General features: G+C 71.9%; 58 protein-coding genes (1 of these 58 cut by a window edge). 33 read left to right on the top strand and 25 right to left on the bottom strand.

The features are described 5' to 3' along the window. Positions 1-16: 16 nt before the first annotated feature. Genes IPH07_16425 through IPH07_16415 form a run of 3 tightly spaced genes read right to left on the bottom strand, consistent with a single transcriptional unit; the run spans position 17 to position 3,485 of the window. Positions 17-2,164 carry a hypothetical protein gene (locus IPH07_16425; protein MBK6918981.1) on the bottom strand — a complete coding sequence of 716 codons (2,148 nt, stop codon included), beginning with the start codon at positions 2,162-2,164 and terminating at the stop codon, positions 17-19. A 57-nt stretch (positions 2,165-2,221) separates the two neighbouring features. Continuing rightward, positions 2,222-2,956, bottom strand: a complete 735-nt coding sequence (locus IPH07_16420; protein MBK6918980.1) for a hypothetical protein — start codon at positions 2,954-2,956, stop codon at positions 2,222-2,224. Then, positions 2,943-3,485 (bottom strand): sigma-70 family RNA polymerase sigma factor, encoded by a 543-nt coding sequence (locus IPH07_16415; protein ID MBK6918979.1) that lies wholly within the window; start codon positions 3,483-3,485, stop codon positions 2,943-2,945. The genes IPH07_16420 and IPH07_16415 overlap by 14 nt, the downstream gene beginning before the upstream one ends. A gap of 630 nt (positions 3,486-4,115) precedes the next feature. Here IPH07_16415 and IPH07_16410 point away from each other — a divergent pair. From IPH07_16410 to IPH07_16395, 4 genes are all read left to right on the top strand, one after another. Beyond that, positions 4,116-4,484: a hypothetical protein gene (locus IPH07_16410; protein MBK6918978.1), complete on the top strand. Its 369-nt coding sequence runs from the start codon at positions 4,116-4,118 to the stop codon at positions 4,482-4,484. A gap of 301 nt (positions 4,485-4,785) precedes the next feature. Further along, a complete protein-coding gene (locus IPH07_16405; protein ID MBK6918977.1) occupies positions 4,786-6,111 on the top strand; it encodes a hypothetical protein in 1,326 nt (441 codons plus the stop codon). A 146-nt stretch (positions 6,112-6,257) separates the two neighbouring features. Then, positions 6,258-7,685: a hypothetical protein gene (locus IPH07_16400; protein MBK6918976.1), complete on the top strand. Its 1,428-nt coding sequence runs from the start codon at positions 6,258-6,260 to the stop codon at positions 7,683-7,685. A gap of 62 nt (positions 7,686-7,747) precedes the next feature. Continuing rightward, positions 7,748-8,233 carry a hypothetical protein gene (locus IPH07_16395; protein ID MBK6918975.1) on the top strand — a complete coding sequence of 162 codons (486 nt, stop codon included), beginning with the start codon at positions 7,748-7,750 and terminating at the stop codon, positions 8,231-8,233. A gap of 89 nt (positions 8,234-8,322) precedes the next feature. Here IPH07_16395 and IPH07_16390 read toward each other — a convergent pair whose 3' ends face one another. Further along, positions 8,323-8,877, bottom strand: a complete 555-nt coding sequence (locus IPH07_16390) for a hypothetical protein (GenBank protein MBK6918974.1) — start codon at positions 8,875-8,877, stop codon at positions 8,323-8,325. 145 nt (positions 8,878-9,022) lie between these two features. Here IPH07_16390 and IPH07_16385 point away from each other — a divergent pair, with 145 nt between their 5' ends. Continuing rightward, on the top strand, positions 9,023-10,003 hold the full coding sequence (locus IPH07_16385) for a hypothetical protein (protein MBK6918973.1): 981 nt from the start codon (positions 9,023-9,025) through the stop codon (positions 10,001-10,003). Positions 10,004-10,025: 22 nt separating this feature from the next. After that, positions 10,026-10,688 carry an ankyrin repeat domain-containing protein gene (locus IPH07_16380; protein MBK6918972.1) on the top strand — a complete coding sequence of 221 codons (663 nt, stop codon included), beginning with the start codon at positions 10,026-10,028 and terminating at the stop codon, positions 10,686-10,688. On the opposite strand, the gene IPH07_16375 is transcribed toward IPH07_16380, so the two are convergent. From IPH07_16375 to IPH07_16360, 4 genes are all read right to left on the bottom strand, one after another. Further along, the gene (locus IPH07_16375; GenBank protein ID MBK6918971.1) at positions 10,651-10,941 is read right to left on the bottom strand and encodes a hypothetical protein; all 291 of its coding nucleotides are present in this window, start codon (positions 10,939-10,941) and stop codon (positions 10,651-10,653) included. The genes IPH07_16380 and IPH07_16375 overlap by 38 nt on opposite strands. Next, on the bottom strand, positions 10,905-11,603 hold the full coding sequence (locus IPH07_16370; GenBank protein MBK6918970.1) for an NAD(P)-dependent oxidoreductase: 699 nt from the start codon (positions 11,601-11,603) through the stop codon (positions 10,905-10,907). The genes IPH07_16375 and IPH07_16370 overlap by 37 nt, the downstream gene beginning before the upstream one ends. A 14-nt stretch (positions 11,604-11,617) precedes the next feature. Further along, the gene (locus IPH07_16365) at positions 11,618-12,754 is read right to left on the bottom strand and encodes a cbb3-type cytochrome c oxidase subunit I (GenBank protein ID MBK6918969.1); all 1,137 of its coding nucleotides are present in this window, start codon (positions 12,752-12,754) and stop codon (positions 11,618-11,620) included. Between the two features lie 95 nt (positions 12,755-12,849). Next, positions 12,850-13,656, bottom strand: coding sequence for a hypothetical protein (locus IPH07_16360; GenBank protein MBK6918968.1), 807 nt, complete (start codon positions 13,654-13,656; stop codon positions 12,850-12,852). Between the two features lie 76 nt (positions 13,657-13,732). On the opposite strand from IPH07_16360, the gene IPH07_16355 reads away from it, so the two are divergent. The 10 genes from IPH07_16355 to IPH07_16310 all read left to right on the top strand — a co-directional run bounded on the left by IPH07_16355 (position 13,733) and on the right by IPH07_16310 (position 20,462). Next, positions 13,733-14,788, top strand: coding sequence for a hypothetical protein (locus tag IPH07_16355; GenBank protein MBK6918967.1), 1,056 nt, complete (start codon positions 13,733-13,735; stop codon positions 14,786-14,788). Between the two features lie 32 nt (positions 14,789-14,820). Next, the gene (locus tag IPH07_16350; protein MBK6918966.1) at positions 14,821-15,534 is read left to right on the top strand and encodes a ribulose-phosphate 3-epimerase; all 714 of its coding nucleotides are present in this window, start codon (positions 14,821-14,823) and stop codon (positions 15,532-15,534) included. Positions 15,535-15,589: 55 nt separating this feature from the next. Beyond that, on the top strand, positions 15,590-16,285 hold the full coding sequence (locus IPH07_16345; protein MBK6918965.1) for a CoA transferase subunit A: 696 nt from the start codon (positions 15,590-15,592) through the stop codon (positions 16,283-16,285). A gap of 9 nt (positions 16,286-16,294) precedes the next feature. Beyond that, entirely contained in the window at positions 16,295-16,954 is a 660-nt protein-coding gene (locus tag IPH07_16340; GenBank protein MBK6918964.1) for a CoA transferase subunit B, read from the top strand. Positions 16,955-17,052: 98 nt separating this feature from the next. Beyond that, positions 17,053-17,331, top strand: coding sequence for a hypothetical protein (locus IPH07_16335; protein ID MBK6918963.1), 279 nt, complete (start codon positions 17,053-17,055; stop codon positions 17,329-17,331). Beyond that, the gene (locus IPH07_16330) at positions 17,328-18,521 is read left to right on the top strand and encodes a hypothetical protein (protein MBK6918962.1); all 1,194 of its coding nucleotides are present in this window, start codon (positions 17,328-17,330) and stop codon (positions 18,519-18,521) included. The genes IPH07_16335 and IPH07_16330 overlap by 4 nt, the downstream gene beginning before the upstream one ends. Before the next feature lie 390 nt (positions 18,522-18,911). Beyond that, entirely contained in the window at positions 18,912-19,463 is a 552-nt protein-coding gene (locus IPH07_16325; protein ID MBK6918961.1) for a hypothetical protein, read from the top strand. Further along, entirely contained in the window at positions 19,414-19,779 is a 366-nt protein-coding gene (locus tag IPH07_16320; GenBank protein MBK6918960.1) for an RNA-binding protein, read from the top strand. The genes IPH07_16325 and IPH07_16320 overlap by 50 nt, the downstream gene beginning before the upstream one ends. A gap of 30 nt (positions 19,780-19,809) precedes the next feature. Further along, entirely contained in the window at positions 19,810-19,983 is a 174-nt protein-coding gene (locus IPH07_16315; GenBank protein MBK6918959.1) for a hypothetical protein, read from the top strand. Between the two features lie 80 nt (positions 19,984-20,063). Then, positions 20,064-20,462 (top strand): DUF393 domain-containing protein, encoded by a 399-nt coding sequence (locus IPH07_16310; GenBank protein MBK6918958.1) that lies wholly within the window; start codon positions 20,064-20,066, stop codon positions 20,460-20,462. Positions 20,463-20,464: 2 nt separating this feature from the next. On the opposite strand, the gene IPH07_16305 is transcribed toward IPH07_16310, so the two are convergent. From IPH07_16305 to IPH07_16290, 4 genes are read right to left on the bottom strand one after another with little or no spacing between them, the layout of a single operon-like run. Next, positions 20,465-21,409, bottom strand: coding sequence for a hypothetical protein (locus tag IPH07_16305; GenBank protein ID MBK6918957.1), 945 nt, complete (start codon positions 21,407-21,409; stop codon positions 20,465-20,467). Further along, entirely contained in the window at positions 21,406-22,218 is an 813-nt protein-coding gene (locus IPH07_16300) for a hypothetical protein (protein MBK6918956.1), read from the bottom strand. Before IPH07_16300 ends, IPH07_16305 begins: the two co-directional genes overlap by 4 nt. Beyond that, positions 22,215-22,787, bottom strand: coding sequence for a sigma-70 family RNA polymerase sigma factor (locus IPH07_16295; protein MBK6918955.1), 573 nt, complete (start codon positions 22,785-22,787; stop codon positions 22,215-22,217). The genes IPH07_16300 and IPH07_16295 overlap by 4 nt, the downstream gene beginning before the upstream one ends. Further along, on the bottom strand, positions 22,784-23,845 hold the full coding sequence (locus tag IPH07_16290; GenBank protein MBK6918954.1) for a hypothetical protein: 1,062 nt from the start codon (positions 23,843-23,845) through the stop codon (positions 22,784-22,786). Before IPH07_16290 ends, IPH07_16295 begins: the two co-directional genes overlap by 4 nt. A 73-nt stretch (positions 23,846-23,918) precedes the next feature. Between IPH07_16290 and IPH07_16285 the strand changes: the two genes are divergently transcribed. Next, positions 23,919-25,496 carry a hypothetical protein gene (locus tag IPH07_16285; GenBank protein ID MBK6918953.1) on the top strand — a complete coding sequence of 526 codons (1,578 nt, stop codon included), beginning with the start codon at positions 23,919-23,921 and terminating at the stop codon, positions 25,494-25,496. Positions 25,497-25,793: 297 nt separating this feature from the next. After that, entirely contained in the window at positions 25,794-26,828 is a 1,035-nt protein-coding gene (locus tag IPH07_16280) for a hypothetical protein (GenBank protein MBK6918952.1), read from the top strand. A 25-nt stretch (positions 26,829-26,853) separates the two neighbouring features. Here IPH07_16280 and IPH07_16275 read toward each other — a convergent pair whose 3' ends face one another. Together IPH07_16275 and IPH07_16270 are read right to left on the bottom strand one after the other, a co-directional pair. Further along, entirely contained in the window at positions 26,854-27,741 is an 888-nt protein-coding gene (locus IPH07_16275; GenBank protein ID MBK6918951.1) for a serine/threonine protein kinase, read from the bottom strand. A gap of 2 nt (positions 27,742-27,743) precedes the next feature. Continuing rightward, on the bottom strand, positions 27,744-29,006 hold the full coding sequence (locus tag IPH07_16270) for a PD40 domain-containing protein (GenBank protein ID MBK6918950.1): 1,263 nt from the start codon (positions 29,004-29,006) through the stop codon (positions 27,744-27,746). Between the two features lie 71 nt (positions 29,007-29,077). On the opposite strand from IPH07_16270, the gene IPH07_16265 reads away from it, so the two are divergent. Continuing rightward, positions 29,078-29,635, top strand: coding sequence for an NUDIX hydrolase (locus IPH07_16265; protein ID MBK6918949.1), 558 nt, complete (start codon positions 29,078-29,080; stop codon positions 29,633-29,635). A 26-nt stretch (positions 29,636-29,661) separates the two neighbouring features. Here IPH07_16265 and IPH07_16260 read toward each other — a convergent pair whose 3' ends face one another. After that, positions 29,662-30,114 carry a hypothetical protein gene (locus IPH07_16260; GenBank protein ID MBK6918948.1) on the bottom strand — a complete coding sequence of 151 codons (453 nt, stop codon included), beginning with the start codon at positions 30,112-30,114 and terminating at the stop codon, positions 29,662-29,664. Positions 30,115-30,178: 64 nt separating this feature from the next. Here IPH07_16260 and IPH07_16255 point away from each other — a divergent pair, with 64 nt between their 5' ends. Then, positions 30,179-31,537 (top strand): radical SAM protein, encoded by a 1,359-nt coding sequence (locus IPH07_16255; GenBank protein ID MBK6918947.1) that lies wholly within the window; start codon positions 30,179-30,181, stop codon positions 31,535-31,537. A gap of 34 nt (positions 31,538-31,571) precedes the next feature. Here IPH07_16255 and IPH07_16250 read toward each other — a convergent pair whose 3' ends face one another. Together IPH07_16250 and IPH07_16245 are read right to left on the bottom strand one after the other, a co-directional pair. Further along, positions 31,572-32,015: a hypothetical protein gene (locus tag IPH07_16250; GenBank protein MBK6918946.1), complete on the bottom strand. Its 444-nt coding sequence runs from the start codon at positions 32,013-32,015 to the stop codon at positions 31,572-31,574. Positions 32,016-32,058: 43 nt separating this feature from the next. Further along, positions 32,059-33,273 carry a hypothetical protein gene (locus tag IPH07_16245; GenBank protein ID MBK6918945.1) on the bottom strand — a complete coding sequence of 405 codons (1,215 nt, stop codon included), beginning with the start codon at positions 33,271-33,273 and terminating at the stop codon, positions 32,059-32,061. A gap of 114 nt (positions 33,274-33,387) precedes the next feature. Here IPH07_16245 and IPH07_16240 point away from each other — a divergent pair, with 114 nt between their 5' ends. Then, a complete protein-coding gene (locus IPH07_16240; GenBank protein ID MBK6918944.1) occupies positions 33,388-34,479 on the top strand; it encodes an alpha-hydroxy-acid oxidizing protein in 1,092 nt (363 codons plus the stop codon). A 28-nt stretch (positions 34,480-34,507) separates the two neighbouring features. Here IPH07_16240 and IPH07_16235 read toward each other — a convergent pair whose 3' ends face one another. Next, positions 34,508-35,266, bottom strand: a complete 759-nt coding sequence (locus IPH07_16235) for a hypothetical protein (protein MBK6918943.1) — start codon at positions 35,264-35,266, stop codon at positions 34,508-34,510. Continuing rightward, complete coding sequence (locus IPH07_16230; protein ID MBK6918942.1) at positions 35,257-36,150, bottom strand: hypothetical protein; 894 nt, start codon at positions 36,148-36,150, stop codon at positions 35,257-35,259. Before IPH07_16230 ends, IPH07_16235 begins: the two co-directional genes overlap by 10 nt. Before the next feature lie 188 nt (positions 36,151-36,338). Here IPH07_16230 and IPH07_16225 point away from each other — a divergent pair, with 188 nt between their 5' ends. From IPH07_16225 to IPH07_16195, 7 genes are all read left to right on the top strand, one after another. Beyond that, positions 36,339-38,246 carry a DUF3604 domain-containing protein gene (locus tag IPH07_16225; GenBank protein ID MBK6918941.1) on the top strand — a complete coding sequence of 636 codons (1,908 nt, stop codon included), beginning with the start codon at positions 36,339-36,341 and terminating at the stop codon, positions 38,244-38,246. Beyond that, complete coding sequence (locus IPH07_16220) at positions 38,243-39,067, top strand: peptidyl-prolyl cis-trans isomerase (GenBank protein MBK6918940.1); 825 nt, start codon at positions 38,243-38,245, stop codon at positions 39,065-39,067. Before IPH07_16225 ends, IPH07_16220 begins: the two co-directional genes overlap by 4 nt. Next, positions 39,064-40,068: a HupE/UreJ family protein gene (locus tag IPH07_16215; GenBank protein ID MBK6918939.1), complete on the top strand. Its 1,005-nt coding sequence runs from the start codon at positions 39,064-39,066 to the stop codon at positions 40,066-40,068. Before IPH07_16220 ends, IPH07_16215 begins: the two co-directional genes overlap by 4 nt. Positions 40,069-40,329: 261 nt before the next feature. Next, the gene (locus IPH07_16210) at positions 40,330-40,767 is read left to right on the top strand and encodes a hypothetical protein (protein MBK6918938.1); all 438 of its coding nucleotides are present in this window, start codon (positions 40,330-40,332) and stop codon (positions 40,765-40,767) included. A 59-nt stretch (positions 40,768-40,826) separates the two neighbouring features. Continuing rightward, a complete protein-coding gene (locus IPH07_16205; GenBank protein MBK6918937.1) occupies positions 40,827-41,222 on the top strand; it encodes a response regulator in 396 nt (131 codons plus the stop codon). A 140-nt stretch (positions 41,223-41,362) separates the two neighbouring features. After that, positions 41,363-42,841, top strand: a complete 1,479-nt coding sequence (locus IPH07_16200; GenBank protein ID MBK6918936.1) for a HAMP domain-containing histidine kinase — start codon at positions 41,363-41,365, stop codon at positions 42,839-42,841. Then, positions 42,838-44,217: a sigma-54-dependent Fis family transcriptional regulator gene (locus IPH07_16195; GenBank protein MBK6918935.1), complete on the top strand. Its 1,380-nt coding sequence runs from the start codon at positions 42,838-42,840 to the stop codon at positions 44,215-44,217. Before IPH07_16200 ends, IPH07_16195 begins: the two co-directional genes overlap by 4 nt. 49 nt (positions 44,218-44,266) lie before the next feature. Here IPH07_16195 and IPH07_16190 read toward each other — a convergent pair whose 3' ends face one another. From IPH07_16190 to IPH07_16180, 3 genes are all read right to left on the bottom strand, one after another. Beyond that, entirely contained in the window at positions 44,267-45,712 is a 1,446-nt protein-coding gene (locus IPH07_16190) for a L,D-transpeptidase family protein (protein MBK6918934.1), read from the bottom strand. Between the two features lie 148 nt (positions 45,713-45,860). Then, positions 45,861-46,748: an HDOD domain-containing protein gene (locus IPH07_16185; protein MBK6918933.1), complete on the bottom strand. Its 888-nt coding sequence runs from the start codon at positions 46,746-46,748 to the stop codon at positions 45,861-45,863. A gap of 44 nt (positions 46,749-46,792) precedes the next feature. Beyond that, the gene (locus IPH07_16180) at positions 46,793-47,788 is read right to left on the bottom strand and encodes an adenosine deaminase (protein MBK6918932.1); all 996 of its coding nucleotides are present in this window, start codon (positions 47,786-47,788) and stop codon (positions 46,793-46,795) included. A gap of 119 nt (positions 47,789-47,907) precedes the next feature. On the opposite strand from IPH07_16180, the gene IPH07_16175 reads away from it, so the two are divergent. The 3 genes from IPH07_16175 (at position 47,908) to IPH07_16165 (ending at position 52,061) form a co-directional block, all read left to right on the top strand. Further along, a complete protein-coding gene (locus IPH07_16175) occupies positions 47,908-48,657 on the top strand; it encodes a hypothetical protein (GenBank protein MBK6918931.1) in 750 nt (249 codons plus the stop codon). 5 nt (positions 48,658-48,662) lie between these two features. Continuing rightward, positions 48,663-50,138, top strand: a complete 1,476-nt coding sequence (locus IPH07_16170) for a RimK family protein (protein MBK6918930.1) — start codon at positions 48,663-48,665, stop codon at positions 50,136-50,138. Between the two features lie 1,056 nt (positions 50,139-51,194). Then, positions 51,195-52,061: an N-formylglutamate amidohydrolase gene (locus tag IPH07_16165; GenBank protein MBK6918929.1), complete on the top strand. Its 867-nt coding sequence runs from the start codon at positions 51,195-51,197 to the stop codon at positions 52,059-52,061. 160 nt (positions 52,062-52,221) lie between these two features. Here IPH07_16165 and IPH07_16160 read toward each other — a convergent pair whose 3' ends face one another. Further along, on the bottom strand, positions 52,222-52,797 hold the full coding sequence (locus IPH07_16160; GenBank protein MBK6918928.1) for a hypothetical protein: 576 nt from the start codon (positions 52,795-52,797) through the stop codon (positions 52,222-52,224). Between the two features lie 15 nt (positions 52,798-52,812). Next, positions 52,813-53,730 (bottom strand): diguanylate cyclase, encoded by a 918-nt coding sequence (locus IPH07_16155; GenBank protein MBK6918927.1) that lies wholly within the window; start codon positions 53,728-53,730, stop codon positions 52,813-52,815. A gap of 103 nt (positions 53,731-53,833) precedes the next feature. On the opposite strand from IPH07_16155, the gene IPH07_16150 reads away from it, so the two are divergent. Together IPH07_16150 and IPH07_16145 are read left to right on the top strand one after the other, a co-directional pair. Continuing rightward, positions 53,834-54,961, top strand: a complete 1,128-nt coding sequence (locus tag IPH07_16150; GenBank protein ID MBK6918926.1) for a UDP-N-acetylglucosamine pyrophosphorylase — start codon at positions 53,834-53,836, stop codon at positions 54,959-54,961. Positions 54,962-55,233: 272 nt separating this feature from the next. Then, positions 55,234-56,166, top strand: coding sequence for a hypothetical protein (locus IPH07_16145; protein MBK6918925.1), 933 nt, complete (start codon positions 55,234-55,236; stop codon positions 56,164-56,166). A gap of 113 nt (positions 56,167-56,279) precedes the next feature. Here IPH07_16145 and IPH07_16140 read toward each other — a convergent pair whose 3' ends face one another. Continuing rightward, positions 56,280-56,416, bottom strand: partial view of a hypothetical protein gene (locus IPH07_16140; GenBank protein MBK6918924.1) — the final stretch only. Its footprint extends 388 nt past the window's final position; 137 of the gene's 525 nt are visible here — the last part of the coding sequence; its start codon lies off the right edge, out of view — the gene reads right to left on this strand; its stop codon occupies positions 56,280-56,282.

Here is a 56,416-nt window from a genome sequence, read left to right as displayed (position 1 = left end):
CCGAGCGCGAGCCGTCTCATGCGCCGGCTCCGGAGCACGGCGTGAGCGCCTCGTTCCACGCTGGTGCCGCAACGCCGCTCGAGAAGCCGAGGTTGTCGAAGTGTCGACGCGTGGTCCTCTGCAGGTGTGTGCGGTGGAAGAGGTACGTATTGCCCGCGATGGCGCCGCCGCCCGCGGCGAAATCGACCCCCGAGTGGTAGAGCACGTCGCCCCACGTCACGGTGACCTCGCCGACCGGCGGTGCATAGGTGGCCCCGTCCTCGAACGAGGTCGCCGGTAGATCGGTGCACGCGTACTGCTGACCGTCGAGCAGCAGGTACAGCCGCGTGCTCGACAGGTACACGTCGATGGTGACGGCGTTGTCACTGCCGGTGCGCTCGCCGGGCAGCGGTGAGTTGGGCGCCCAGTCGTCGACGAAGGTCGGCAGCCGAGGACACTGATCGTTGACGTCCCAGGTGCGGTGGTCACAGATCTGGACCTGCAGCTGGGTCGGCGTCATGTCCTTGGGCTGCACGATCATCGTGGTGCCAGACGCGAGGTCGTCCTGCACCGGCGCGATGCGATCACTGATGATGATCTGGGGATAGCGACGATCGGTCGAGATGATGTCGACCTCGGTCTGCACGTGCAGGAACCCCTCGGCGCCGACCTGCGCGGTCTGGCTGGGCGTGAGCCGGACCTTGCCGTTCACGTCGGCGGCGATGTCGTTGTAGGCGAACCACAGCTCACCGAACATGGTGCCGAAGTGGATGTTCGAGTTGGCGTACGACGACAGGTGGTAGCCGGGGGCCTCGAAGTACTGCGCGTAGACGTTGCCGGTCGACGCGCCGAAGCTGGCGTAGAAGTCCTCCGACTCCGGGAAGCTGGCGTAGAAGTCCATCGTCGGCAGCTCGGGTGCTGCGGTCACGAAGCTGCGCGCGACTGCCCGCGGCACCACGCCATCGTCGCTCTGGCCGTTGACGAAGAGCTCGCCGGTCGGCGAGAGCGCGCGCATGTCGTCGGGGGTCTGGTAGCCCTCGTACTCGAGCACTTCCTCGCCGAACTCCTCGACGAACGGGTCCTGGTGCTGTGGCGAGAGGTTGCCGAGATAGGGGCAGCCGTGATCGAGCGCCTCGACCACGAGCGTCGTCGATGCGGTCAGGCCCGACCAACGCACGGCCGTCAGCGGTTGATCGCCCTCGCTGCGCGCCCGCGCGAAGCGGGTCGAGCCCGCCACCAGCTCGTCATGGCTGCGGCTGCAGTAGGGGGCCACGTGCACGCGGTAGAGTTCGATCGCGCCGTCTTCGGGCGCGCTCAGGATCTCGAACACCGTCTCGCCGGCGCCGCGCGTCTGGGCCTCGGGCCCGTCGACCCAGCGCAGCGTGACGCCGTCGCCGAAGTTGCCTTCGAACACCGGCTTGGTGCCGGCGCCGGCGCTCGCAGGCACCCAGAACGCAATGCCGTCGTCGCGCCAGTGCTGTGCGATGCGTTGATCCCGGAGCGCGGCGTCGGTGGTGTAGAGCTTCGGGCGGCTGGCCTGGAACACCGGCCGGCCGCAGCTCGGCCCGCCCTCGCCGCCCGGATCGGGATCGCCGAGCACGTAGACCGGGATGCGACCCTCGCCGGCGGTGGTGTAGACGTAGCCGAGCACGGCGTCGGCCTCGGCGCGCGTGTAGCCCAGCACGTCGCGCGCGAGGATCGTCGCGCCGCCGGCGGCGTTGTCGTTCCAACCTTCGTCGGGGCTGACCACGTCCTCCAGCATGTAGAGCCCCTCGCGGTGGCCGGCACAGCGGTAGATCGCATCCTCGACGATCACGCTGCCGTCGTCGCCGACCGTGATGTCGTCGTCGGCCGGTAGCGGGTACACCCGGTAGTCGACCGCGCCCTCCCATGGATCGAAGACGATGTTGGCGGCATCGCCGACGATGCGCAGCTGCACGCCGGTGAGCTCGGGCAGCGGCGGGAGGTCGGTGTCGGGCGGTGCGTCGCCGGTGGTGTCGCCGCCGGTGCTGTCGGCCGTGCCGTCAGTGCCGCTCGAGGGCCCGTCGTCGCCGCTGGCGCTGGCCTCGGTCGCGGTCTCGGTGGCGGGGCCCGACGCGTCGTCGCCATCGGAGCCCGCGGTGCCGCGGTCCCCACAGGCGATCGTCAGGGCGAGCAAGAGCAGCGAAGCGGAGGTCTTGCGCATGGCTGCCTCTGCAATGCAGCCGCGCCGGCGAACCTGTGGCGAAAAATCGTCGCGCGATCAATCGGCGCACACCGAGCGCATGCTCGGAGCCAGGTGCGATGACGGATGCTGCGCGAGGAACTGATCGCGCACCCGCTTGGCCGCATCGCGCTTGCCGGCGGCACACAGCGCGCGCGCCTTGGCGACGATGCGTTCGCTGCGGAAGGCGCCGCGGGGGAACTCGCGCTCGTGCTGCGCGATCGCGGTGAGTGCCCGCGCGGGCTGGTTCTCGACCAGCGCGCGCTGGATGTCGCCGAACAGCGCGGTCTCGTCGGCCAGCGAGGTCGCGGCGCGCGGCTTGCCGCGGGCGGGCTTGGCCGCCGTGGCGGGCTCGGGCTGGGGCGCGGGCTCGATCGTCGGTGCGACGACCAGGTCGGCGGGCGCCTCGACCTCGGCCTCGGCCTGCTTCGTCGCGGGCGCGGCCGCCCGGCGTGCCCGCGCGACCGCGTCGCCGCCGCTGTCGTCGCCGTGGACGTAGCCGGCCTGGTCTCGCAGATCGGGCTCGGCCGCGGCGTTGCGTTGCAGCGCCACGCCGCCGAAGTTGGCAATCACCCACGCGGCGGCGGCGAGCGTCGCCGCGGCGCCGACCCACAGCCACCAGCGGCGCGAACTCTCGACGCCGGTGCGCTCGGCGATCACCTTCCAGCTGGCGGCGTGGGTCGCGGGCGTGGGCTGCTCGATCTCGCGGAACGCCGCGACGTAGAGCCGCAGGTCGTCGTCGTCGTCGTCGAACTCGAGTTCATCGCGCGACATGGACGCGGACCCTTTCCTCCTTCGCACGGTGGCGTGCGATGGCCTTGCTCACGAGCTCGCGCGCGACCCGGGCGCGCGCGTACGCGGTGTTGACGTTGATGTCGACCGCCGCGGCCGCGGCCGCGATGCTCATGCCTTCGACGCAGGTCAGCACGAACATCACACGCTTGTCCTCGTCCATCGCGTCGAGCGCTTCGCGGACCACGGCGGCGCGCTCCTCGAGCAACACATGGGACTCGGGATCGGGCGCGCCGTCGCGGGTGCCGGCGGGCTCGACCACGGTGAGCCGCGCGGCGCGGCGATCGTCGACCTGGCGCGTGCGGGCGGCGACGCGACGCGTCACGCCATACAGCAGGCCAGGGATCGATCCGCTCATGTCGAGCTCGTGTCGTCGGCGATGCATGATGACGAACACCTCTTGCACGACGTCGTCGAGTGCGGCTCGGCCCACGCCGAGCCGTTGTGCCACGCGCCAGACGAACGCGTGGTACTGCTCGTAGATCGCCTGGAGACTCGGCCCCTCGCCCACCTCGTGCCTCTTGGGGGCTGCAGGGCCCGCTCCACCCGTGAGCATGCAGGCTCGCGCCCCGATCTGTGACGGGATCGTGTGCGGGCCCCCAAACCTGCGCTCCTACAGGCGAATCCCGAGCCCGAGGTGGACGCGACCGCCAACGGGATCGACCCGGTGCACGACCCCGAGGCCCCGACCTCGAAGCGATATCGCGCCATCGGTACGACCACGTCGACGTCGGCGAGCAGCGCGACCCGACGGTGCACCGACCACATCCAACGCGGACCCGCCCACGCCGCCAGCCAGAGCAGCTGCTCGCGTCGCGGCACCGCGATGCCGACACCGCGGCCGACGAGCGCGCCCACCTCGGCGCCACCGCACAACGGAAACTCGTGGGCGCGATGCCGCAGACGCGCGCACGCGCCCAGCGAGCCGGCGCTGAGCTGCAGGTTACCTCCGCGGTTGCGATCGTCGCCCGTGCGTGCGGGTCGACGGAACCAGTGGCTGCCGCCGAGCTCGATCCGCAGGCGCGGCCATGCGAGCGCCAGCGTGATCGCGACACCGGGGCCGATTGCGGTCGGGAGCAACCCCAGCTGCAGACCGGCACGGGCCTCGAGCCCGACGCACGGGCGACGATCGGTGACACCGGTGCGGCGCAGGGCGGGGCCGGCGTCGCAGCTGCGCGTGGGGGGACCGGGCGGGGTCGATGGCTTCGTGGCCGGCGGCTTCGGTGGCTCGACCGGCGGCGGCTCGGGTGTCGGTGCGCGCGTGGGCGCAGGCTCCGGCAGCGTGCCCACGCGCGTCGCTGCGAGGGGGTCGATCGTCACGGCGATCATCAAGGCCGCGGTCTCGGCCAGCACGCGACAGCTCTCGTCCCGCAGTGTGCGCTGCACCGGTGTGCCCGCGGCGACCTCGAGTTCGAGCCGCAGGCGGAAGTCACCCTGCGCCTGCGCAACGATCTCGGCGCGCGCGGCGTGCAGCACCGCGGCGGTGTCGGCGAGGCTGCGGCCGGCGTAGTGCTCGACGCTCGCGCGGGCAAAGGTCGCGTCAGGGCAGCCGTCCGGTGCGATCCACTCGAACGCGGTCGGGCTGGGCACGGCGGGGGTGGGCGCGCCCTCTGCCGTCGCGGTCGGTGTCGGCGTCGGCGCGGGTGCGACCGCGGGCGCGAGCCGGATGACCAGCGCCAAGGCCATGCGCGCGGGCACGCGCGATAGATAGCACCGATTTCTTTGGGGGTCTTTGGGGGCCTACGGGTCTCGCCCGCGCGCGCGCATTTCGGTCCACAGGTGGAGCGCCGCGCGTGCATGGGTGTACTCGCATGGCGATCCCCACCCACGCGCGCGCAATTGGAGCTTGGCTGGTCGCGGCGGCGTGCGGCGGCGCGCCGTCGGTCGCCGACGACGGCGATGGCAGCAGCTCGGCTGCGGATGCGGGCACCGCGGGCACCGCGGGCTCGGCCTCCGCGGGCACCACCGCCGCTGGCGACGACAGCAGCGGCGGGCCCCCGACCACGACCGCGGGCACGACGATGTCCGCCACGTCGAGCGACGACGGCAGCAGTGACGGCGGCGACGAGACCGGTCCGCCGCCGGTGCTCGGCGCGTGCGACAGCCTCGCGGGCGAGGGCGTGTTCGAGGACATCACGCCGCCCGAGGTCGCCGCGGGCTTTGGTCAGGGGCAGGACGCGGGCACGTTCGCGTTTGCGGTCGATCCGGTGAACCAAGGCACGATCTACCTCGGGACCCTGTTCCAGAAGGTGTGGAAGAGCACCGACTGCGGCGCGACGTGGGTGCACATCAGCACCGGCGAGAACGGCGATGCCGTCGACTCGGGCATGAACTGGACCTTCGCGATCGATCCGATCGAGCCCGAGGTCGTCTACACCAACTCGGGTTACGGCGCGAACGGGCTGTTCAAGTCGATCGACGGCGGCGTCGACTGGGCGCCGGTATGGCCACCGCCGGCGCAGCCGGAGCTGGGCGCCGCGTTCACGTACAACTTCGCCAACGTCATCGCGATCGACCCCACCGATCACGAGCACATCCTCCTGACCTTCCACGAGTCGTGCCTGCCACCGCATCCGGCGACCTGCATCGCCGAGAGCCACGACGCCGGCGCGTCGTGGAGCCTCATCGACGGTGAGCCGAGCTGGGACGGCAACGAGGGCCAGGTGATCTTCTTCCTCGACGCGCAGACCTGGCTGTGGGGCTCGCAGAGCAACGGCTTCTGGCGCAGCGACGACGGCGGCGACAGCTGGGAGGCGATCGTCGGCATGACCACGAGCCACCTGCAGGGCTCGCAGCTGGTCCGCACGCCCGGCGGTGCGTTCGTGGTGGCCGGCGCCGACGGCATCTGGCGCAGCACCGATGGCACGGTGCCGACGTGGTCGCTCATCGAGGGCACCGGGCCGATCGTCGGCGGCGTGGTGAGCGATGGCGCGACGCTGTACACCAGCACCTGCTACTTCGGTGGCTTCTGCGAGACCGCGCGGTACCTCCGGTCGGTCGACGACGGCGTCACCTGGACCGAGTTCGACGCGCCGAGCTTGTCGATGGGCGGCAGCTTCGGCTATGACCCCGGCCACGGCGTGCTGTACTCGTCGAACCTGCAGGAGGGGTTTTGGCGCGTGGTGGTGAAGCCGTGACGCGCGAGTCCTCGTGCCGGGCGCGTGTGTGGGTGGCAGCGTTGTGCTCGGCCTGCGGCAGCACGCCGAGCGGTAGCGGTGCCGCGTCGACGGACGATGGTGGCGCCTCGAGCGGGATGCATGGCGCGGGCGATTCGACCGGGGTGGTGAGCTCGACCGCGGCCAGCGCGAGCGTGGGTTCCGATTCCGGCGGCAGCTCCGACGGCGGCGAGACCGGCACGGTGCCCGGCGGGCCCGGCTGCGGCTTCGCGTCCGCGGCCTTCTGCGAGACCTTCGACGCGCCGAGTGATCATCGCGGCCGCGCGGTCGAGCTCGACGCGCGACGCTGGAGCGCCGCGCGGGGCAACCCGCAGCTGGCGACCGGCAACGGTCGCGCGATCGCGGCGGGCCCGGCCACCATCACCGACTGCCGCAACGACCTGCCGTCGCAGGTGTTCCCCGACCAGGACACGCTGGTCTGCGACGCCAACGACGACATCGCGAGCCCACACCTGTTGATGGCCGTGGGCGCGCAGAACTACGGGCAGAACTCGTACCGCATCCGGCAGCCCTTCGACTTCGAGGGCCGCACCGGCACCATCGTGTTCGACGCTGAGGGCTACGTGCTGAACGGCCTGCTGGGCTGGATCTCACTCGAGATCACCGAGGACCCGACGCCGCTGCCGTCGTTTGCGATCCTCGGCAACGACGAGGGCGGGCCGGTGCCGCGCAACGGCATGCAGGTGCAGTTCCAGGCCAGCTGTCCCGGGCAGCTCGGCAGCGTCGGCGTGCGCTTCATCGACGTCAGCAGCAACTATCACGATGAGGTGTTCCCGGGTCCCGAGTTCACCTGCGTCGCGGGGGCGAAGGGCAAGCTCAACCACTTCGAGGTCCGGGTGTCGCAGCAACACGTCGAGGTCTACGGCTCGCCGTACGCCGACGACGGCGTGAGCTTCGAGCCCGCGGTGTTGCTGCACGCGGTCGACGTCGCGCTGCCGTTCTCGCGCGGCTGGGTGCATCTGACGACGCACAACCACGCGACCATCAAGTACAGCCAGGACGACGCGTACGGCGCGACCGAGGTGATCGACGCCTGGGTCACGCGCTGGGACAACGTCGGCTTCGATGGTCCGGTGATCGACGGGGGGCGCGAGTTCGAGGTCGGCGACGCGCTCGTGGCCGGCACCGACGCGTGGAACATCCCGGGGCCGGTGATGGACGTCGGCTACCGCGTGCCGGACTTCGCCGACGCCACGCCGCTGACGCTGACGATGCCCGGCGTCGACGCCAGCGGCATGGGCCGCGCCCGTCTGGCGGTCTCGATGTGGTACCTGCTGGGCCAGGACGTGCCCCACGAGCAGTACGTGCTGCACTACCGCGTCAACGAGCACGGCTGGCACGAGCGCAGCTTCGACGCCGACGAGCTGGCGTTGCTCGCCACCGGTCTCATCCAGGGCGAGCTGGGCCAGATGCTCGAGCTGCCGGTCGACGAGCTGCAGGCCGGCGACAACACGCTGCAGTTCGCGACCAGCGGCGTGCCGCAGAGCTACCCGCCGGCGATCTCGGCGATCGATCTGGTGCTGGCACCGGGCTGAAGGCAGCGAGCTCGCGAGCCCTCGTCGATCCGGGTGGCGGTGCGCCACGTACCCCAAGTCGCGTGGGCAGGGCCGGCGACGACAAGAGTGGCTTCCTCGGGTACTTGAGCGACCAGGCCGTGTTGGCGCGGGTGATGGCGGCCGCGGGGGCTGGGGCGGCGGTGCGGTTGCACGAGCTGCGGCGCGTTGCGGCTGGCAACCTGCGACCGATCCCGCATACGCGACTCGGCGCCTTCGCGGCCACCGTCGGCTATCCCCGAGGCACCGTCGGCTACGCGGTGAACCGCGCGATCGGGCTGCTCTACGCCAGCCTCGGCACCTACGGCGAGGAGCGCATCGGCGTGGTGTTCAACTCGCCCATCGCGCGCACGCACTACCCGCGGCCGGTCCACTCGGCGTCGAGTCGCGCGGTGGCGCAGATGGAGTTCGACTATTGGGCCGCGGTGCGGGCCGAAGATCCGTGGTCGGCCGGCGGTCGCATCGCGACCGCGTTCGATCCGGGCTCGCGCGACTGGCTGCAGCGCGAGGTCTTCACCCGCTCACCCTGAGCGCGTCGCGACGTGCTCGCGGTCCGCGTTCACGGCAGCGACGGCGGGCGTGGGGCGCGGGCAGCGGCATCACCTTTGGCGACGACGCATCAGCGCCCGTAGGTGACTGCGGTGCGCACCGTGGTGATCGCCTCCGGTGCGCGGGCGCGATCGACATGGTCCGCGAGCGCCGCGAGCAGGGCGTGCCGATCCACGTTCGCGGCGGGCTCGAAGTGCAGCGTGCCCGCCGGTGCGAACGCGCGTACGTGGATCACCACGCCGCGGCGGCCCTCGGCCGCGACTGCGGCGATCGACGACCACGGGATCGCCAGCACCAGCGGCGTGCGGGTGGCGCGGGGGCGGACGATGCGGCCGAGGGACAGCGCGAGCACGGCGATCAACCCGCCCAAGGCGCGCGGCTCGACGGTGCGGTGGAAGTGGTTCGCGAGCGCGAGCACGGCGAGCACCGCTGCGACGAGCAGCACCACGAACGCGAGGGTCGGCAGCACGCTCGAGCCGCGGCGGCCCTCGACGTGCAACCACACCGGATCGATGCGGCAGCGTCCCCGGCCGGCCATCGGGATCGGGCGGACCATGCGGGTGACGAGCGGTGGGCGAAAGCGGCCCTCGATCAGTTTCGGGAGGTCGGGTGCGGCGGCGTGCATGGCTCGCTGCGGTAGAGTCGCGGCCGACGTGACGGATCACCACGGCCGTGGCATGCCAGCCGGGGCCTCGGGGAGCACCGCCGTGCGCGGGCCGCTTTCTGGTCGGGTCCTGCCGACACGATGGGGACGCTGGTATCGTGCTGCCATGCGACGTCTCTGGCTGTGCTTGGTGATCGCGCTCGGCTGTGCAGGCGATGGCGGTGGCGATGGTGGTGTCACCGGGAGTGACGGCGGGTCGTCGTCGGGCGGCACCGCCAGCGGCACCGCCACGTCGATGACGACGGGCACCGCCGGTGACGGCAGCAGCGGCGGCACGCAGGCCAGCGCGACCTCGGCCGCCGACAGCAGCGGTGGCAGCGACGGCAGCGGCGAAAGCACAGGGGCGAGCCCTGGCACCGCCGGCTGCGGCATCGCGGCCAGCGATCCCACGATGACCTGGTCGGGCCACACCGTCGACGTCGACGGCGTCACGCGCGAGTACTGGGTGTGGTTGCCCGAGCCCTACGATCCCGCGCGCGCGTATCCGGTGGTCTATCAGTTCCACGGCTGCAGCGACGGTGACGATCGTTGGAACAACAACCCGCCGGTGCAGGACCACAGCGGCGCCGATGCCATCCACGTGCGCGGCAAGGCGGTCGCGAGCTGCTGGGACAGCAACGCGCAGGGCCCCGACGTGACCTTCTTCGATGCGTTGGTCGCCGACGTCGAGGCCACCTGGTGCGCCGACCCCGAGCACCGCTTCGCGACCGGCTACAGCAGCGGATCGTTCATGACCCACGCACTCGGCTGCGCGCGCGCCGACGTGCTGCGTGGCATCGCGAGCATCGCCGGTGGTCAACCCGGCAACGACTGCCCGGGCCAGGTCGCTGCGCTGCTCATCCACGACGCCGACGATCAGACCGTGAACATCTCCGCCAGCGAATCGGCGCGCGACAGCCTGCTCGCGCGCAACGGCTGCGATGCCGCGGCGCCGACGAGCCCGATCGATCCGCCACCCTGCGAGGCCTACGCCGGCTGCGACGAGGGCTATCCCGTGGTGTGGTGCCCAACCGCAGGGCAGGACCACTCGCGCCAGGACGGGCTCGCCGCGCCGGCGTTCTGGGGCTTCCTGTCGTCGCTGCCGTGATCGGAACTGCGGGTCGCGCGTGGTGTCGACGATGCGAACGGTGTGCTCGTATCTGCTCTGCCTCGCGCTGGCGTGCGATCGGCCCGATCCCCGCGCGTGGTTGGACTCGACCGCGACATCGTCGCTCACCGACGCCGATCGCGAGCTGCTGGCGGCGGCGAGCCGCGGCGATGCAGCTGTGGTCGAGGCCGCGATGGCCCGTGGCGCGAGGCCGGATGCGGTGTCCGACACGGTCGTCGAAGGCATCTCGTTCGCCGCGCCGGCGATCGTGCTCGCGGCACGCGATGGTCACGTCGAGGTCGTGCGAGCACTGCTGCGCGCGGGCGCGAAGATCGACGCACGGACCGGGCTCGGGGGCGAGACCGCGTTGGTCTCGGCCGCGATCGATGGCCACGCCGACGTCGTCGACGCGCTGCTGGTGGCCGGCGCCTCGGTCGATCTGCCCAACGCGTGGGGCAAGACCGCGCTCATGTGGGCGTCGGACAACGGTCACGACGCGGCGGTGCGGCGCCTGCTCGCGGGCGGCGCAGACGTCACCCGCCGCTGCGACGAGGGGCGCACGGCCGCCGACTACGCCGACGATCCGGCCGTCCTCGCGCTGCTGCGTGGCGCAGAGCCCTCGCGATGGAGCGGCCTTGGGGCCCGCATCACGTGGCCAGCGCGCGAAGCCCTGCCTCGCGCGTGATGACGGGCCGATAGCGCAGCTCGCGACGCGCCTTGGCGTCGTCGAGCACGCAGCTGCGCGCCATGACCATCGCCGCATGACGCGTCAGCGGCGGTGCGCCGCGCAGCGGCAGCCCGCGCCACAACGCCTCGCAGGTGCGGCCGATCGCCGCCGCGAGCCAGCCCGGGATGCTGGCGTCGGGCAGCGTGATGCCGCGGGCTGCGGCCATGCCGGTGATCATCTCGTGCATGGTCGAGACGCCGTCGTCGAGCACGAAGTACGCCTCGCCGGGCACGCCCTCGGTGAGCGCGAGCGCGATGGCCTCGACGAGGTTGTCGATGTGCGTGGTCGAGGTGCGCGCGCGCCGTGGTCGATCCAGCGCCAGCGGCCGGCCATCGCCTCGATGGCGGGCGCGAGCGTGGTGTCACCGGGGCCCCAGACCAGGCGAGAGCGCAGCACGATCGTCTCGAGCCGCGCGTCGTTGGCAGCACGGACCATCGCTTCGGCGGCGGCCTTGGTCGCGCAGTAGGGATAGGTCGACTCCGGAGCGAGCGGGTAGCTCTCGTCGGCACCGTCGATGTCCTGCCCGTGCACGATCGCGGCCTCGGTGCCGATGTGGATGAAGCGTCGGGCCCCCGCGGCGCGCGTGGCCGCGAGCACGTGCTCGGTGCCGATGACGTTGCCCTGGTACCACGCCTCGGCGGGGCCCCAGTCGTCGACGAACGCCGCGGCATGCAGCACGACATCGGCGTCGCCGATGTCGGCGGCGCCGATCGCCTCGAGGCTGCAGCGCACCGGCTCGGCGCCGAGCGCCGCGACGGCCTCGGCCGACCGATCGCTGCGGGCCATCGCGCGCACGCGGTGGCCCTCCCGCACGAAGCGGCGCACCGCTGCACCGCCCACGAATCCCGAGGCTCCGGTGACGAAGATCTGCATGGACGCGCGCGAGTCTACCCCGCGTGCACGCCCTCGGCGTCGAGCCGTGCACGGCGGCCGAACAGCCACGCTGCCGCGACCAGCACGAGCCCCACCGCAGCGACACCGCCGGCGATCTGCGCCAGGCGCTGCAGCTCGGCGAACACCTCGGGATAGGCCGCGTATCGCCGCGGCATGCCGCGGGTGCCGAGCACGAACATCACCACGTGATGGGCCAGCAGGCCGCCGCACGTGAGCACCGCACCGGGCCACGCCAGCGCGGCGCGGGCCTGACGGCCGAGCACGCGCAGCTCGAACACGTGCAGCGCTGCGAGCATCGCTGCGCCGGCCGCGAACATCGACAGGTGCGCGTGCGCGACCTCGACGTAGGTGTCGTGCAGGTGCACGTCGAGGTCCGCGACCGCCAGCAGCCTGACCAGCAGGCGCTCGCCGACCATGGCCGGCATCACCGCGAGTGCGACGAACACCAGCGCGGGTGATCCGACCCTCGCCGGGTCGATGCGCGTGAGCAGGGCCACCGCGAGCACGACCGCCACGATCACGCCCCAGAACCGCGTCGCGTCGTACAGCACCCCCGGCACCATCCTCGCGTCGAAGACGGCCGCCTCCGATGCGAGCGTGGTGCCGCCTGCGCCCGCGACCAGTCCGCTTGCGACCGCGAGGCCGCCCAGGCCGATGGCGGTCGCGACCGGCAGCGCGCGGACCTTACCGACCAGCGCGGTGGCGAGCGCGAGCGCGAACGCGGCGTGAGCGACCACGAAGCACCACGCGGCGCGCAGCGGCCACGGGGACGTCATCGCGGCGAGATCGAAGGGCGCGTTCGCGCCCGCCACCGCGATCGCGCCGGCGACGATCCACGCCAGCATCCCCAACGCCGCGAGCGCGTGCGAGTGGGCCGCGCGCGGGCGGCCCGGCAACAGCAGCGGCACCACCACCGCCAGCGCCGCGGCCGGCGAGCACGCGAACGAAAGCAGCGTCCCGTGCAACGAGAGCGCCGTGCCGTAGGCATCGACCGCCTGCGGATCGGACGACCACAACGTCCGCACGATGGTCGTGGTCGCGACACCCGCGACCACCGTGCTCGCCGCGACCACGCCCAGCGCCGCGCGCGACATCCACGTGGCCACCGGTTCGAGATCCGCCTGCGCCATGGGCCGCAAGGATGTCATGGCCGCCGCGCGGTCGGCGACGCGAATCACCCAGGTTCGTGCCTATCGCACCGACGACGGCAGCAGCTGGCGTCGCGTCACACCGGCCCGAGCGGTGTGTCGTCGGGCACCGCTTCGACGACCACGGCCTGGTGCTCGCAGCCGCCGTACTCGTTGCCGTCGAAGAGGTAGACCATCGCGTCGTGGCCCATGTCGAGCACCGGGGTCTCGCAGTCCATCTCGACCCCGCAGTTGGGCCCGCGATCGAGGGTGACCAGCACGACTTGGTTGCCGTTGTCGCAGTTGGTCACGCGGATGCGCCCGCCGCAGCCGAAGCGATCGGCATCGGCCGCGAACCACTTGAGGCCGGCCTCGCACTCCGGGCCCGATTGCCCGGCATCGCACAGGCCCTGGGAGCCGCACGCGAACTCGCAGTTGTCGTAGGGGTCCTGGTAGATCGAGCCGTCGTCCTGTTCGTAGCAGCCGAACCACGAGGTCGAGAAGAGGTTGTTGCTCGGCACCTGCGTGCTGGTGTTGCCGGACGGGCCGTCGCAGCTGTCGGGCGGCATCAACGTCGCGCCGCCGACATCGGCACAGACGTCGACGCCACCGCTCGAGCTGTCGCCGGCGGTGACGCTCGCGCTGCCGATGGTCGTGCCGGACGCCTCCGAGCCGCCGTCGGTCGCGGTGGTGGTCACGGTGGTGTCCGTCGTGGCGGTGGTGGTGGCGGTCGTACCGGTGGTGGTCGCCGTGCCGCCGGAGTCGCTGGCGGAATCGCCGGCGGTGTCCTGCGTGGTCTGCACCGCCGTGAGTGCCCCGGTGGGGTTGCCACCGCCCTGGTCGCTGCCGCCGCAGGCGATCACCGCGAGTCCACAACCGGCAACGACGGGGCGCAGGCACAGCATGTCCGCCACGGTAGCCCACCGACGCGGGCGCTCGCCAGCAGCGGCGCAACCGTGGTGAAATCACCGGCGCTTCGCCATGACCGACGCCGACCTCGACTCGATCTCGCCCCGTTGGGAGCCGACCCGCACGCACGTGTTCGCGGTCGGCATCCTCGAGTACGCCGACAAGGTCCACTGGCCGCTCGAAGGCCGGCGCGATGCGGTGTTGATGGACGCGCTGCGAGCCCGCGGCGTGCCGGCATCGCAGGTCACGTTCCTCACCGACGCGCAGGGCACGATGGCCGGCTACGAGCACGGCTTGGCAGCGACGCTCGAGCGCACGCGACCCGGCGATCAGCTCATCCTCTATTACGCCGGGCACGGCAGCCGCGATCCCAAGCACGGCGGTGGTGCGTTCCGCCTGCGTGACGGGCGGCTGCCGGTCGCGCAGATCTTCGCGTGGATCGAGCGCCGCTTCCGGGGCCGACAGGCGATCCTCACGGCCGACTGCTGCTACTCCGGCGCGCTGGCCCTCGAGGCGCCGCTACGCGCGGGGCGAGTCGCCTATGCCGCACTCGGGTCCTCGCTCTCGACGGTGACCTCCACCGGCGCGTGGACCTTCACCAACTGCTGGATCGACGCCATCGAGGGCCGCAAGCCGGTCGACCTCGACGGCGACGGCATCCTCCGACTCGACGAGCTCGCACGCTACGCCGAACGACGGCTCGGGTTCATCGACGGCCAGGTGTCATCGTTCGCGGTCGCCAACGGCTTCCCTTCGACCTTCGAGCTCGGCCGCACGCGGCCGCGAAGGCACCCGCGCGAGGGTGAGTTCGTCGAGGCGCCGAACCTCGAGGGCGATCGCGTGCGCGCGGAGATCGTCGACGCCGCCAGCGAGGCCTGCGTGCGCGTGCGCCTGGTCGAAGACGACCTCGTGTGCGAGATCGCCGAGGCCGATCTGCGCCCGTGGGCACCCGCGATGCTGCCGGCCGGCACGACGGTGCGCGTGCGCTTCGGCGACAAGCGCTACGACGGCGAGGTGCTCACCGCGCGCAACGGCATGCACCTGGTGCGCTATCTGGGCTGGGACGAGTCGTGGGACGAGTGGGTCTCGCCCGACCGCATCGTCGACACCATCGCGGCGCGCACCTGATCGCGCGCAGCAACTCTGGTAGAAACGCCGGCGTGTCGACGCCGCGCACGCCCGTCATCGCACCCTCGATCCTGAGCGCCGACTTCGCCCGTCTCGGCGACGAGGTCCGCGCCGTCGATGCCGCGGGCGCCGACTGGATCCACGTCGACGTGATGGACGGGCGCTTCGTGCCCAACCTGACGATCGGCCCCGTGGTCGTGAAGGCCCTGCGGCCGCACACCACCAAGCCGCTCGACTGTCACCTCATGATCGAGGAGCCCGAGCGCTACGTGGAGGGCTTCGCCGAGGCCGGCGCCGACATCATCACGGTGCACGTCGAGGCCTGTCGCCACCTGCACCGCAACCTGCAGCAGATCCACGGGCTACGTCATCACGGAGGTGGTCGCGTGCTCGCGGGCGTGAGCCTCAACCCGCACACGCCCGTCGAGTCGATCGTGCACGTGCTCGAGCTGGTCGACGTGGTGCTGGTGATGTCGGTCAACCCCGGCTTCGGTGGGCAGGAGTTCATCCCGCAGGTGCGGCCCAAGCTGGTCGAGCTGCGTGGTCGGCTCGACGCGATCGGTCGCGGCGCTCGGCTCGAGATCGATGGCGGCGTGAGCGAGCACAACGCCGAGCTACTCGCACGCGATGGCGTCGATGGTTTCGTGGCCGGCAGCGCCGTGTTCCGCCACGCATCGCTTTCGGTCGCCGCCGCGATCGCGGCGATCCGCGAGGCTGCGATCCGCGGCGGCTCGGCCACCACCTGACGCGTCCGCGTTATCGCTTGTGGCGCGGGGCCGCGGGCGCCAAACTGGCGGGGTCATGGACAAGACCTACCCCACCGCCGACGCAGCCGTCGCGGACATGTCGGACGGCATCACGCTGATGGCCGGCGGCTTCGGGCTGTGCGGCAACCCCGAGAATCTCATCGCTGCGATCCACCGCAAGGGCGTGAAGGGGCTGTCGATCATCTCGAACAACTGCGGCATCGACGGGGTCGGGCTCGGTGTCCTGCTCGAGGCCGGGCAGGTGCGCAAGATGACCTCGTCCTACGTCGGTGAGAACAAGGCCTTCGAGAAGCTCTACCTCTCCGGCGAGCTCGAGGTCGAGCTGGTGCCGCAGGGCACGCTGGCCGAGCGCATCCGTGCCGGCGGGGCCGGCATCGGCGGCTTCTACACGCCGACCGGCTACGGCACACCGGTTGCCGAGGGCAAGGAGGTCCGTGAGATCGACGGCCGCTGGTACGTGCTCGAGAAGCCGCTGCGCGCTCAGTTCTCGATCGTGAAGGCGTGGCGCGGCGATACCCACGGCAACCTCGTGTACCGCCGCACCGCCAACAACTTCAACCAGGCCATCGCGACCGCCGGCGCCATCACCATCGCCGAGGTCGAGGAGCTGGTGCCCGCGGGCGAGATCGATCCCGATGCGATCCATACGCCCGGCATCTACGTCGACCGCATCGTGCTCGGGCACGACTACGTCAAGCCCATCGAGTTCCGCACCACCCGCCCTGCGTAGAGGTCCATCATGCCGCTCTCCCGCGAACAGATCTGTGCCCGCGTCGCCCGCGAGCTGAAGGACGGCGACTACGTCAACCTCGGCATCGGCATGCCGACGCTGGTCGCAAACTACGTGCCGCCCGGCATCGACGTGGTGCTCCACAGCGAGAACGGCCTGCTCGGCATGGGCCCGTTCCCGACGCAGGACGAGGTCGATCCCGACCTCATCAACGCCGGCAAGCAGACCGTGACCGCCAACAAGGGCGCGTCGTACTTCGGCAGCCACGAGAGCTTCGCGATGATCCGCGGCGGCCACCTCGATCTGTGTGTGCTCGGGGCCATGGAGGTCAGCGAGCACGGCGACCTCGCCAACTGGATGATCCCCGGCAAGAAGGTCAAGGGCATGGGCGGCGCGATGGACCTCGTCGCCGGGGCCCGCCGCGTGATCGTCACGATGGAGCACACCAGCAAGGACGGTGCGCCGAAGATCCTGACCGCGTGCAGCCTCCCGCTGACCGGCAAGCGGGTCGTGCACGAGATCGTGACGGAGCTCGGCTACTTCACCGTCACCGCCGAGGGGCTTCGCCTCGACGAGATTGCGCCGGGCGTGACGCTCGAGGAGCTGCGCGCCAAGACCGGCTGCAGCTTCCGCGTGCGCGAGCCGCTGGCGACCATCGCCGTCGACTGACGCACGGCGTCGCCGGTGTGGTCGGGCTGCGGACCGGCCGCCCCTTCCGCGCGAAATTGGAGCCGCCGCGGCGGCGCGGCATACACTGCGCGCCAGCCATGGCCCGTCGATTGACGCTGAAACTCGAGGCCCTCTCGGGCACGGTCGAGCGCTTCTACGCGTTCGTGGATCACAAGAAGCGGATCATCGCCGATGGCGTCGGTCCGGCGGTGTGGACCGGCGACGTCGACGACGAGGAGGTCTCGCTGCGCGTGCGCGTGTTCGCGGTCGGTCGTGCGAAGTATCGCTTGCGGGTCGATCTGCCGGGCACCGCCGACGATCAGCTGCTCGAGCTGTGGACCGACCGCGGCTACGGCGAGCTGGAGATGCGCATATGAGCAGCGCCGCGCTGTGCTTGGCGCTGGCACTGTGGCCGATGGGCGCGGGCGCGCCGTCGTCGTTGGTCCAGATCGAGGTGCCGCCTCGCGATCCCCGTGATCCGCCGCCCGATCCCGAACCCGATCCGGACCCCACGCCGGATCCCGACCCGACCCCCGATCCGCTGCCCGAGCCCGATCCGACCCCGACGCCCGAGCCCACGCCGGAGCCGTCGCCGGAGCCGACACCGGAGCCGAGCCCCGACCCGGAGCCGACGCCGGACCCGCTGCCCGAGACGATCGGCGACGGCGGCACCACGCGCGGCGCACCCAACGTCGACATCGCAGTCAACGGCCGCTCGTCGACGATCGGGCTGGGTGGCGACATCGTGTTCGAGCCGCGCTGCCACGGCGAGCGCAACGCCTGCGACGGTGGACGGCTCGGCTTCAAGGGCCGCTTCCCCGTCACGCAACAATCGCCGACCGGGGCCTCGCGTGCGAGCGTCGATGCCCTCGGCGGCTTCGTGTCGAGCTGGCGCGTGGGCGTGGTCGGCGATTGGATCCGCGACACCACCGGCGAGACCGGTCCGGCGAAGCTGTTCCAGCTCGGCGTCGACGTCGACTGGGGCCTGCAGACGTTCCGCTACTATCCCGCCGCCGGTGCGGCGCAGGCCAAGGTCACGCGCAGCTCGATGAAGGGGCTGCTGCGCTTCTTGGCCTACGTGCACGAGCCGCGTCGTTATCGCGTCGCGCCGCAGCTCTTGCTGCGATACGACCGCAACTGGTCGGGCGCGTCACCGCTGGGCATCGTGCTGCCCGGCAAGAACGACGTGCCCGCGCACACCCGCGACGTCACCATCGAGGGGCCGCAGACGCGGCCGGTGTTCAGCGTGACGGTGCCGGTGTTGTTCTCGATCCAGCGCGGCAAGAAGCTCCTGCAGCAGCTCGGCTTCGGGCCGACGGTGCGCTACGCCGCGGCTGGCAGCGATCAGAGCTACAACCCGTTCGGCGGCGGCCAGACCCTGCGCGGCGAGGCGTGGCTCTACTGGTACCCGACCGGTACCGAGGGCCTCGACCTGCAGAAGACCAACGTGCGCATCGGCGTGGCCCCATGGGTCGATCTGCACGTCGCGCGGGCTCCGGGGCAGTCGCTGAGCAGCTTCGGCGTGCTCGCCGAGGTGCGCGCCGGCGTGCGCGGCTACGAGTACTGACGCTGCCGCGCGGGGACGACGGACGCTGATCGGGGCTCGTGGGCGCCGACCGAGCGGCCGCGCCCCCTAGCAGCCCGTGGTGAAGCGACGACGACCGCGAAAGCGCACGCGGGCACCCGGCGTGTGTTGAGGTGGCGGGCCGGGCGAGGGCGAGAACCCGCCGCCGCGATGGGGCGTGCTATGGTCGCGCTCGGTCGATTCGCGCCTGGCGAGCGGCCGATCCCTGCACCTCGCGGCGCGCGCCGCTGGCTGCGAGACGTTGCAGTGACCCAGCCGAGTTCGACCCGTCGTGGTGCGGAGGCTCCGTGCCTCGCATCCACTACTCCCGCTGCCGCGAGCACCGGCACCGCTGTCGCGAGCACCGGACTGGGCGGCGTGGGTGCGGGGCGCTTGCATGTCAACGAGCTGCCGCTGCCGGCCGCGCTGGTGCGAGCGATGCACGAGGGCCGCTGGCGCGTGCCGTCGCAGGCGGTGCTGCGTCGCGTGTTCCGGGAGCGGCCGATCGCGCCGGTGTTCTTCGATCTCCCGCGGATGATCGTCGAGAACGAGCGGTGGTTGCGTGAGACCGATCCGGCGTACTTCGGACACGCCGACACCCAAGCGCCCCCCGGCGATCTGAACCCCGCGCAGTCGGTGTTGATCGGTGCGATGGGGCCGGAGCTACCGATCGCGTTGGACTACCGACGCGGACTCGAGCAGCCCAGCGTGGTGTACTTGCACTCCGGCGGCGATCGATGGATCACCATCGCCCGCGGATTCCGAGAACTGTTGTCGCGTTTCGACGCCGATCGCCCGCTGTCGGGTGCCCGGGTCGCCGCGCGAAGCACACGAGAGGACGACGGCCAGGCGTCGATGACGGCGACCTTGCAGTCGAGGACTGAAGAGGAACGAAATGGCGAACAAGATGTTTGTGGGCGGCTTGAGCTGGAACACCACCGATGAGCTGCTGCGGGATTGCTTTGCGAAGCATGGCGAAGTGACTGAGGCGAAGGTCGTGACCGACCGTGACACCGGCCGTTCACGCGGCTTTGGTTTCGTGACGATGGCGAATGCCGACGAGATGAACGTGGCGATTCGCGTGCTCGACGGCACCATGCTCGACGGTCGAGCCATCCGCGTCAGCCAGGCCCAGGACCGCGCCGGCGGCGGTGGCGGTGGCGGTGGCGGTGGCGATCGCTTCGGCGGTGGCGGCGGCGGTCGACACGGCGGCGGCGGCGGTGGTCGTCACGGTGGTGGCGGCGGCGGCAAGCGCTGGTAAGTGGACGACCCGTCGACGACCCGCGCCGCCGTGCAGACGGCGACCACCGAGCTGGCCGAGGCCGAGCGAGCGCTCGGCGTCGCGCTCGAGGCGCTGGATCACCACGATCGCAGCCACAAGACCATGATGTCGGCGGCGATGCGTGTTGCCCTGGCGCGGGTCAGCGACGCGAGGGCGCGGCTCGCCGCGCTCCTCGATCCCTAGACTTCGAGCGGATCGTGCAGGGGCGCCAGCGCCCCTGCCGACTTGCGCCTGCGACGACTGGCAGCAGACTCCGGCTCGAGATGCCGGAGACGACCTGGTCGGTGCGGGTGTTCCACGATGGTGCGTGTCCGCTGTGCGCCCGCGAGGTCGCGCTGCTGCGACGGCTCGATCGCCGCCACGCGATCGACTTCGTCGACATCGCAGCGCCGGGCTTCCGCGCGCAGGACTACGGCGCGACCTGGGCGCAGCTGATGGCGCGCATCCACGCGCAGACCCCTGACGGGCGCCTGATCGACGGCGTCGAGGTGTTCCGTCGCCTCTATGCGGCGGTCGGCTTCGGTTGGCTGGTCGCGCTCACCCGCGTGCCGGGCATCTCGCACGTGATGTCGTGGGCGTACGACCGCTTCGCCGAGCGACGGCTGCGGCTCACCGGTCGCTGCGACGGCGCCTGTCCGATCGCACCCGGCGGCAGCGCGTAGGGTCATCCCCCCAGCGCCGCGTCGATGCACGCGACGGGTCCGTGCGGCGTCGCCAACGTGCGGCAAGCCGACGCGAGTGGCTCGCCGAGGGCCGTCGTGGCGCCATCGGCCGCGATGCGCCACAGCGAGCCGTCGGCGCTGCACGCCACGAAGCCATCACCCGCTGGATTGCGGGTGAGTCCGCGGGTGTCGGGTGGCAGCGTCAGCGCCTGCTCCTGCAGCACAGCGCCGTCGTCGGGGTCGATCCGTTGCAGCACCGGCCCCGCGCGCTCGAGCAGCGCGACGAGGGTTTCATCGTCGGACGCGAGCGCGAGCACCACCGCGGCATCGGGGCGATCGAAGGCCGCCAGTGTGAGCGCGAGATCGAGGTCGAGCTCGACGATCGCGGCACGGCCGTCGTCGACGCCGAACACCCGGCCGTCGCTGCCATCGCCGCGCTCGGTGAGCGCGTGCAGCAGCGGCGGCGGTTCGATGCCGTCGACGACGCCCACGGTGCAGTCGCAGGGATCGGCCTGCCACAGCGTTCCCGTGGCGGCGTCGGTGCCGACCAGGCGGCCGTCGGCGCGCCAGCCGAGGCCATCGGCGACTGCGAGCCCCGCGAAGGTGCAGCCATCGTGCACCTCGATCGCGTCGTCGGCGACGAGCGCGAGGATCTGCAGCATGGGCGCGCCGTCGGGCTTCGCCGTGACCGTCACGACCCACGGCGGCACCGCGGCGGCGCCCGAGCTCGACGCATCTGCGTCGTCGGAGCCGGTGGCGGCGGCGCTGCCGGACTCGACGTCGTCGCCGGAGCTCGACGTGCCATCGGCGACGGTGCCGTCGTCGCTCGCGGCCCCGGAGCTGCCCGGCGCCGTCGCGCCGGTGTCGACGGCGGTGGTCCAGGCGCCGACGGTCTGGGCCGCCGGCGTGCACGCGACCAGCAACAACGGCAGCAGCCGTTGGATCACGGCACGCACTCGCGTTGCAGGCGCGCGAGGTGGGGCGAGTCGGGGAACCGCGCGCGAAAGCCATCGATGGTCGCCTCGCGATCGCCGATCGCGTCGCACCGCAGCCGCGCGCGCGAGAACTCGCGCAGCTCGACCAGTGCGCCCGTCGGGAACTCGCGCGCATGCCGATCGAGCAGCGCCGCGGCCTCCTGCGCCCGGCCATCGCGCAGGGCCAGGGTGGCCCGTCGCAACAACGCGACCTCGGCATCGACACCGAGCTCGTCGCTGGGGCGCGGCTCGGGTGGCGGCGGCGGGTCGGGTTGCGGCGTGGAGGGACGCGGTGGATCGATCGCGTCGGTGCGCGAGCGCTGCGATGCCGCGCTCGCGTTGGCACGTGTGCGGGTCGGCACCCGCGCTGGCGGGGTGGGATCGGTCGCGACCGCGGCGCGGGTCGTTGGCGTTGCCGCAGCTGCGAGGGCGGGTGCCGTCGGAGCGTCGGTGTTGGATTGCACGCGCGCGGTCGCGTCGACGTGTCGGGGCGCCGGCGTCTCGAGCTCGGGCATGCCCGGGCCATCGCTCGCGGCCGCGTCGATCGGGCTCGTCGGCGCCGTCGAACGCAGCGCGAACGCGGCGACCGCGGTCGCGATCAATCCCGTGCCGACCAGCAGCACGAGCCGACGCGAGCGGCCCGCAGCCGCGGCGACCACCGTCGCGGCCGCGGTCGGTGCCGCGCGATCCAGGGCGGCGAACAGCCGATCGCGCTGCGCGGTGCTGGGGGTGATGGCGCCGCGATAGTGCGCGAGCACGCTGCGGGGATCCGGTGGGCTCACGATCGACCTCCGTGTCGCCGCAGGAACGGCTCGAAGGCGGCCCGCGCCCGCCGCAGGCGCGAGTACACCGTGTTGAGGTTGAGCTCGAGCGCCGCGGCGACCTCGGGTGCGGACCAGCCCTCGACCTCGGACAGAAAGAACACCAGGCGCCGCTCCTCGGGCAGCTCGGCGAGGAAGCCCTCGACCAACGCGCGGGCCTGTCGGGCCGCGACCGCCTCGTCGAGGCCGTCGTCGATCGTCAGCGTGTCGGTGCTGGCGTGGGCGTGACGATCGCGACGGCGGTGGTTGGCGGCCACGCGCCGCGCAATCGCGAACAGCCACGCCCGCGGCGTGCCACGCTCCTGATAGCTCGCCCACTGGCGCAGCGCGACGAGGAACACGTCCTGCGCGGCATCGTCGAGGCTCGCGCCGGCGATGCCGAGCGCATGGAGGCAGCGCCACACGCCGTCGGCGTGCTCACGCATGAAGGCGCCGAAGTCGGCGTGGGCGTCGCTGCCGGCCGCTGCGCACGGCCGCGCGTCGACCTCGGGGGTCGCCGTTGCGCGCAGGGCCTGGCTGCCGAGGGTCAAGGGGTGTCGTCCTCGGGGGTCAATGTCGCCGAACCCCCAAATCCGTCCCCAAATCCGTCGCGAGTCCGTCGCAGCTCGCCGCCCGCCGATCGACGCGCCCGGCGACCGCGCCCGCGAGCTGGCGGCCACAGCGAGAACTCCAGGCGCAGGGCCCCGCCGAACGCCCACGTGCGCGGGCGTGCGAGCTCGCCGAGGCCGTCCACGCGGACCCCGGGCCGCACGATCGCCGCGCGCACCCAGGGCGCGATCGCGACCACGATCGGGCTCGGGGTCTGCCACTCGAACGCCGGCGCCAGCACCAACGCGAAGGTCGCCGCGACGGCTTCGCGCCCATCGACGAGGCCACGTCCGCCGGCCTGACGCGCGCCGATCGCCGCGCCGATGCACAGCGAGGCGCCGACGCGCCCGTGCGCGTGGCGGGCACAGCCGCTGGCGATGACGTCGGTCTGTCGCAGTGTGGTGCCGGCGCTCGTCCGTGCCGCCAGCGGTGCGAAGCCTCGGGGCCAGTGCACCGCCTCGAGGCTCGCACCCCAGCGTCGGCCGTTCACGACCACACCGCCGCCGTACCCCGCCGACGCGCCTTCGATCACCGCGCCGCCGAGCGACGCGCTGCCGCGCAGGCGCAGCTGCGGGCGTGGACGACGTGCGAGACGCACGGTGCCCGCGATGATGGCAACCTCGCCGTGGATCGCGGTTGCGCGTGGCGTCGCCGCGTGTGCCGCCTCGAGCAAGAGCGCCGCCTCGATCGCGACCGCGTCCAGCAGCGAGCTGCACTTCGCGGCCACCAGCGTGCGCGTGCGTGTGCGACCTTCGGCTTCGACGCGCAGCTGCAGCGCGAAGCCGTCGACGTGGGGCTCGACGCGCGCGTCGATCGACGCACGCGAGCGGACCACGGTGGGTTCGACGGTCGCGAGCGCCGTGATGGCGTGCGTGAGTGCGCTGCGATCCGGGCACGGCGCGGGTGCCTGCCACCGCAGCTCGAGCGCCGCCGCGATCGGATCCGTCGCGGGCGCCGGCGCGAGCGCGGACCACAGCAGCCAGGGGATCGCCGACGTCATCGAAGCTCTCCGCGCAATCTATCAGCTGCATCGCGTCGGGACGGATCCGGTCGCCCATCGACATCTGCCGGCCATGAAGCTTTCCATCGGGACGCAGGGTCGGTGTTCGGATCGATGGGCGTGGTCGTTGTGCGCGCTGCTGGTCGCGGCGTGCCATGACGATGCGACGCCCGGTGACGGGGGCCACGACAGCACCGCGGGCAGCACCGGCACCGGCGACACCTCCGACGCCAGCGGTGGCGCGTCGAACACCCACGGCACCGCCGACGGCACTGACGGTGGCAGCGACGGCTCCAGCAGCAGCGGCGGGCACGACAGCGGCGGGCACGACGGCGGGGGCGCCGGCGACGAGCTGCCCTACGACCCCGACCAGCTGGGCATCGTGTGCGCGCGTGGCAACGGCGATCCCATCGCGATCCGGCTGTGCGCTGATCCGAGCCCGCAGCTGGGCAGCCTCGCCGACCTCTACGATGCGCTCGACATGGTGATCGAGCCGGCCTCATTCGCGCTGTTGGCCAACTCGACCTCGCTGTCGGCGCGCTCGGTCTCGGTGATCAATCCGCGGGTGTTCCTGCGGGTGCAGCCGGGGCAGGGCACCGGTGTGGACCTTGGCGCGACCGCGTTCTCGCGTGGGGAGCAGGTGGTCGAGCTGTTCGGCTACGACGCCGCCGCCGACCAGCTGAACTTCTACCTGCTCACCTTCTTCCAGGACTGCAACGACGACGCCGACGGCTGCTCGCTCGCCGATCGCTTCACGCCCGCCGTCGAGCAGGGCTGGACCAAGTGGAGCCTCTACCAGGACCTCGACCTGGTGAACCGCCCGCTCGACTGCCTCACGTGTCACCAGCCCGATGGACCCGACTCGCCCAAGCTGCTGCTGATGCAGCAGGCGGTCGATCCGTGGCTGCACTGGTTCCCGGGGCTGTCGATCGGCACCGGCGGCGAGACCTCGTCGGCCACGCTGCTCACGCCGCAGTTCCTCGCGATGCACGGCGAAGAGGCGGCGTACGGCGGCATTCCGATCGCGATGATCGCCCCGCCGGCGCCGACCGCCAGCGGCATCGTGATGAACCAGATGATCGAGATCTACTGGTCGATCCAGGGCGGTGTGCCGTCGTCCCTCACGCCGCTGGGGCAGCCGCAGCCGTTCGACTCCGGCGCGGTCGAGGCCGACATCGCGAACGGTCACAGCGACACGTGGGACGGCTACTTCGCGCAGGTGCAGAGCGGCGAGCGCTTGCCGGTGCCGTGGCACCACCACGACATCACCGATGCCACGCTGCGCGAGGCCGCGGTCGCGTCGTACCTCGACGTCGCCGGTGGCGCAGACCCGGCGGGCATGCTCGACCCCCGCGCGGTGCTGTTACCCCAGACCGAGGTCGAGCTGGGGTTTCGCCCGCGGGCGGAGGCCAGTGCCGAGGAGATGCTGCGGTCGCTGTGTCAGCGCTGCCACAACCCTCGGCTCGATCAGACCCTGAGCCGCGCGCGCTTCGATGCGAGCGACCCCGGCGCGCTCACGGCCGAGCAGAAGGCCGCCGCGATCGACCGCCTGAGTCGCGAGCCGCACGAGTCCGGCGCCATGCCGCCGCCCCGCTTCGCGAGCCTCGACGACGACCAGCGACAGCGCCTCGTCGAGTTCCTCGCGCACTAGCACCTCGACACAGGGATTGTGACGGGCCATAACACCGCCCTGACCGCGCCTCGCTGCGTTGCCGTACCTTGAAATACGCCCGGTATTCCGGCGGCACGGCGCCTTGCGGAGTCGCGGCCATGACGGCGTTCTGACCCATCACTATCGCTGTGTCGAGGTACTAGCACCTCGACACTACGCGGTGAACCTCCGTGGCGCGAGAGCGCCGTCATCGGCCGCGATGGCGGCGTTGCGCGTGCGAGCGCATCGCCGGCGAACGATCGGTGCGCGGTCGCGGCGATCGACTATGCTCGATCGATGCGTGCTGCCGTTCTCGCTGGCTCGTGGGTGACGTTGCTTGCCGGCTGCCGGCCCGAACCGGTGGCGTCGGCCGCTTCGGTGGCACCCACCGTCGCCCCCAAGGCGGCGGCTGCGGACGACGCCCCGCCGCCCGCTGCCGCAGCGGCCGACCCGTCGCCCGGCCGCTGCGTCGGCGACTCGGCGCGTGCGCTGTCGTTTCTGCCGGCGTCCACGCCCAGCGTGATCGAGCTCGACCTCGCTGCGATCGTGCAGCTGCCGGTGTTCGTGCGCCACCATGCCGCGCTCATCCCCCGCGACCTGCAGCCGCTCCTCGACGCCGCGAGCGAGTGCGGCATCGGGTTCGACAGCTGGCGGATGTACACCTCGTCGTTGGGAGGCCCCCTGGACGTGAGGGTGCTGCAGGCCGAGGGCATCGGTGAGCCCGAACGCCTGGCGTGCATCGCTGCGCGACTGCCCACCGACGGCGCTTGGCACTACTCGCTGGGCACCGTCGACGGGCGCACGCGCCTGGCGCTCGACGACGGCGACGTGGCCTGGGTGGTCGATCGTTGCACGCTGGTCGCAGGCACAGCGGGTCACGACGACGAGCTGCAGCGACTCGTCTCGGGTGAGGCGCGGTCGATGCTCGGCGTGAACGCGCTCGCGGGCGCATGGCGCCGGCTGCCGACCGTGCGGCAGATCGCGTTCGTCTCGCACGCGGTCGCGGTGCCGGCGGCTCCGAACCCGCTGAGCGCCGATCTCGCAATCGCGATCGGCCTGCGGCGGGGGCTCGAGCTGCGCGCGACGCTCGAGGTCGGCAACCCCGCCGACGCGGAGCGCATGGCCGCCGAGCTCCGGCGCGAGTGGGACGGCGCCGGGCCCATCGCGCGCTCGGTCGGACTGCCGCAGGCGGTCGTCGACAGCGTCGACATCCGTGCGAGCGCCAGCATGGTCCAGGTCGACGCGACCGCCACCCCGGCGCAGCTCGACGAAGCGATCGTGGGCCTGGTGCGGACCCTCGGCGGCGGTGCGATGCCGACCGCGGGCCCTTGAGGGCATCGCGACGGATCGCAAGCGGCTAGGTCGGCCACGCCGCGCGCAGGGCGGTCGCGAACGCCCGCGCGTCGCTCGGTCGATCGCCCGGCGCCTTGGCGAGCGCCCGCTCGACCACCGCCGCCAGCGCGTCGCTCACCTGGGTCGCTGGGAGGTAGCGGCGCAGCGGAATCACGGGGTCGGTGGCGTGGGCGCGCAGCCACATCACCGGGTTGGCCATCCACCGCTCGCGCACCACGCTCACCACGTCATCGGCGACGAACGGCACGTGGCCCGAAAGCAGCTCGTACAGCAGCATGCCGAGGCTGTAGACGTCGGCCGCGGGCGTCAGCGCGTAGGTCTCGAGCTGCTCGGGCTGGGCGTAGTGCGGCGTGCCGACCAGCATGTGCCCGACCGTCGCGTTCTGTCCGACGACGCCGCGCTGGTCGAACGAGCGCGCGAGTCCGAAGTCGAGGATGCGGGTGTGGCCGTCGGGATCGACGAAGATGTTCGCGGGCTTGAGGTCGCGGTGGATGATGCCGTGGTCGTGGGCCTCGCACAGGCCGAGGCAGCACTGATAGATGACGTGGGCTGCCCACGCGGGATCCATCGGCGCGTCGAAGTCGTGGAACTCGTCGAGCGGCAGGCCGCGCAGCAGCTCCATCAGCACGTAGACGTGGCCGTCGCGGCGCAGGCCGCAGTCGTGGATGCGGACCACGTGCGGGTTGGTCAGCGTCCGCAGCACCGTGACCTCGCGCAGGGTTCGCTGGGCGGTGTCGACGGCGCTCACCGGCTCGATCGACAGCTTGAGCGCGAGCGGCTCGGGGAAGCGTGGATCCCTGACCTTGTAGACGTTGCCGAACCCGCCCGAGCCCAGCAGTTCGAGGATCTCGAACTCGCCGTAGTGCTGCCCCGGTTGCAGGTCGAGCGCCATCGTCAGCCGTCCTTCCACTCCGCGACGAACACGTTGGTGTCGCCTGGCGTGGCGGCGTTGCGATTGCTCGCGAACACCAGGTGCTTGCCGTCGCGCGTGAACATCGGGAACCCATCGAAGTCGGGGTTGCGCGTCACCGGCTGCTGGTCCTTGCCGTCGACGCCGATGATGAAGAGGTCGAAGTCGCGGCCCTGGGGGTCGTCCTGATTGCTGGCAAAGATGATGCGCTTGCCGTCGGGGTGGAAGTAGGGCCCGAAGTTGGCCTTGCCGTTGTCGGTGATCTGCCGGTTGTTCTTGCCGTCGGCGTCCATCACGAACAGCTCGAGGCGGGTGGGGCGGACCAGGCCCTCCTTGATGATCGCGTCGTATTTCGCGAGCTCCTCGTCGCCGCTGGGATGGTTGGCGCGGTAGACGATCGACTTGCCGTCGGGCGAGAAGAACGCGCCGCCGTCGTAGCCCTTCGACTGGGTGAGGCGGGTCTGCTTGCTGCCGTCGATGCCCATGACGTACAGCTCGGGGTCGCCGTCGCGGGTCGAGGTGAAGACGATGCGATCGCCCTGCGGGCTCACGGTCGCCTCGGCGTCGTAGCCGGGCCCGACCACCAGTGGCTTCACGTCGCTGCCGTCCTTCGCGGCGCTGTAGATGTCGAACTCGCCGTACAGCTTCCACACGTAGCCGTGGCTGCGATCGGGTGGCGGCAGGCAGTCGTCGGCGGCCGCATGCGTCGAGGCGTAGAGGATCCGCGTGTCGCCGGGCAGGAAGTACGAGCACGTGGTGCGACCCTTGCCCGAGCTCACCCGCGCGACGTTCTTGCCGTCGATGCCCATGGTGTAGATCTGGTCGCAGCCACCGCCGTCGCGGGTCGACTGGAACACCAGCGTGCGCTCGTCGTTGCTCAGGTACGCCTCGGCATTCTCGCCGCCGAAGCTGAGCTGCTGCATGCGCCCGAGGTGGACCTCGCCGTCGCGCGGGTCGAGCCACACCGGCTCGCCGGGCGCGCTCGGTACGATCGCAGGCTTGGCGTCACCGGCCTTCGCGTGGGGATCGGCGTGGGGGTTGGCGTGGGGATCGGGGGTTGGCTTCGGCTCGGCCTTCGCGGCGGGCTCGGCCTTCGCGGCGGGCTCGGCCTTCGCGGCGGGCTCGGCCTTCGCGGCGCCCGACGACGAGCCGCCGTCGCAGGCGGCCAGCGTCCAGCCGTTCAACGCGAGGAACAAGGGCACGAGACCGCCGCGGAGCGGCGCACGACGGGCGAGCGAGGGGCGCATCGGCGGCAACTGTACCAGGCTTCGCGCACGCGGCTTGTCGGGCGGCCCGGGTTCGCGTCAACGTGTTCGTCATGAGTTCCCGACCGGCGCCGTGGCGCACCCTCTCGGAGCGCAAGCTCGCGAGCTACCGCGTGTTCGATGTCACCGAGCTGCACGCGCAGCGCGTCGACACCGGGCAGGCCCACACGTTCTTCCGCATCGAGTCGGTCGACTGGGCCAACATCATCCCGATCACGACCACCGGCGAGGTCGTCATGATCCGACAGTTCCGCCACGGTGCGGGTTGCGAGACCTTGGAGATCCCCGGTGGGCTGCTCGATGCCGACGAAGATCCGGGCACCGCCGCGGCGCGGGAGCTGCTCGAAGAAACCGGCTACCGCGCCGGCAAGGTCGTGGCGCTCGGCTCGGTGCATCCCAACCCCGCGCTCTTCAAGAACCGCATCCATGCGTTCTTGGCGACGGGCTGCGAGAAGGTCACGGAGATCGCCAACGACGAGTCGGAGCAGACCACCATCGAGCTGGTGCCGGTCGACGCGATCGATGGCCTGCTCAGCTCGGGCGCCATCGATCACGCGCTGGTGATGGCGGCGTTCCACTGGTGGCGTCTGCGCGGCTCACCGACCGCGTGAGCCCGTCGCGCGTCGCCACCTGCGGCTCACGGGCCGGTCGAGCCGGGCGCGCCGTAGTCGGCGGTGTCGGAGGCATTGGTGGCGGCGGTGGTCGAGCCGGTGTCGGTGCCGCTCGACGAGTCGCTGCCGCCCGAGGTGCCGCCGCTGCTGTCGGTGCCGCTGATGGTGTCGGTGAGCGAATCGGTGAAGCTGGGATCGCCGTAGTCGGAGACGCCTGCCGAGACCGTGTCGGTGGTGGAGGTGTCACCGGTCGAGCCGCCGGTCATGGTGGTGCCCTGGGTCGCCGAGCCCTGCGTGTTGCTGGTGCCGCTGGTGTCGCCGTCGTCGCCGCCGCAGCTCGCGGCCATCAACGCGAAGCCCAGCAGCAGACCCGCGAAGCTCGGTGTCGGCGCGGCGCCGTCGCGCAGCGGTGCGCTGCAGAACGGGCAGACGGTCGCATCGGTACGGACGTGACGGTGGCAGACCAAACAGGGAATCATCGATATCGAATCTACCACCGTTGGCCGGGGTCGGCGCAAGTTGGGTATGCTTACGGCCGGTCGCATGGGTCTCGAAGACGTACGTCGCAAGCTGCCGGTGGTGCGAGCGCTCCCTCCCGGTCGCGGCCGGAAGCACCTGGTGCGCGCCGCGGCGTCGGGCGAGGTGCCGACCTGTGCGCTCGCGGTGTGGGAGTTCACCCTCGCGTGCGATCAGAAGTGTCTGCACTGCGGGCCTCGGGCCGGGCTCCCGCGTGACGACGAACTCTCGACCGAAGAGGCCCTCGCGTTGGTCGACGAGCTGGCCGAGCACGGCGTCGGTGAGGTGGTGCTCATCGGTGGCGAGGCCTACCTGCGCAACGACTTCCTGCTCGTGATCCGTCGCATCCGCGAGCGCGGCATGACGGCGACCATGACCACCGGTGGCTACAACCTCACCGCCGCCCGTGCGCGGGCGATGGTCGAGGCCGGCATCCAGAGCGTGTCGGTCTCGATCGACGGTCTGCGCGAGAGCCATGACTGGGTGCGCAACCGACCCGAGAGCTGGGATCGCGCGTTCGCGGCGCTCGGCCACCTGCGGGCCGCCGGCTCTCGCATCGCCTGCAACACGCAGATCAACGCGCGCAGCCACACCGAGCTGCCAGCGCTGCTCGAGCTGCTCGCGGCCGCCGGCGTCCGTGCATGGCAGCTGCAGATCACGATGCCGCACGGTGCGGCCGCCGATCATCCCGAGCTGCTGCTGCAGCCGTACCAGTTCCCCGCGGTGTTCGAGCTGCTCGATCGCATCGAGGATCGCTGCCGCGAGCTCGGCGTCGTCATCTGGCCGGGCAACAACCTCGGCTACTTCGGTCCGTTCGAGCACAAGCTGCGTCGACACCAGCGTGGCGAGGGGCACTTCTCGGGCTGCTTCGCGGGCGTCACGGTGATGGGCATCGAGAGCAACGGCGCGATCAAGAGCTGCCCGAGCGTGGGCGGCCCGACCAACACCGGCGGCTCGTGGCGCGAGCACGGCCTGCAGGCGCTGTGGGAACGCGCGCCGGAGATCACGTACGTCCGCGATCGCACCACCGCGGATCTGTGGGGCTACTGCGCCGAGTGCTACTACGGCCCGACCTGCATGTCGGGCTGCACGGCGGCGACCGAGCCGCTGCTCGGGCGACCCGGCAACAATCCCTTCTGCCACCACCGCGCGCTCGAGATGGATCGCATGGGCCTGCGCGAGCGCGTCGAGCTCGTCGCGGCGGCGCCGGGGCTGCCGTTCGACAACGGGCTGTTCCGCGTGGTGCGGGAGCACAAGGATCCCGAGCTGCGCGAGCGTCTCGGGCCGGTGCAGATCGACGAGCCGCGGACCTCGCGGCTGGTCGACCCGCTGGGGCCGGGGCGCACGCTCACCGCCGAAGAACGCGCCGCGCTGACCGACGGGTGACGCGACGATCGGCGTCGGTGCGGCTTGGCCGGCGTCAGCCCCCGGAGCTGCTGCTGCCCGAGCCCGAGCTGCTGCCCGAGCCCGAGCTGCCCGAGCTGCTGCCCGAGCCCGAACCCGTACCCGAGCTGCTGTCGTTGCCGGTGCTCCCCTCGGCGGTCGCGTCCTCGTTGCTCGAGTCGCTGATCGACACGCTGGTGTCGAAGCCGCCGGGGTCGCCGTAGGCCGCGACGCCCTGCGAGTCGTCGTCGTTGGTGGTCGACAGCCCGGTGCTGCCGGTGCTGCCGGTGCTGTTCGAGCTGTCGGTGACGGTCGCGCCGGTGTCACCCTTCTCGCCGCCGCAGCTCATCATCGACAGGCCCAGCAGCAGGCCGGCGAGCATCGGCAACGGTGCCGCCTCGCGGCGCAGCGCAGCGCTGCAGAACGGGCACACATGCGCATCGACGCGGACGTGACGGTGGCAGCTGTGACAGGGATGCATCGTCGAGCATCCTATCACGCGCCCGGCGTCGTCGCGGGCGCGGCTAGAACCGCGAGGACAGCGAGACGCCGGCAAAGCCGCGGCCGATCATCGGCGCCCACAGCATCGCGCGCTCGCGGGTGAAGCGTTCGTGGTGGCGGCGGTAGCCCTCGGCATAGCCGACGATCGCGACGCCGGCGGCGACCAGCACCGCACCGACGTCGCGCGTGGAGAAGGACATCGCCCGCGCCGCGGCGGCGCAGCGGGCCGTGGTGCACTTCGCCAGCACGCCCCATGACGCCGGGCTCAGCGTGATCCAGACCACCGCGCCGCCCGCCAGCAGCCCGATGCCGGCGCCGCGCAGGGCCGAGATCTTCGCGCGCTTGCGCGAGGCGAACGCGTCGTCGTAGGCATCACGCTCGCCGCGGAGTACGGCACCGGCGGTCGCCAGCCCGATCGTCGCGGCGAGCGCGAGGTCGGAGTTCACGCGCAGGGCGACCACCGGCAAGATCCCCGGCGCGCAGGCCAGCACCGCATTGCCGAGCTGCTCGGCGTCGGTTTGGCTGTCGAACGGGTCGGTCATCTTCGCCTGCGCTGCGACCGGCTCGATGCAGCGCTTCTTGACGATGAGGTGCGCGGCGATCTGCTCGGTGAGCGCGACGAGGAAGGTTGCACCCGCGGCGGCGAACAGGCCCACGCCGCCATAGGGCGGTCGCAGCGGTGGCGGTAGCTTCCGTGCGGGCGCCTCGTCCTCGTCCGACGGTAGCCTCGCACCCATCGCAGGCGAGGCCCCGCTTCCGCCACGCAGCGGCTTGCCCTGGGCGGGGGACGGCGGCGGGCCGGTGAGCTCCGGCTGGGGCGGTTCGACCTTCGCGCCCGCAGGATCGGGCCCGCCAGGATCGTCGGGGAGCGTCACCGCGGGTCGTTCCTCCGCGCTCGTCGTCGTGCCCGGGCCGGTGCCCGGGGCGGCGGCGGCCGTGGTGGTGGTCGTCGGTGCCGCCGTGCTCGCGCGCGGCAACTTCGACACCGGCGTCGGCGCGGGCGCCGGGGCCGAGCTCGCCGGCGGCGGCGCCTCGGTGTTCTGCCCGGGCATCGGCGGCAGCTTGGGCGGACCCACGAACATCGCGATGAGGCCCACGCGCGCCGCGGCCACCGTCCAGATCGCCATCACCGTGACCACGCCACCTTGCTCGAGCGACGACGGTATCAGCGAGTGGCCCGCGACGCCAAGCGTGAAGGGATCGCCGCGGCCGCACCATGATCGACTTGGGCAGGCCATCCGGCGACAGCTTCGCGGCGGGGCACGGCCGTGGGTCCGACGATCCACGCGGCCGTCGTCGCGACGTGCTCGCTTGCACCCGCAGCGGGGACGACGGCACGCTGATGGTCGCGTATGGCCACGAACGACAGCATCCGTGACGCGACCCGCGAGGGCCCGCTCAACCTGCGCCGGCTCGAGGTCCTCGCGCGTGCGTGCCTGCCACCCGAGGTCTTCGCGTACATCGCCGGTGGCGCGGCCGACGAGCGCACGGTCGCCGAGAACTGCGCGGCGTACGAGCGTGTGGCCCTGTTGCCGCGCGTGCTGGTCGACGTTGCGACCCGCGATGCGGCGATCGAGCTGCTCGGGCAGTCGATGTCCGCACCGTGGCTGATCGCACCCACCGCCATGCATGCCCTCGTGCATCGCGACGCCGAGCTGGCGACGGCGCGCGCGGCCGCGTCGTGTGGCATCACCATGGTGTGCTCGACGCTCTCGACCACGCCCATCGAGGCGGTCGCGCGCGCGTGCAGCGATGCGCTGTGGTTCCAGCTCTACGTCTACCGCGATCGGGGCGCGACCGCGGAGCTGGTGGCGCGCGTGCAGCAAGCCGGCGTACGCGCGCTGGTCGTGACCGTCGATGCGCCGCTGCTGGGCCTGCGCGAGCGCGACCACGCCCACGGCGTCGGTCTGCCGGCGGGCTTTCGCGCGCCCAACGTGCGGGCCGATGGCGATGTCGATGCCGCGCACCTGGGCGACTACTTCGCGGCGCTGGTCGATCCGTCGCTGTCGTGGCGCGACCTCGAATGGCTGCGTAGCATCACCACGCTACCGATCGTGCTCAAGGGCGTGCTGCGGGCCGACGACGCCGGGCAGGCCGCAGCGGCCGGGGTGGCCGGCATCGTGGTGTCGAACCACGGCGGTCGGCAGCTCGATGGTGCGATCGCCACCTTCGACGCGCTGCCAGCGGTGCGCGCCGCCGTCGGCGACCGCGTGGCGGTGCTGGTCGACGGCGGCATCCGTCGCGGCACCGACGTGCTCAAGGCGCTGGCGCGCGGCGCCGACGCGGTGCAGCTCGGGCGGCCGATCCTGTGGGCCTTGGCCAGGGGCGGCGAGCGGGCGGTGGTCGCGGCGCTGCGACAGCTCCACCACGAGTTCGACCTCGCGATGGCGCTGTGCGGGTGCCCGCGCATCGACGCGATCGATGCCTCGCTGCTAGCCCGTTGAGCTCGCCGCGCTGCGACCGAGCCAGCCGCTAGAGTCGTGCCGAGCGGGCGGTGCGATCGCGCTGGAGGGTCGCGGCCGGTCGACCGCCGTCGTACCAGCTGCGCAGCACGAAGTCCGCTGCCAACGCCCGCGGCAGCCGCAGGCCGTCGGCGGCGTCACGGCGACGGTAGTCGTAGATTCGGCGCTGACGCATGGGATCGAACTCGGTGGTGCCGAGGGTCTGCTCGTCGTCGAGCATGATCTGCGACGTGGGTACGACGATGCGCACGTCGCCGTGCTCACCCGGCACGGTCCACACCGCGACGACGTGGTTCCACACCGGCCACAGCAAGCCGACGTGGCGCACGCCCATGCGATGGGCGAGGTGCGCGAACAGGGCACTCAGCTCGTCGCACTCGGCGGTCGCAGAGGCGACACGTCCATCGTAGTCGTCGTGCGCGCGCCACTGCGCCCAGATCGCGTCGGAGTTCGGCGCCCGGTTGGTGATGTCCCAGTGCAGGTTCCACAGGCCGCCGTCGCGGGTGGACTCGAACAGCAGGCGCACGCGCGCGTACTCGCGACGGGCGTCGTCGTCGTCGCGCAGGCCGTGGCGCTCGACCAAGGCCGCCCAGTCGGCCTGCACGTCGGGGTCGTCGCGCTGGGCGTCCGCGATCTCGCGCAGCGCGGCGACCAGATCGTCGACGCGCACGGTCTCACCGGCGGGCAGCTGTGGCAGCGCGCCGAAGATCTGGCCCTGCGCCGGTGCCAGCAGCCGCAGGGCCAGTAGCGCCGCGGCGCTCACTCCCACCGCCGCGGTGGGGGTGGCGGCGCGAAACGACCCTCGCGATCGGCCGACGGCCACGGCTGGGGATCGCCGCGCCAGCCGTCGACGAACACCGGATCGATCGGCACACCGCGGGCGCGCAGGCCCGCGGCCGAGTCATAGAAGACGGTCAGCTTCTGATCGGGCGTGCTGGCGTTGCGGCGCGTGAACGGGACCTCGACGACCGGCGAGAAGCGATCCTCACCGAACTCGGTGCCGAGCTCTCGCTGCGCGCGTGGCGACTTGCTGCGCGCCGAGCCGGCGCCTCGATCGGGTGCGGGGCTCGTTCGCGGGGCCACGTCGCGCCGCGCAGTGTCCTTGTCGGCGCGCGCCGAGTCGGTCGCCGCCCACGGTCGTGTCACCGCCGAGGCACGCTCGCCGAACACCGCGACGCCGATGACCCCGGCGTGCTGCGGGGTCCCGCGCCGCGCGGTGTAGCTGTCGCCGACGCCGCTGAAGCGAAAGCTCGCGACCTCGCTGAGCGAGCGGCGGAAGCCATCGATCACGACCTCGCCGAACGGCTCGACGACGTAGCCGCGTTGCTTGCGGAAGTCGCCGAGCTTGCCGGAGATCACGTCACGACCGTCGACGGAAACCACCACCTCGACGCGGGTCGGTGCGTCGTTGACGATGCGCACGACGTAGCGCTCACCGAGTTCCCCCGCGACGAAGGTCTGCCCGCGATGACCGACGGTCGTGAAGCCGCTGCCCTCGGGGGCTTCGATGCTCACGTGCACGCCGGTGTGCACGGGCGGCTCGACCTGCACCGGCCCGCGTCGCGTGCTGCGGGCATCGGCGTCGCCGGGCACGGCGACGAGCGACAATGCGAGCGTGAGCAGGGGAAGACAGAGTCGGGTCGCAGCGCGCATGGGGCCTCCGATGGCGAAGGGCCCAACGCGCGGCCCCAGCGATCCGATCTGGCGGCCTGCGGTTTCCCGCGCGGGCGCGGCCAAGGCCCCGGAATCATGGGCGGAGCCAACCACGCGCGAGGGGCTGGCCAGCGCGCGGGTGGTCGGGGCCCGCGGTCTTTGCGATCCTGCCGGCCCCCACGAGACGCATGCTCCACCGCGGCCGCTTCGTCGCGCTCATGGCGGGATCGCTGGCGCTCGCGTGCGCCGACGGGCCCCCCACGAGCCCCTATGATCCTCCGCCCGAGGTGCTCGGTCGCTGTCGACAGTTCGATCCGCAGCGGCTGGCGTTCTTCGGCGATCTGCACGTGCACACGTCGCTGTCGCTGGACGCCAACCTGCAGGGCAATCGCGTGGCGGTCGCCGATGCCTACCGCTTCGCCCGCGGCGAGGCGATCGGCGTGCAGCCCCATGACGCCGCCGGTGCGCCCCTGCGGACGATCCAGCTCGAGCGGCCACTCGACTTCGTGGCCCTCACCGATCATGCGGAGTTCCTCGGTGTGGTCGAGGGTTGCACGCAGCCCGACGCACCCGAGTACGACACACCCGCGTGCAAGGGCTACCGCGACGATCCCGATCAGGCGTTCCTGGGCCTGAACGCCTACCTGACGCAGCAGCCCGGCAGCGCCAGCACGCCGCCGCCGTGCGCCGACGCGGCCGGTGGCTGCCCCGACAGCGCGACCGCGGCGTGGGACGAGATCCGCACCGCCGCCGAGCAAGCCTACGATCGCAGCGAGGACTGCAGCTTCACCTCGTTCGTGGCCTACGAGTGGTCGGGCTCGCCGGGCGCGCTCAACCTGCACCGCAACGTCATCTTCCGCAACCACCACGTGCCGGCGCGGCCGGCCGGCTACTTCGACGTCGGCCGTGAAGAGCAGCTGTGGCAGCGGCTGCGCGACGATTGCCTCGCTCGCGGCGACGACTGCGACGTGCTGACGATCCCGCACAACTCGAACCTCAGCTCGGGGTTGATGTTCGAGACCGTCGACGGCAGCGGCGCGCCGTTCGATGCCGCCTACGCGCGCTCGCGGGCCGAGCTCGAGCCGCTGGTCGAGGTGTTCCAGCACAAGGGCGCCTCCGAGTGCCTGCCCGGCAGCGCCAGCGCCGACGAGCAGTGCAACTTCGAGATCATGCCCTACGCGAAGCTGAGCTCCGCGACCCTGGGCGGCGCGCCCGATCCGTTGGTCGAGTCCGACTTCGTGCGCCACGCGCTGGGCCGCGGGCTGGAGCTGTTCGCCAGCCTGGGCGTGAACCCGTTCGCGTACGGCTTCGTCGCCAGCACCGACACCCACCTGGGCACGCCGGGTGCGGTCGACGAGCGCAGCTTCATCGGTCACGGCGGCGCGGGTCTGACCGTCCGCGATGGCCTGCCCGCGGGCCTGCCCGATCGTCCGTGGTTCAATCCCGGCGGGCTCACGGTGATCTGGGCGGAGGAGAACTCGCGCGAGGCGCTGTTCGCCGCGATGCGGCGCCGTGAGGTCTACGCCACCAGCGGCCCACGCATCGAGCTGCGGCTGTTCGCCGGCACCGATCTCGACGCGGCCCTGTGCGACGCCGCGGACCTCGTCGGGGCCGGGTACGCGCGCGGGGTGCCGATGGGCGGCGTGCTGCAGGCGCCGCTGGCGGGACCGCCACGCCTGCTGATCTCGGCGCTGCGCGATGTCGGCACTGCGGCTGCGCCCGGGGCCGCGCTCGAGCGAATCCAGATCGTGAAGGGCTCGCTGGTCGGGGGGCAGGCCAGCTTCCGCGTGATCGACGTGGCCGGTAGCGCCGGCGTCGGCGGGGTCGACCCCGGCACGTGTGCGCCGCTCGCCGGCGGTGCCGATGCGCTGTGCAACGCGTGGATCGACGACGACTTCGATCCCGCGGTGCCAGCCTTCTACTACGCGCGCGTGCTCGAGGTGCCGAGTTGCCGTTGGCAGACCTACGCGTGTGTGGCCGCCGCGGTCGTCTGCGACGATCCGGCGACGATCGGCGCGGGCTTCGAGGGCTGTTGCGATCAGCCGGCCACCCAGCAGGAGCGGGCCTGGAGCTCACCGGTGTGGTACCTGCCGTGAGCGCGCCTGGTCGCAGCGCGTTGGTGTTGCTGCGGTTCGCGGTCGGCGGTGCGCTGTGCTTCGTGGCGGACCGGTGGCTCGGCGACGGGCCGTCGCTGCGGGTCGAGGTGCGCGACGGCGCCGACGCGCCCGCCGTCGCGCAGGCGATCGACGAGGCGCTGTTGCTCGAGCTCGCCGAGGCGCGCGGGTGGCCGCACACCGACGCGATCGTGCGTGGGCGGCTGTCGGCCCTGCTCGCCGCGGTCGAGGGTGATGGGCCCGAGGATGCGATCGCGACGGCGATCGACATGGGGCTGCACCGACGCGATCCCATCGCACGCGCACGGCTGCTCGGTGCGGCCCGTCGCGCGCTCGGTCGCGAGGCCGACGATGCGCCGGGGGCGATCGAGCTGCTGCGCGAGCTGGCCTTGCACCCGCAGGCGCAGACCGGTGCGATCCACGTGCGCTTCGATCGCGAGCGCGTCGCGTGCGACGATGCAGCGGCCGCGAGCGTGGGCGCCGACGCGCTGCCGTGGCCGTGGGGCTGGCCGCGACCCGAGGTGGCCTACGCGCTGCCGCGCGTGCGCATGCGGCTCGGCGATGCAGTCGCCGATGCGCTCGCGACGGTGCCGACGGGCCAGTGGAGCGATCCGCTGCGAGGGCCGCTCGGGTGCCACCGCGTGCGGGTGCGCGAGCGCAGCGGCGGCGCGCTGCGCCCGTGGCCGCACGGGCTCGTGACGCTGCTGCAGAGCGTGCTGGCGCGGCGCCACGACGCGGTGGTGCGCCGTGAACTCGCGCGCCGCCAGCGTGACCGCACGGTGGCGATCGAGGTGGTGCCGTGACGGCGGTGCGCGGCACGACGATCGCGAGCGCGCTCGCGGTGGTGCTGCTCGGCACCACGGCGCGCGACCTCGCCGCCCATGGGCCGCCGCCGGTCGGGGTGCGCGTCGAGGCCCACACCGATGGCGCGGTGGAGATCACGATCGATCACGAGCTCGCGCTCACGGCGGTGCCGAGGGTGGATATCTCCGTATCGTGTGCACGCCGCGGGCCGCCGCGACGGCACATGCACGGCACGCGCGTGCGCACGACCCAGGGGTGGTCGTGCGATGCGTCGCTGGCCGACGGCGACGTGTACATCGATGGGCTCGTCGACGGCGGCCCCGATGCGATGGTGGCGGTCTCGCTCGACGGCGACACGCTCGTGCGCGACGTCGCGACCGTCGCTGCGCCGCGGGTACACGTGCCGCCGCGCGCCTCGGCGCTCGCGACCTTCGCGAGCTTCGTCGCGCGGGGCCTGGCGCACCTGTGGCGCGGCGCCGATCACCTCGCGTTTGCGCTGGCGCTGATGCTGTTGGCCCGCTCGCGTCGGGCGACGATCGCCGCGCTGACGGCCTTCACGCTCGGGCACAGCCTCACGCTCGTCGCCGCGACGCTGGGGTGGTTGCGCATCCCGGTCGCGTGGGCCGAGCTCGGCATCGCCGCCAGCCTCGTGGCGGTGGCGTTCGAGCTCGCCGTCGCGCGAGCGCGGCCACGCGCCGGGCGGCTCGCGCTCGCGGCCGCGCTCGCGGGCCTCTTGCACGGGCTCGGCTTCGCGACCGCGCTGCTCGACGCCGAGGGCGGTGTGGCCAGCCTCGACGGTCGCCTGGCCCCCGCGCTGGTCGGCTTCAACGTCGGCATCGAGCTCGGCCAGGTCTCGCTGGTGCTGCTCGCCGTGCTCGCGCAGGTGGCCCTCGTGCGCGCGGGCATCCGCGTGCCGGTGCACGGACGCGCGTGGTTCGGCCATGGCCTCGGGATGATCGCGTGCATGTGGTGCATCGCGCGGGCGCTCGCGCTCGCGTGACGCTGCGTGGCGGGCCGTGTCGTTCCGCCCGCGACGCGATGGGCGTCGACGACGAGCCGGGCCCGCAGCTGCGCCACAGGGGTGTCGTTCACCCTGCGCGGCCGCTTCTGATCGCGTCACCCATCGATCCCCAATCTGCCCCGTGGGGCAGGCAGGTGTCGCGCTCGGGTGCCGTGGTGTGGACCGCCGCCGCGCAGCGACACGCGAGACCTGCTTGGCACGCGTGATGCTCTGGCAGGCCGCCACGAAGGGGAGGTGCGCGTGATCGCAGAGCATGTCGGAGTCGTCCACGGACAGCAGCGGCGGGCGCTGTTGGCCTGGCCCGAGCAACCGCGCAGGGAAGCCCTCGGCAACCTGCTGCGCAGTGTGGGCTACGAGGTCGTCGCCCACGAGGTCGGCAGCATGGCCGCGCACGCGGCCCGGCGGCGCGACGGCACCGCGGCGGCCGAGGTCTTCATCGTGTTGGTGGCGCGGCCCTACTGGCTGGGGCTGTCGGTGATCGAGTCGGCGCGGCTGATCGCGCCCGCGTTGGTGATCCTCGCGGTGGTCGAGCCCGAGGAGGGCTGGGTCTACGAGGAGGCCGAGCGCCTCGGTGCCGATCGCATCGTGCCGGCTCGCTTCATCCGCCTCACGCTGCGCGCCGTGATTTCGTCGGTGCCGTCGGTGCGCGAAGGGGGGCTGTCGTGTTCGACGCGGTGACCTCGCACACCCCGGCGCGGCGCCCCGGTGCCACCGCCGGGCGCACGCGCAAGCGGATCCTGGTGGCCGAGGACGACACCGAGATGCGGCGGTTGATCGCACGGGTGCTTCGCTACGAGGGCTACGACATCGTCGAGGCCAACAGCGGCTCCGCGCTGCTCGACGCGCTGGTCGATCAGATGTTGCTGCACACCCAGGCGGTGCCGTTCGATCTGGTGATTTCGGACCTGCGCATGCCGGGGCTCACCGGCATCGACGTGCTGCGTTGGCTGCGGAGCGAGGACTGGGTCCTGCCCTACATCCTCATCACCGCGTTCGGGAGCCCGGCAGTGGAGCACGAGGCGCTGTGGGCCGGCGCCGACGCAATCCTCGCGAAGCCGTTCGAGCTCGATCACCTGCGCGCGACCGTGCAGGCCCTCATCGGGGGCATGACGGCCGGGGGAAGCCCGCTGTGATCGTGCGCGCGCGCTCGCGGCGGACGCGGGTCCACGGCGACGTCCTCGATGCGTCCGCGGGCGCGCACGCATCGAAGCGACACACCCACGCGAAGGTGGACTGCTGCATCTGCGGGCGATGGCGCTAGGCTGCTGCACGGATGCGGCTGACCGCGAAGTTCCTGCTCGCGTTCTTGATCACCACCTTGGTGGTGTTCAGCGTGGGTGGATACGTGCGGGTGCGCGGCGAAGTCGCCGAGTTCGACGACGACATGCGACTCGACGTCGGTGCCGTCGTGGCGTCGCTGTCCCACGCCCTGGGGCCGATGGTCGATGGTCTCGGCGTCGAGGCGGCCCGCGCCGTCATCGAACGCGCCGATCGGGGGGCGGTCCATCTCACGGTGCGCTGGGTCGGCCTCGACGACGATCGTCAGGGGCTCGCCGCGCCGGTCGTGCCGCGGACACAGCTCGGGGGCTTGCTCGCCGGCGAGCCCGTGTTCGCGCGGATCCCCGCAGCCGCCGCGGATCCGGGGGCGCTGGTGGCCTACGCACCGGTCGAGAGCCGACGCCTCGGACACACCGCGATCGAGGCCCGCGAGTCGCTCGCGAAGCGGGCCCGCTTCGTGTCGGACTCCATCGACCGTACCGCCTACTCGATGCTGATCGCGTTCGCGGCCAGTGCCGCGGTCGCGCTCGTGCTCGGCATGGCGCTCATCGGTCGGCCGCTGCGGGCCATCGTCCGCAAGGTGCGACACATCGCCACCGGCGACCTCGCGCGGCCGCTGCGGCTACGGCAGCACGACGAGATCGGCGAGGTCGCCTCGGAGCTGAACGCCATGTGCGACCGCCTGGCGCGCGCCCGCGAGGACCTCGCGTCCGAGGCTGCCGCACGCGCTGGCGCGCTCGAGCAGCTGCGCCACGCCGACCGACTCGCCACCGTCGGTCGGCTCGCCGCCGGCATGGCCCACGAGATCGGCACGCCGCTGGCGGTCGCCGCCGGGCGCAGCGCGATGATCGTCAGCGGCGAGGCCCAGGGCCCGGAAGCCGTCGACAACGCGCGCATCGTCGTCGAGCAGACCCAGCGCATCGCGATCATCATGCGCGCGCTGCTGGACTTCGCGCGGCGCTCCCCGGGCCGGCGCCGTCGTCTCGATCTGGGTGCGCTCGCCGGGCGCACCACGAGCCTGCTGATGCCGATGGCCGACAAGCGCGGCGTCGCATTGACGGTGGTGCGCGCCACCGACCACGCGCTCGACGTCGATGTCGATGCCTTGCAGATCGAGCAGGCGCTGTCCAACCTCGTGGTCAACGCGATCCATGCCACGGCTGCGGGCGGCCGCGTGACGATCACGCTCGACGACGTCGTTGCCACGCCGCCCACGGCCCACGGTGGGCGGCCAGGGCCCCACGCATGCCTGCGCGTGACCGATACCGGCACCGGCATGGACGCCGCGACCGTCGAGCACATCTTCGAGCCGTTCTTCACCACCAAGGACATCGGTGAGGGCACCGGTCTGGGCCTGCCGGTGGCGCACGGGGTGGTGTGCGACCACGACGGTTGGCTCGATGTCCGCAGCGTGCCCGGCGAGGGCAGCTGCTTCACCATCTACTTGCCGCGCGCAACGGAGGCCGCCGCATGAACCCACGGGTGTTGCTGGTCGACGACGAGCAGAGCCTGTGCGAGTGGGTCGCGGCCGCGCTGGCCAAGCGTGCGATCGACGTGACGTGGCGTCGCACGGGTGTCGACGCGCTGGCGTTGCTGGAGTCCGACGACTTCGACGTCGCCGTCGTGGATCTCAACATGCGCGGCATGGGCGGGCTCGAGCTGTGCGAGCGCATGGTCGGGTGCCGGCCGGATCTCCCGGTCGTGGTCATCACCGCGTTCGGCAGCCTGGAGACCGCGGTCGCGGCGATCCGCGTGGGTGCCTACGACTTCGTCACCAAGCCGTTCGAGATCGATGGCTTGCGGCTGACCCTCGATCGCGCGGCGTCGCACCGCGCCCTGCGCACGGAGTTGCACCGCCTCCGCCGCGTGATCCGCGACGGGCAGCACGTCGGCGCGATGCTCGGCGGCAGCGTGGCGATGCGGCGCATCTACGATCTCGTCGAGCGCGTGGCCATCACGGACACGGCGGTGCTCGTGACCGGTGAGAGCGGCACCGGCAAGGAACTGCTCGCGCGGGAGATCCACCGCCGCAGCCATCGTGCCGCGCGGCCCTTCGTCGCGCTCAACTGCTCCGCAGTGCCCGAGGCGTTGCTCGAGTCGGAGCTCTTCGGCCACGTGAAGGGTGCCTTCACCGATGCCGGCGCGCCGCGCCCGGGGCTGTTCCGCCAGGCCGGCGACGGCACCCTCTTCCTCGATGAGATCGGCGAGCTGCCGCTGCAGCTGCAGCCCAAGCTGCTGCGCGCGATCCAGGAGCGCATGGTGCGGCCAGTCGGGAGCGACGTCGAGTATCCCTTCGAGGCGCGACTCATCACCGCCACCAACCGTGATCTCGAGCTCGCGGTCGACGAGCGACGCTTCCGCGAAGACCTCTTCTACCGCATCAACGTGCTCAACGTGCACCTACCGCCGCTGCGCGAGCGGGGCGCCGACGTGCTGTTGCTCGCCGAGCAATTCGTGGAGCGCTACGCGGTCGCGCTCGGTCGCGGCGTCGTCGGCCTGACCGCCGAGGCGGCCGCCAAGCTCATGGCGTACGCGTGGCCCGGCAATGTGCGCGAGCTGCAGAACTGCATCGAGCGAGCGGTTGCACTCACGCCGTTCGACCGCATCGTAGTGGCCGACCTGCCCGAGCGCATCCAGGCCTTCCGTGCCGCCCGGGTCGTGCTCGGCGGCGAGGACCCCACCGAGGTGCTGCCGCTCGAGGAAGTCGAGCGCCGCTACATCCGCTGGGCGGTCGAGGCGGTCGGCGGTCACAAGTCGGTCGCGGCGCAGAAGCTCGGTGTCGATCGCAAGACCCTCTACCGCCGGCTGGCCGCCTACGATCGCAGCGATCCCGACAAGGCGGCCCGTTGACGCTGGCCGCCCCACGGGCGGTTGGAAGCCCCGCTCGGCGTGCGCGTGGCTAGCCCTCGACCTCGCCGAGGTCGGCGGTCGCGGCGAGCACAACCTGCGTGCCGTCCGCGATCGCAGCACCGTCGTGGATGCGCACCAACGAGCCCGGCTGCTCGGCGGTCGCGAAGGTCTCGCTCCACCCGGGCTGCACGCCGGGGCCGGTCCAGCCGTAGAGCTGGCGCGCGTCGATCGGCGCCAGGTTCACGCAGCCGTGGCTCTTGCGCTCGCCGAAGCTGCCATGCCAGTACGCGGCGTGCAGCGCGAAGCTGCCGATGAAGTACGACGTCCACGGCACGCGATCGACCGCGTAGGGGTCGTCGTCGCCGGGCCGGCTGCTCATGGTGCGCTCGGCCAGCTTTCGTTCGATGCGGAAGCTGCCGAGCGGGGTGTCGTGGGTGCGACGCCCGGTCGACACCAGGGTTGCGTAGACCGGGCGCGCGCCGACGTACGCCACCAGCACCTGCTCGGCGACGTCGATGTCGAGCCAGCGCTCGTCGGCGCCGATGTCGGCGGGCGCGGCGGTGCGTCGCGCGATGCGAACGTCGTCGCGCGCGGCCCAGCCCTCCACGCCATCGCCGAGTGCGACGCGGACGAAGCGACCGTCGTCGCTGGTCTCGAGCACGCGACCATCGCGGCGTGCCTTCATGCGTGCGACCACCTTCGAGCCCGCGCTCGCGGACGCGCGCAGCGCGATGTTGCCGTCGTCACCCCGGAAGCGCGCCCACACCCGCGGCTGGGCCAGGTCGTCGCCGACCGCGACGCCGTGGAAGCGCGAGCTGTCGAGCTTGCGGATCTGCTGGGCGGGCACGTAGCCGTGACGTGTGCGCCAGTAGCTGCGACCGCCATGGCTGACCCGCGCGAGCCGACGCACGGTGAGCGATGCGTCTGGGCGGCGACCTTCGTCACCGGCAGCGACCCGATCGAGCGCGTCGTAGATGCGCGTGCGCTCGGCATCGAGCTTGCCGTAGGTGCCAGGGACCACCGCGCCGCGGGGTAGGCGGGGCAGCACCGTGCTGCTGGCGGCCAGTCGCGTGGGCGTGACCTCGGCGCAGATGAAGCCGATCGGCTCGATCGCGCGCCAGCCCGCCGCGCAGCCGTCGGTCGAGCCGGGCTCGTGGGCGGCGACCCGCTCGCCCATCGCGATCACGCCGAGACGCTCGGCGTCGATCCGCGGCGCCGCGAACACGTCGGTGAAGCCGTCGAGCTGCACCACCGTCGGCGCCTCGAACAGCTCGATGCCGTCGTCGGCGAGGGTCGCCGCGGCGAGTGCGGGGATGCGGGGCGCCGCAGCGACGGCGCGTGCACTCGGCTCGGCGACCGCGGTGGGCTCGAGGGCACCGGCGGGGAGCGGCGGTGCGTCGGCGGTGCGGCCCTCGCCGGCGCGTGCGCAGCTGGACGCGAGCGCGAGCACGGCGAGCAGCGAGCACGTGAGGTGGGCGGGGCGAGCGACGTTCACGGGGGGTGTCGAGAGCACGGCGCGAGCCAGCGCGGCGGTGGGGGAATTCTCGTGGGGTTCGGCGTGGGTTGGGGCGAGCGGGGAGGTCGGCGGGGAGGTCGTTCGCTCCACTCGGGAAGCCCTTGCCCGACTCGGGCAAGCGACGGGATCACGCACGCACGGCGGCCTGCGCCAGCTCGAGGCTCGCGACCGGATCGAGTCCGAGCTCGTAGATCGGCGCGAGCATGGCGTCGGTCTCGGGCGCGGGCGGGCGCCCGAGACCGAGCCGATGCGCGAGCAGGTTCGAGACCGCGAGCACGTGACCGATCTGCGAGTAGCCGCCCTGCTCGTCGAAGTCGCGGTAGCGATGGTGCCGACGCACGCCCTCGATGACGAGCGCCGGGAGCTTCCAGCGCGCGGCCATGTGTGCACCGAGGTTGGGGTGCACGATCTCGGCGATCTCGTCGAGGATGTCGGCCGCGCCCGCGAGCGGTTCATGATCGCGCAGGGTGTGGATCGCGGTGCGGCCGAGGTCGTGCAGCAAGCCGCACACGAAGGTGTACTGCGGGTCGAAGCCGAGCACCCCGCTGAGACTGCGAGCGATCGCACCGACCGCGACCGCGTGCTCGCGTTCGGCCCGCACCGCGCGCTCGTTGCCGCGGAACACGTGGCACTCCATGACCGCCTGGTAGAGGATGTCGCGCACGGCTCCGCTGCCGAGTCGCTGCAGCGCGGCGGTCAGCGAGCGCACCCCGGTGCCGGCGTAGGCGGGCGAGGTCGCGACCGTGAGCATGCGCGCGGCGAGGGCGGTGTCTCTGCTGACCACGCGCTCGAGCCGATTCATCGGCGTGCTGGGGTCATTGGCCAGCTGCAGGGCCTCGGCGGCGGTCTCCGGCAGCAACGGCAGGCGGAACTTGGGATCTTCGACCGCGCGACCCAGCGCCAGCGCGATCTCGCGGACGCGACGCTGCCGCTCGGCGGGGTCGGCGGGTGCGGCGGAGGCCTCGATCACGTGGACGCGGCCGGGGTCGATCTGTCGACGGCCGCGCTGGTCCACCGCTGCTCCCATGGCGCGGGCATCGACCGGCCTCGGATCGCGCTTTAGGTGGTGAGCGGGTCCGCGTCGAAGTGCCGCGCCACGGCGTCGGCGAGCGCGGCGCGGCGCGTCGCATCGACGAATGCCGCGGCGACGGCGTTGTCCGCCAGCGCGCGCAGTTGGTTGCGATCGAGCGCCAATGCTGCCGTCACCGCCTCGAAGTTGGTCGCGATCGTGCCGCCGAAGTACGCGGGATCGTCCGAGTGCACGCTCGCGCACAGGCCGGCCGCGAGCATGCGCGCCAGCGGGTGCGCTTCGAGACGATCGACCACGCGCAGGCGCAGGTTCGAAAGCGGACAGACCGTCAGCGGCACGGCCGCGTCGGCGAGCCGCCGCACCAACGCGGGATCCTCGAGGCAGCGGACCCCGTGATCGATGCGCGACGCCCCGAGGATGTCGAGTGCCTGCTCGATGTACGACGGCGGCCCCTCCTCGCCGGCGTGGGCAACCACGCGGTGGCCGTCGGCGCGCACGCGGGCGAAGACCTCGGCGAACGCGGCCGGGGGGTGGTCGCGCTCGGACGAGTCGAGCCCGAAGCCGACGAAGCGATCACCGAAGCGCGCGCAGTCGCGGTAGCACGCGGCCGCGGCCTCGGGCGGCAGGTGGCGCAGGAAGCAGGGGATGATGGCCGTGGTCATGCCCAGCTCGCGTTCGGCGCGTGCGAGCGCCTCACCGAGCCCCTCGAGCACGGCCTCGAGCGCGACACCCCGGTCGGTGTGGGTCTGCGGGTCTACGAAGATCTCGGCGTGCACGACTCCATCGGCGGCCGCGCGGCGGCACCACGACCACGCCAGGTCGTCGAAGTCGCGCGGCTGCAGCAGCACCTGCGCACCGCAGTAGTACACGTCGAGGAACGACTGCAGATCACGGAAGTCGTAGGCCGCGCGCAGCTGCGCGATGTCGGGCCACGGCAACTTCACCGCGTTGCGACGCGCCAGCTCGAACATCAGCTCGGGCTCGAGCGTGCCTTCGATGTGCAAGTGCAGCTCGACCTTGGGCATGGCCCGCACGAAGCTCGCGGTCGTGGTGGCTTGGTTCACTTCGGGCCCCTCGAAAGACGAGCGATCAGCCTATCAGGGACGCGCGGCGATGCTCTACAATCGCGGGGGCCGACGCGCGAATGCCAGCCTCCCACACCACGCCGCCGCAGTCGCGGCTCGAGCTCGAGATCCTCCCGCAGCCCGACGACATCACCTGCGGGCCCACGGCGCTGCACGCGGTCTACCGCTACTACGGCGATCCGATCGAGATCGAGCGGGTGGTGGCCGAGGTGCCGATGCTCGCTGACGGTGGCACGCTCGCGGTGATGTTGGGCTGCCACGCGCTGCGGCGGGGCTTCGACGCGACGATCTTCAGCTACAACCTGCAAGTCTTCGATCCGACGTGGTTCGCCGACGGTGTCGACCTGGCCGACAAGCTCACGCGGCAACGCGAGGCGAAGCACGATCCGAAGCTCCACGCGGCGACCGACGCGTACCTCGAGTTCCTCCGTCGTGGCGGCGAGGTGCGGATGCAGGAGCTGAACGGCCGCATGCTGCGGCGATACCTCTCGCGCGGCCGGCCGATCCTCACCGGCTTGTCGGCGACGTACCTGTACGGCAAGGCCCGTGAGATCGGCGCGACCAACGAGCCCGACGACGTGCGCGGTGATCCGGTCGGCCACTTCGTGGTGCTGTCGGGCTACGACAAGGCCAGCGGCACCATCGAGATCGCGGATCCCTACGCCACCAATCCGTTGTCCGACGGTCACTACTATCAAACCAGCGTCGACCGGGTGATCTCGGCGATTCTGCTGGGCGTGCTGACCTACGACGCCAACCTCTTGCTGGTGCGTCCGCCCAAGCCGTTGGCGGGCTCGATGGAGGCGTAGGGGCCGTGCCGATCCTCATCGTCGTCAGCGACCTGGCCGACTGGCCCATCGACATCGCCGGCGCCAAGGTGGTGCTCGCGCGCGAATACCTCACGCGGCCCGAGTACGTCGAGATCAGCGACGCGAAGGTCTTCAATCTCTGTCGCTCCTACCGCTATCAGAAGCTGGGCTACTACGTGTCGTTGGTGGCCGCGGCCCGCGGCCAGCGACCGTTCCCGACCCCGGGCACGATCCAGGACCTCAAGTCGAAGACCATCGTCAACGTCGTCGACGGCGAGATCGAAGAGCTCATCCAGCACTCGCTCAAGCCGCTGCAGTCCGAGCGCTTCGTGCTGACGGCGTACTTCGGGCACAACATCGCCGCACGCCACACCAAGCTCGCGCAGGCGTTGTTTCGCCGTTTCCCGGCGCCGCTGCTGCGCAGCGAGTTCACCTACCACAGCCGTGACAAGCGCTGGGAGCTCACCTCGGTCGAGGCGCTGGCGCCCCACGAGGTCCCGCCCGAGCACCGCGAGTTCCTCACCGAGGTCGCGACCGAGTACTTCCGGCGCCGCCACCACGTGAAGATCGCCCGCGCCGCGACCACCGCCTACGACCTCGCGATCCTGACCGACCCCGATGAGGCGCAGCCGCCGTCGTGCGAGCGGGCGCTGCAGAAGTTCGTCGGCGCCGCCGAGTCGCTCGGTTTCGACGTCGAGATCATCGGCAAGCACGACTACACGCGTCTGGCCGAGTTCGATGCGCTCTTCATCCGCGCCACCACCAGCGTCAACCACCGCACGTTCCGCTTCTCGCGCAAGGCCGCGGCCGAGGGCCTGGTGGTGATCGACGACCCCGAGTCGATCCTGCGCTGCACCAACAAGGTCTTCCTCGCCGAGCTCCTGCACCAGCACGACATCCCTGCGCCGCGCACGATGATCGTGCACCGCGGCAACGTCACCGAGGCGATGTCGCAGCTGGGCCTGCCTTGCATCCTCAAGCAGCCCGACAGCTCGTTCTCGCAGGGCGTCAGCAAGGCCGAGTCGCCCGAGGAGTTTCGCGCGCAGATCGATCGCCTGCTCGGTCGCTCCGACCTCGTCATTGCGCAGGAGTTCACGCCGACCGCGTTCGACTGGCGCATCGGCGTGCTCGACCGCCAGCCGATCTATGCCTGCAAGTACTTCATGGCCGGTCAGCACTGGCAGGTCATCCATCGCGAGGGTGCCGGCGGGAGCGAGGAGGGGCCATCGGAGGCGGTGCCGCTCGAGCGGGTGCCCAAGCGCCTGCTGCGGACGGCGTGCAAGGCGGCGAACCTGATCGGCGATGGCCTCTACGGCGTCGACCTCAAGGAGTTCGACGACGGCCGCTACTCGGTGATCGAGGTCAACGACAACCCCAGCATCGACGCCGGGGTCGAGGACGCCCTGCTGATGGACGAGCTGTACCGCTCCATCATGCGGGTGTTCCGCAAGCGCATCGAAGAGCGCCGGAGGCTGCTGTGACGCTGCACCTGTTCGAGGGCTACGGCATCGAGATGGAGTTCATGATCGTGCACACGCATGATCTGTCGATCGCATCGATCTGTGACGTGGTGCTGCGCGAGCTCGCCGGCGCGCAGGTGAACCAAGTCGAGCGCGGTGCGCTGGCGTGGTCGAACGAGCTGGCGCTGCACGTCATCGAGCTCAAGACCAACGGCCCGGCGCCGCACATCGGTGGGGCCTGGGACGCCTTCGCCGAGGGCATCGCCGAGCTCACGCGACGGCTGGCGGTGCACGGTGCGATGCCGCTGCCAGGCGCGATGCACCCCACGCTGGACCCCGCGACCGCACGGCTGTGGCCCCACGACGGCAAGCCCATCTACGCCACCTATGACCGTGTGTTCGGCACCGCGGGCCATGGTTGGGTCAACCTGCAGAGCACGCACCTCAACCTGCCGTTTGCGGGCGACGACGAGTTCGGTCGCCTGCACGCGGCGGTGCGGGCCGTGCTGCCGCTGCTGCCGGGGCTGGCGGCGAGCTCGCCCATGTGTGACGGCGTGCTGGGCAGCGCGCTCGACACCCGGCTGCAGGTCTACCTCGGCAACCAACGTCGCATCCCGTCGATCATCGGCAAGGTCGTGCCCGAGCCGGTGTGGACCCGCGCCGACTACGAGCGCGAGATCCTGGCGCCGATGTATCGCGACATCGCGCCGTTCGATCCCGAAGGCGAGCTCCAAGACGAGTGGTTGAACTCCCGTGGCGCCATCGCGCGCTTCGACCGCGACGCGATCGAGATCCGAGTGCTCGATCTGCAGGAGCACCCCGGCGCCGACCTGTCGATCACCGATCTGGTCGCGTGGGTCGTGCGCGGCCTGGTCGAGGAACGTGAGGTGTCGATCGCCGAGCTACGAGCGCTCGACACCGACGCGCTGGCGCAGCTGTTCGTCGCCGCGGTGTCGCAGGCCGACGAGACGGTGGTCGAGCACGCGCCGCTGCTGCGCGCGCTGGGCTGCGCGGCGACGCGGCTGGGCCTGCGCGAGCTGTGGGCGGAGCTGGCCGGACGGCGCTGGGCCGCAGCCGATGCGGATCCGCGGCTGCGTGCGCCGCTCGAGACGATCGTGCAGCAGGGCCCGCTGGCCCGGCGGCTGCGGCGTGCGCTCGGCGACGCACCGACCCGCGCGCGCATCGACGCGGTGTGGCGGGAGCTGGCGGCGTGCCTGCAGCGCATGGAGTCGTTCACGGGTGCGTGAGCCGCCGGTGCTGCTGCTGTCGTGCGAGCACGGTGGCAACCGCGTGCCGACCGCGCTGCGCCACCACTTCGCGCGGGCGTCGGAGGTACTCGCGAGTCACCGCGGCTACGATGCCGGCGCGCTGGCGGTCGCACGACGACTCGCGCGTGGCTTCGGCGCACCGCTGTTCGCCGCGACGGTGTCGCGGCTGGTGGTGGACCTCAACCGCAACGCCCGTCACCCGGCGGTGATCTCGAGCTGGCTCGACGGGCTCGACGCCGAGGCCCGCGCACGGCTGCTCGCCCGCTGGCATGCGCCCCATCGCGCGCGCGTTCGCGAAAGCGTGGCCGCGTTGCTGGCGGACCACGACCGCGTGCTGCACGTGGCGGTGCACTCGTTCACCCCGGTGCTGCACGGCCAGGTTCGCAACGCCGAGGTCGGCCTGCTGTACGACCCTTCGCGCGACCTCGAGGTCGCGCTCGCGCGTCGCTGGCGGGCGCAGCTGCGGGGCCCGGCGCTGCGCGTGCGCGCGAACTATCCCTACCGCGGCACCGCCGATGGCCTCACGACCTGGCTGCGCACGCAGTTCCCCGCGCGGCGCTATGCCGGCATCGAGCTCGAGCTGAACTGCGGCCTGCTCGCGCAGCCGCAGCGGTGGCGTGGGCTGGTCGCGGCGGTCGAGTCGTCGCTCGCGTGGCTGGTCGCGCGGCGCGTCTAGTACCTCGACACAGCGATTGTGACGGGCCATAACACCGCCCTGACCGCGCCTCGCTGCGTTGCCGCACCTTGAAATACGCCCGGTATTCCGGCGGCACGGCGCCTTGCGGAGTCGCGGCCATGACGGCGTTCTGACCCATCACTATCGCTGTGTCGAGGTACTAGCGGTGCTCGGCGTCGACGAGCGCCTGTGCGGCGATCGACTCGGCGCGACGTCGTGCCTGCGCGACGCGGGCCAGGCGGGCTGCGACCAGGATGCCGGTCACGGCCGCCAGACCGAAGCCGCCGAGCCACAACAGCGGCGCGCCGAGCAGCACACCGATCACGACCGACAACAGTGCGGCGCCGCCCAGGCCGCCGGCCGACAGCGCCAGCGCGCCGGCGGTCGCGTCGACGTCGACTCGCACGAGCGCGCCGCTGGCCTCGTCGCTGCGCACCATGACGCGGTACGTGAGTCCGTTGCGGTCGTCGACGATGTCGAAGCGGGCATCACCCTGGTGATGCCCGCCGAGGCCGGTCTGTCGCTCGATGCTCTGACGCACCAGCGCGAGCGCCTGCGCCGGCGGAGCTGCGATCGCGCCCTCGAGCGCGAGCTCGGTGCCCGGTCGGCGCGCCAGGGCGGTGGTCTTGGGGCCACCGTCGCGCTCGGCCAGCGCGTCTCGTAGCTCGGCGGGCGAGATGCCGGCCTCGGCGGCGGCCTCGCGGAGCTCGTCGTTGCTAAAGCCTTGCGTCGCCATCGCTCGAGCCCAGACTCACAGTGCGAGGCCCGGCGGCTCGATCACGGCGGTCGGCGTGGCGACGCGATTGCGGCCCGCTCGCTTCGCGACGTAGAGCAGGCGATCGGTGGCCTCGACCAACGCCGTGGCCTCGGGGTGTTGCGCGGGGTCGTAGCTGGCCACGCCGACCGAGATGGTCACTGGCAGGGTCTCGCCGTCGTAGACGAACTTGGTGGTCTCCACCAACCGACGCACCCGCTCCGCGAGCTGCGTACCGTGGAGGATGGTGGCATCGCGGGCGATGATCGCGAACTCTTCACCGCCGATGCGGCAGAACGCGTCCTCGGTTCGCAGCGAACCCATGATGCACGCCGCCAGCCGCTGGAGCACGTGATCCCCGGCGGGGTGACCGTGCTCGTCGTTGACGCGCTTGAAGTGATCGACGTCGAGGATGATGAGCGACAGCTCGAGCTCGTGGCGCTGCGCGTGGCTGAAGTCCTTGGCGAGCTGCTCGTCGAAGTAGCGCTTGTTGTAGGCCTGCGTGAGCGGGTCGCGGGTGGCCGACTCGTAGAGCTGCTGCTGGAACTGCTCCTCGAGGGAGTCCTGGAAGCTGAACTTCAAGATGGTGACCGAGCCGAGCTGGATGCGGTCGCCGTCGGCGAGGTCCTGTCGGTGCACGCGCTGGCTGTTGACGTAGCTGCCGTTGGTGGAGTCGAGATCGATGAGCTCGACGTTGCCCTCGGGGTCGCGGTGGAGCTTGAGGTGTAGCCGCGACACGCCCTCGTCCTCGAGCCGGATGTCGGCGTCGAGCGAGCGGCCCAGCGTGACCTCGCCGGCCGGCAGCTTGAACATCTTGCCGACGCTGCGACCACTCAACACGATGACGAACGCGTTGCGCTCGTCACTGCTGGGGGGCGGCAGTCGCCGCCGGATGACGGTCTGTTCCTCGTTCACCGCGGATTCGAGCGCCGTTTCGGTTGTGCCAGAGCCGGGCGAAAAAGGGAACCGGCAACCACCCGCTCGGGCTGGGGGTTGGGGGTATGCTTGCCGGCGGTCGATGGATCGAAGTGCCGGCGACACCACCCTCGCGCTCGACGCCCGCATCGCGGACCTGATCGCGCGCGGTGTGGAGGTCGTCGATCCGCGTCAGCTCTGGATCGCGCCCGACGTCGTGCCCACACGGGTGCACGCCGGGGCGCGCCTGTGGCCGGGCACCCGACTACTCGGCGCACGCACCTTCGTCGCGCCGGGGGCTGAGGTCGGCGCCGAGGGGCCTGCGACGCTCCACGACGCCGTGCTCGGGCCGGGCGCGATCGTGGACAGCGGCTTCGTACACGGCGCGGTGTTGCTGGACGGCGCGCGGCTGGGCGCCAACGCGCACGTGCGACCCGGCACGCTGCTCGAGGAGGGGGCCTCGACCGCCCACGCCGTGGGCCTGAAGCAGACGATCCTGCTCGCCCACGTGACGCTGGGATCGCTCATCAACTTCTGCGACGTGCTGATGGCCGGCGGCACCTCGCGGCGCGATCACTCCGAGGTCGGTAGCGGTTTCATCCACTTCAACTTCACGCCGTGGGGCGCGAGCGGCGACAAGGCCACACCGTCGCTGGTGGGTGACGTGGTCGCAGGCGTGCTGCTGCGACAGCCGCGGATCTTCCTCGGTGGTGCCGGCGGCATGATCGGGCCGCGACGCGTCGAGTACGGCGCGATCGCGGCTGCGGGGCAGGTACTGCGCCGCGATGTCGCGGCCGGCAAGCTGGTCTCGCAGCCGACCCCGACGCTGTCGCTCGAGCGCCGGCCGCACTTCCTCGACGGGCTGCAACCCCGACTGCAGCGCAACCTCGAGTACATCGCGCAGCTGGTCGCACTGTCGACGTGGTACCGCGAGGTCCGACGTGCCCGTGCACGCACGGCGATCGCGCGCGAACTCGTCGACGCTGCGTTGCACACGATCGCGCAGGCGATCACCGAGCGCATCGATCGGGCGCGCGCGTTCGCACGAGAGCGCGGCGCGTCGTTGCCCGCGATCGAGCTCGCGCCGTCGGTACCGTGTCCGCTGTCGCTCGACGCCGACGATGGTCGCGACCACCTCGCCTGGGTGGCCGCGCTCGACGACGACGCATGCACGGCCGCGGCCGCGTGGCTCCGTGCGGTCGCCGATCGCGTCGTGACGCCCGCGGATTGAAGCGCGGTGTTTCGTGGCCGCGCGCGCAGCCGCGGCGGCGCCTTCGGCACTCCGACAAATCGCCGCGATCGATCGCAGCGCCGGCCATCACGAAGCACGATGACGCGCTCGAGCGCGAGCTCGTCCTTCGCCTCCGCCGGCCGCTGATCCGGCGTCGCGCGACGATCCGTGCGGTCGCCGATCGCGTAATGCAGCCCGCGAAATGAGGCGCGAGTCATGCGAGAAATGGATGTTTTGAGCCGCTGACGACTAAGCTATGATAGCTTCTTGGCATGGTGACGTCGCGGCGATGGGGACTCGGTGGATGGCTGGCGTGGAGCGCCGCATGCGGGCCAGTGGTCGGGCTCGACGGCGACGGCGGCCGTGGCAGCGACGGTGACGGTGGCACGACCGCGACGACCGCGACGACCGCGACGACCGCGAGCGCCACGGTCGGCACGACTTCGTCGGGCTCGACGGGCACGAGCACGAGCGACACCGGCGCGGCGACGGTGGACCCCGACACCGTTGGCGATAGCGCGACGTTCCTCATCGACCCCGACGTGCCCGAGGCCATCGCGTGCGATCTGTGGCAGCAGGACTGCCCCCGCGGGGAGAAGTGCATGCCGTGGGCGAACGACGGCGGACAAGCGTGGAACGCCACCCGCTGCAGTCCGATCGCCGCCGATCCGAACGCCATCGGCGAGCCCTGCACGGTGGTGGGCTCTGCGGTCTCCGGGATCGACGACTGCGAGTTCGGAGCGATGTGCTGGAACGTCGACCCCGACACCTCGAGCGGCACCTGCTACGCGCAGTGCACCGGCAGCGAGGCCGCGCCGCTGTGTCCGGATGCCTGCGACTCGTGCACCCTGTCGGGCTCCGGGGTGATCAACATCTGCCTGCCGGCGTGCGATCCGCTGGCGGCCGATTGCGGCCCCGCGCAGGTCTGCGTGCCGATCTTCGCGGGCTTCTCGTGCGTGCCGCTCGGGGTCTCCGAGCCCGCGAACGTCGGCGAGTCGTGCGAGTACGTCAACGTCTGCGCCGCGGGTACGGTCTGCGTGGATGGTGCGTGCGACGGTGTCACCGGCTGCTGCAGCCCGGTGTGCGCGACCGATGGACCGGACGGCTGCGATGCGATGCTGCCGGGCACGTCCTGCCAGCCGTGGTCCGACGCACCGTCCGACGCGTGCGGCCTCGCGAACCTCGGTGTGTGCCTGTTGCCGTGACGCGCGAGCGCGGTCGCGAGCGGTGATCGCATGCGCGAACGCCCCCCGGAGCGCGGCGCTCTTCTCGAGAAAGAGCGCCCCGCGGGAGGCGTCGCGGTGAGGGGGCGAACGCGCTACTTCAAGACCACGCTCGCGGTGGTGTCACCCACGCGCGTGATGCAGCAGTTGTCACCAAGCGACCACATCATGTCGTAGGTCTCGCCCGCGGTCATGTGCAGGCCACTGCGGGTCTCGTTGTACCAGCTGACCG

Source organism: Deltaproteobacteria bacterium (assembly GCA_016709225.1).
Classification (GTDB): Bacteria; Myxococcota_A; Polyangia; order Nannocystales; family Nannocystaceae; genus Xiheibacterium; species Xiheibacterium phototrophicum.
The sequence above is the reverse complement of the archived record's forward strand: the minus strand, read 5'-3'. Positions and strand labels throughout refer to the sequence as shown.

Excerpts from the sequence above, each read along its gene's own strand:
- IPH07_16425 (MBK6918981.1), bottom strand. The coding sequence starts at position 2,164 with ATGCGCAAGACCTCCGCTTCGCTGCTCTTGCTCGCCCTGACGATCGCC.
- IPH07_16420 (MBK6918980.1), bottom strand. The coding sequence starts at position 2,956 with ATGTCGCGCGATGAACTCGAGTTCGACGACGACGACGACGACCTGCGG.
- IPH07_16405 (MBK6918977.1), top strand. The coding sequence starts at position 4,786 with ATGGCGATCCCCACCCACGCGCGCGCAATTGGAGCTTGGCTGGTCGCG.
- IPH07_16390 (MBK6918974.1), bottom strand. The coding sequence starts at position 8,877 with ATGCACGCCGCCGCACCCGACCTCCCGAAACTGATCGAGGGCCGCTTT.
- IPH07_16385 (MBK6918973.1), top strand. The coding sequence starts at position 9,023 with ATGCGACGTCTCTGGCTGTGCTTGGTGATCGCGCTCGGCTGTGCAGGC.
- IPH07_16370 (MBK6918970.1), bottom strand. The coding sequence starts at position 11,603 with ATGCAGATCTTCGTCACCGGAGCCTCGGGATTCGTGGGCGGTGCAGCG.
- IPH07_16365 (MBK6918969.1), bottom strand. The coding sequence starts at position 12,754 with ATGGCGCAGGCGGATCTCGAACCGGTGGCCACGTGGATGTCGCGCGCG.
- IPH07_16360 (MBK6918968.1), bottom strand. The coding sequence starts at position 13,656 with ATGCTGTGCCTGCGCCCCGTCGTTGCCGGTTGTGGACTCGCGGTGATC.
- IPH07_16355 (MBK6918967.1), top strand. The coding sequence starts at position 13,733 with ATGACCGACGCCGACCTCGACTCGATCTCGCCCCGTTGGGAGCCGACC.
- IPH07_16345 (MBK6918965.1), top strand. The coding sequence starts at position 15,590 with ATGGACAAGACCTACCCCACCGCCGACGCAGCCGTCGCGGACATGTCG.
- IPH07_16340 (MBK6918964.1), top strand. The coding sequence starts at position 16,295 with ATGCCGCTCTCCCGCGAACAGATCTGTGCCCGCGTCGCCCGCGAGCTG.
- IPH07_16335 (MBK6918963.1), top strand. The coding sequence starts at position 17,053 with ATGGCCCGTCGATTGACGCTGAAACTCGAGGCCCTCTCGGGCACGGTC.
- IPH07_16330 (MBK6918962.1), top strand. The coding sequence starts at position 17,328 with ATGAGCAGCGCCGCGCTGTGCTTGGCGCTGGCACTGTGGCCGATGGGC.
- IPH07_16320 (MBK6918960.1), top strand. The coding sequence starts at position 19,414 with ATGGCGAACAAGATGTTTGTGGGCGGCTTGAGCTGGAACACCACCGAT.
- IPH07_16310 (MBK6918958.1), top strand. The coding sequence starts at position 20,064 with ATGCCGGAGACGACCTGGTCGGTGCGGGTGTTCCACGATGGTGCGTGT.
- IPH07_16290 (MBK6918954.1), bottom strand. The coding sequence starts at position 23,845 with ATGACGTCGGCGATCCCCTGGCTGCTGTGGTCCGCGCTCGCGCCGGCG.
- IPH07_16285 (MBK6918953.1), top strand. The coding sequence starts at position 23,919 with ATGAAGCTTTCCATCGGGACGCAGGGTCGGTGTTCGGATCGATGGGCG.
- IPH07_16280 (MBK6918952.1), top strand. The coding sequence starts at position 25,794 with ATGCGTGCTGCCGTTCTCGCTGGCTCGTGGGTGACGTTGCTTGCCGGC.
- IPH07_16275 (MBK6918951.1), bottom strand. The coding sequence starts at position 27,741 with ATGGCGCTCGACCTGCAACCGGGGCAGCACTACGGCGAGTTCGAGATC.
- IPH07_16270 (MBK6918950.1), bottom strand. The coding sequence starts at position 29,006 with ATGCGCCCCTCGCTCGCCCGTCGTGCGCCGCTCCGCGGCGGTCTCGTG.
- IPH07_16265 (MBK6918949.1), top strand. The coding sequence starts at position 29,078 with ATGAGTTCCCGACCGGCGCCGTGGCGCACCCTCTCGGAGCGCAAGCTC.
- IPH07_16260 (MBK6918948.1), bottom strand. The coding sequence starts at position 30,114 with ATGATTCCCTGTTTGGTCTGCCACCGTCACGTCCGTACCGATGCGACC.
- IPH07_16255 (MBK6918947.1), top strand. The coding sequence starts at position 30,179 with ATGGGTCTCGAAGACGTACGTCGCAAGCTGCCGGTGGTGCGAGCGCTC.
- IPH07_16250 (MBK6918946.1), bottom strand. The coding sequence starts at position 32,015 with ATGCATCCCTGTCACAGCTGCCACCGTCACGTCCGCGTCGATGCGCAT.
- IPH07_16245 (MBK6918945.1), bottom strand. The coding sequence starts at position 33,273 with ATGGCCTGCCCAAGTCGATCATGGTGCGGCCGCGGCGATCCCTTCACG.
- IPH07_16240 (MBK6918944.1), top strand. The coding sequence starts at position 33,388 with ATGGCCACGAACGACAGCATCCGTGACGCGACCCGCGAGGGCCCGCTC.
- IPH07_16230 (MBK6918942.1), bottom strand. The coding sequence starts at position 36,150 with ATGCGCGCTGCGACCCGACTCTGTCTTCCCCTGCTCACGCTCGCATTG.
- IPH07_16225 (MBK6918941.1), top strand. The coding sequence starts at position 36,339 with ATGCTCCACCGCGGCCGCTTCGTCGCGCTCATGGCGGGATCGCTGGCG.
- IPH07_16200 (MBK6918936.1), top strand. The coding sequence starts at position 41,363 with ATGCGGCTGACCGCGAAGTTCCTGCTCGCGTTCTTGATCACCACCTTG.
- IPH07_16195 (MBK6918935.1), top strand. The coding sequence starts at position 42,838 with ATGAACCCACGGGTGTTGCTGGTCGACGACGAGCAGAGCCTGTGCGAG.
- IPH07_16180 (MBK6918932.1), bottom strand. The coding sequence starts at position 47,788 with ATGCCCAAGGTCGAGCTGCACTTGCACATCGAAGGCACGCTCGAGCCC.
- IPH07_16175 (MBK6918931.1), top strand. The coding sequence starts at position 47,908 with ATGCCAGCCTCCCACACCACGCCGCCGCAGTCGCGGCTCGAGCTCGAG.
- IPH07_16165 (MBK6918929.1), top strand. The coding sequence starts at position 51,195 with ATGCGGATCCGCGGCTGCGTGCGCCGCTCGAGACGATCGTGCAGCAGG.
- IPH07_16160 (MBK6918928.1), bottom strand. The coding sequence starts at position 52,797 with ATGGCGACGCAAGGCTTTAGCAACGACGAGCTCCGCGAGGCCGCCGCC.
- IPH07_16150 (MBK6918926.1), top strand. The coding sequence starts at position 53,834 with ATGGATCGAAGTGCCGGCGACACCACCCTCGCGCTCGACGCCCGCATC.
- IPH07_16145 (MBK6918925.1), top strand. The coding sequence starts at position 55,234 with ATGGTGACGTCGCGGCGATGGGGACTCGGTGGATGGCTGGCGTGGAGC.